Below are 57671 nucleotides of genomic sequence, written 5' to 3' on the forward strand. Positions count from 1 at the left end.
CTGCGCCGCCATGCCCGAAGGCCTGGCCGAAAGCGAACTGTTTGGCTATGCCGCCGGGGCCTTTACCAGTGCGCGGCGCGGCGGCAAGCCGGGGCTTCTGGAACTGGCCGATGGCGGCACATTGTTTCTGGATGAAATCGGCGAACTGACACCCTATTTACAGGCCAAGCTTCTGCGCGTGTTGCAGGATGGCCGGTTCCGGCGCGTCGGCGGCACGGATGAAATTGCGGTTGATGTCCGCGTCATCAGCGCGACCAACCGCGACCTTGACGCCATGTCCCATGACGGCACATTCCGCGAAGACCTTTATTTCCGCCTCAACGTCCTTGGCATCACCCTGCCGCCCTTGCGCGACCGGCGCGAAGACATTGCCGAACTGGCCCTTTATTTCGTCACCCGCACCGCCCAGCAAACCGAACGACCCACACCCCATATCGCAAGGGATGCCCTGTCCTGGCTTGCCAGCCACGATTGGCCGGGCAATGTGCGCGAACTGGAAAACACCCTTTTCCGGGCGGTCGCCCTGCTGGATGGCGACATCCTGACCGCACGCGACCTGACCACCACCGCAAGCAACCCGCCCGCCACGGCCACGGATGAAACCGCAACATCCCGCGATCTGGCAACCAATGCCCCCGCAACCGACCCGATCAATGCGGCCATCGCGCAAGGAAGCCTTGCCGATGGGATGGACATGCTCGAACGTGAAATGCTGATGCGCCTTTACCCGGATTATCCAAGCTCGCGGAAGCTTGCCGAACGGCTTGGAATCTCGCACACTGCGATTGCCCGCAAGCTTCGCAAATATGGCATTTCCGGTTGATCTTGCCTCCCATGTTGCATTGCGGCATGATCCACCTAACTTATGAGGAGGAACAACTCCTCACCCACAGGGAGAAACATCATGCTGACAGGCAAATGCGCACTTGTTACCGGATCCACCAGCGGCATCGGTCTTGCCATGGCCAAGGCCCTTGCAGGGGCCGGGGCGGATGTCATGCTGAACGGCTTTGGCGATAAGGACGAAATCGAGGCCACCCGCAAATCGCTTGAAACCGAGTTTGGCGTGACCGCGCATTACAACGGCGCGGACCTCTCCAAACCCGATCAGATCGAAGCGATGATGAAAGACGCCGCCGCAAAATTCGGCGGTGGGGCCGATATCCTGATCAACAATGCCGGCATTCAATACACCGCCCTGATCGAGGATTTCCCGCCGGAAAAATGGGACGCGATCATTGCGATCAACCTGACCTCGGCCTTTCACACGACGCGCTTTGCCTTGCCGAACATGAAAAAGAAAAACTGGGGCCGGATCATCAATACCGCATCTGCGCACGGTCTGGTCGCATCGGTCCAAAAGGCCGCTTATGTCGCGGCCAAGCACGGCATCATGGGCCTGACCAAGGTAACGGCCCTTGAAACCGCCGAAAGCGGCATCACCGCCAATTCAATCTGCCCGGGCTGGGTGCGCACCGAACTGGTCGAACGCCAGATCGAAGCCAAGGCCAAGGAAGGCGGCATTTCCGTCGAACAGGCCGCAACCAATCTGGTCTCGGACAAACACCCATCCAAACAGTTCGTCACCCCCGAACAGATCGGCCAGACCGCCCTGTTCCTGTGCTCGGACGCCGCATCACAGATGACAGGCACCCATATGTCGGTCGATGGTGGCTGGACGGCGCAGTAAAGTTTTCATGCGCTACTTTGATACCGTTTGGTGTCAAAGTAGCGCATTTTGCTTGAATGATACCGAATAGTTACATAACCTTGCCTCAGGCAAGAATGAAACTGTTCGGTGACATCATGATCATTCGAAACATTGACGATATTCGGGAGGCCGCGCGCAGCTTACGCAAGCAGCGCGGCCTTACCCAAAGCCAGACCGCAGCCCTTATCGGCTACAGCCGAAAATGGCTATCGTCATTCGAGCGGGGCAGCAGCACCCCACCAATTGACATGATCATTCGCCTGTTCGTTTTACTGGGCAGCCCTTTATCTCTGACCGATCTTCAGACCACCACAACACCAAACGATCTATCGGGCGTTATCGACATTGACGAGGGGCTTTAATGACACAGGAAGCCTCTGTTCGATTGCACGGCATCGAAATCGGTACACTTGGCACCGACGATAAGGGTGGCCTGCGCTTTCGCTATAGCCCCGATCACATCCAACGATCTGCCACCGCTCAGACCGTCAACCCCCAACTGTCCCTTCGCCTGCCGGTACCGACACAAGCGGGTGAAAATCGCTGGTTTGATGATGCTGAATGCGGGCCTTTCTTTGCCGGGCTGTTGCCGGACAACAAATTGACCCGTCGAAAACTCGCTCTTGTTCTAAGCAAAGATCACGACATCGCCGCAGATGACGAATTTGCAATGCTATTTGCCCTTGGCAAGGATTGTGCGGGGGCCGTATCCATCGCCCCGGTCGGTACTGTTGAAACCCCCGAAGATACAACCCACCCGGAATATCGCATTCTCGACGAAGCAGAACTTGCCGGGCACATCCGCGACTTGCCTGCGCGCCCCCTATTCGTTGATACGCAGGGCGAAGTCCGCATTTCGCTGGCAGGCGTGCATGACAAGGCCGTTGTTATTCGAACCGGCGAAAAAATTGCCCTGCCGCATGGCAACACACCAAGTTCCCACATCCTCAAGACCGATATTCAGGGCCTTCCGGAATCGATCCGCGTCGAACATTATTGCCTTGAAATCGCCCGTGAAATCGGGCTTCCCTGCCCCCGGTCACACATTTTGCAGGCAGAAGATCAGATTTTCATGCTTGTCGCACGATACGACCGGACATTGCGCGAAAGATCCGGCCAACGATATCTGACCCGCCTGCATCAGGAAGATTTCTGTCAGGCGCTCGGATATTTTCCGCATCAGAAATACGAGCGTGATGGCGGCCCAGACTGGAAAAAAATGTTTGCCGCGCTGGATTTCAGCCTCGATCCTGCCCGCGATAAACTGCTGCTGCTACGATATGCCATTTTCCAATATCTTGTCGGCAATCCTGATGCGCATGCCAAAAATTACAGCCTGATCTGGCAGTCTGGCGGCGTGCGCCTTGCACCGCTTTATGACCTCAATAACGCCGCAGCATTTCGTAATTTCTACAAAGAGCAACGCATTCTCCTTGCCATGTCCATCGGTGGCGAACGCAACCCGAAACTGCTTGGCCGTGAACATTGGGAATCTTTTGCATCCGATATCAATATCAGTCCGAAACTGGTGATCGACGAACTTGCAACACTCTCGAAGTTAACCGAAAAAGCAGCAACCAAACTGCGCCAAGCCACGCGTGGAACAATTGCGGACACAAGCCTGCTTGATCTCGCCCTGGAAGACATTAAATCGCGCTGCCAGAGCCACTAATTGTTACCGAACGGTATCATTTCCTCGATTTCAGGATAAATGATACTGTTCGGTAACAAAATCACCCCAAATACCGCCCCAAATGCTCCACCAGCATCCGGATTTTCGGACTAAGGTGCCGGTTGGTCGGGTAAAGCGCCCAGATACCTTCATCGGTCGGCTGGAATTTGGACAGGACCGGGATCAGATCACCGCTGGCGATCCACGGATCGACGTAATAATCCGGCAACTGGACAATGCCGATCCCCTTTAGGGCAGCATCCAGCAACGCCTGCCCGCTATTGGCATGGATCGAGCCATGAATGCGGATGGTACGTTCCCGGCCGTCTTCTTCAAACCGCCAGTAATCCAGCGTCCCGACAAGGCAGTTATGGCGCGCAAGCTCCGAAAGCGAATGCGGCTCCCCGCGTTTGGAAAGATAGGCTGGCGATGCGCAGACATGAAGGCGGCGGGTTGAAAGCTGCTGGCTCATCAGACTGCCGGTCGTGCCATCAAGCCGCCCAAGCCGGATCGCCATGTCATAACCTTCCAGCACCAGATCAAGTTTCTGGTTGGTAAAGCGACACTGGACTTCAAGCTCCGGATAGCGCGCCACGAAATCATTGACCAGCGGCGCAATCACGGTTTCGCCGTAGGTGGTCGGCGCGGTCAGTTTAAGCTTGCCGCGCGGCACCTGTGTCAGGGTACCGATTGCCCGTTCCGCATCCTGCAAGCCATCCAGCAATTGTCGGCAATGCTGATAGTAAACCAATCCGGCTTCGGTCGCGCTGACCTTGCGCGTGGTGCGGTAAAAAAGCTGCACGCCAAGTTTTTCTTCAAGGGCAGTGATCTGGCGGCTGACCTGGGCCACGGAAATGCCAAGCTGCTTGGCCGCCGCCGTAAAGCTTTTGCGTTCCGTCACGGCGACGAATTCGCTGATCCCGTCCCACGCATTCATTATTACACCACCGTAAAAGTCATTTACCGAAATACCGGATTATCAGATCAGGGGAAATAAATACACTGTTGGCAGTAAATCATTCAAGCCGGAGGAGCGACATGAGCGCCCAAATCATCACCTGCAAAGCCGCCATTGCCTGGGAAGCGGGCAAGCCGCTATCGATTGAAGACGTTCAGGTCGCCCCGCCCAAGGCTGGCGAAGTCCGTGTGCGCATCGTCGCCACCGGCGTTTGCCACACCGATGCCTTTACCCTGTCGGGCGACGACCCCGAAGGCATTTTCCCCGCCATCCTTGGCCATGAAGGTGGCGGGATTGTTGAATCAATCGGCGAAGGTGTGACCAGCGTTGCGGTCGGCGATCATGTGATCCCGCTTTACACCCCGGAATGCGGCGAATGCAAATTCTGCAAATCGGGCAAAACCAACCTGTGCCAGAAAATCCGCGCCACCCAGGGCAAGGGCCTTATGCCCGATGGCACCACACGTTTCTCGCAGAATGGCAAGCCGATTTACCATTATATGGGCTGCTCGACCTTCTCGGAATATACGGTTCTGCCGGAAATCTCGATTGCCAAGGTCAACAAAACCGCCCCGCTTGAAGAAGTCTGCCTGCTGGGTTGCGGTGTCACCACCGGCATGGGGGCCGCCACCAACGCCGCCAAGGTCAAACCGGGTGACAGCGTTGCGATTTTCGGTCTGGGCGGCATTGGTCTTTCGGCCATCATCGGCTGCAAAATGGCCGGTGCCAGCCGCATCATCGCCATTGATATCAACGAAAAGAAATTCGAACTCGCCAAACAGCTTGGCGCAACCGACACCATCAACCCGCAGAAATTCGACAAACCGATCCAGGAAGTCATCGTTGAGATGACCGATGGCGGCGTTGAATACAGCTTTGAATGTATCGGCAATGTCAATGTGATGCGTTCCGCCCTTGAATGCTGCCACAAGGGTTGGGGGGAGTCGGTGATTATCGGTGTTGCCGGTGCCGGTCAGGAAATCTCCACCCGTCCGTTCCAGCTTGTCACCGGTCGCGTCTGGCGCGGCACCGCCTTTGGCGGGGTCAAGGGCCGTTCGCAACTGCCCGATTATGTAGAACGCTACCTCAAGGGCGAATTCAAACTGTCCGATTTCATCACCCACACCATGAAGCTTGAAGACATCAACGAAGCTTTCGACCTGATGCATGAAGGCGAAAGCATCCGTTCGGTCATTCACTATTAAGACCATCTGGCTTCATACGAAAACCCCGCCCTGCCGGTGAAATTCCGGCAAGGTGGGCGAACGGGAGAATAAAATGGGCATTGAAAATTCGTCCAGCAACAAGGTATTCGGCGGCTGGCACAAACAATATACCCATCGGTCCGATGTGCTGGGTTGCGATATGCGGTTTGCCATCTTCCTGCCGCGTCAGGCGGGCAAGGGCAACCGTGTGCCGGTGATGTACTGGCTATCGGGACTGACCTGCACGGATGAAAACTTCATGCAGAAGGCCGGCGCGTTTCGCATCGCAAGCGAACTTGGCATTGCCATCGTCGCCCCCGACACCAGCCCGCGCGGCGACCATGTGCCCGATGACGAAGAAGAAGCCTATGACTTCGGCAAGGGGGCCGGTTTTTACGTCAACGCGACGCAGGAACCGTGGGCGCGCAATTACCGCATGTATGATTACGTGACGAAGGAACTTCCGGCCCTTGTCCGCGATCATTTCCCGATTTCCGATGATGCGGTGATTTCCGGCCATTCGATGGGCGGGCATGGTGCGCTGATGATCGCGCTTAAAAACCCGGGCATGTTCAAATCGGTCACGGCCTTTTCGCCGATTTCAAACCCGATCAATTGCCCATGGGGCCAAAAGGCGCTTGACAATTATCTCGGCGATGACAAATCCGTCTGGAAACAGTGGGACAGCTCGGAACTGATGAAGGCCGCAACCGCCAAGGATATGCAAACCCCCGCCCTTGTTGATCAGGGCGATGCCGATGGCTTCCTGACCGAGCAGCTTAAACCCGATACGCTTTTTGCCGCCGCAAGTCATGCCGGTTATCCGCTGAACCTGCGCATGCAGGAAGGCTACGACCATAGCTATTACTTCATCGCGAGCTTTATCGAAGACCATCTGCGTTTCCACGCATGGCATCTTGGTATCGCCTGAGATCAGGTAACCGCACAGAACCCGCACCCAAGCGGTTTTCACCCGGCACGCGCCTCGTCCCTGTAGGCGTGCCGGGTCTTTTTTTGAAGATTAATCCGGGTCAAAGCTGCGCGCATCAATGGCATCGGCCACGTCATCCGCCGTTTTAAGCGTGCGGATAATTAGCGGCACGACAAGTGCTAGCACCGATTTATCAAGCCCACGCGCGCGTTGCGCATCGCGGATTTCATGACCGATTTGCGCAATCACCGGGATAAAACGCAACACCATCGAAAAGGCCAGACTGACCTTTTCCGGATTAACGCCAAACCGCGCCAGCGGCGTCATTGCCCGTTCCAGCGCGGCCAGCATGTCGGATGTTTTGGTCGTCAGGGTGACAAGCCCGGCAAAACTGACAATCGCGGCGAGCCGGAAAACCACCACAAGCCCCGCCTGCCAGTCATTGAGCCAAAGCTGCACGGCAAAGAACAGAACCAGCAGCCACAATATCGGCCTGATCTGCGCCCAAAGGATGCGGGGGCCAAAACCCGAAACCGGATACAGGACAAAAACTGTCACCAGCACCACCGCCAGAACCGGCCAGTCGGGGATCAGAAAAACCCCGGTCCCCAGCAGCACAAGGGCAAGCACCTTTAACCCCGCCGCCGCCCGGTGCAGGGCGGAATTGCCATCGATGTAAAGTCCGGCAATCACGCCATCATCTCCCGATAGCGGGCAATGGCGATGGCCGGCACATCGTCACAGGCGATCCGGCCATTTTCAAACACCAGCACCCGGTCGTAACCGGCAATCAGATCAAGATCATGGGAAACCGTAATCACGGTCTGATCAAGCTCGGCAATCGCGCGTTCGACCCGGTTGCGATTGCGCAGGTCAAGCAAGGTGGTCGGTTCGTCAAAGATGATGTAACGCGGTGCCATCACCAGCACACCGGAAATCGCCAGAAGCTGCTTCTGGCCCCCGCTTAACAGATGACTGGAATGGGTTTTGAAATCCGACAGGTCATATCGCGCAAGGACTTCGTCGATACGACGGTCAATCTCGTCCTTGGGCAGTTTCAACGCCTTCAGGCCAAAGGCGATGTCTTCTTCGACCACCGGATAGACGATCTGATTATCCGGGTTCTGAAAAACAAAACCGACATGACGGCGCAGTTTGCGCCCGTCTTTGGCGGCATCGAAATCATCGACGCGCACAATCCCCGACGATGCCACCTGAAGCCCGTTCAGAAGCCGGACAAACGTGCTTTTGCCCGATCCATTGGCCCCGACAATCCCGATCCGCCTTTCGCAAAGTGACAGTGAAATATCGTCAAGCACGCGACGCTGATCGAATTCCACGGTGACATTTTCAAGCGTGATCATCGGCACCTGGCGCAAAATTTCAGACAGGGAATAACAGCAAAAGGCGCGATCTGATGACCGCGCCCCATCAAAACCTAGCGTGCCCTGGAAATCAAGGGATAGGCACGCCGGACCGCCATGCAGGCAGCCGTTGCAATCGCAACCTTGATCACATCACCAATCAGGAACGGCGCGGCACCAACGGTCGCCTGCCAGTAACTGATTTCAACAACGATGCTGACCCAAAGATTGCCAATCGCATACAGGACAACAATCCCCCCAATCGCAATCGACAATGCCGCGTTAACGACATTCAGCCTGTCCCAGAATTTTTCAATCAGCAGGCCGATCACAAAGGCCGAAATCACCCAGCCGACGATAAAGCCGCCCGTCGCCCCCAGAAGAACGCCAAAACCACCGCGCCCCCCCGACAAAAGCGGCAGGCCAAGCGCAACCAGCACAACAAACAGCAGGATCGAAAGCCCGCCACGACGCGCCCCCAAAATCGCCCCGGCCAGCATCGGCCCCAGCGATTGCGCGGTCACCGGCACCCCCGTAATCGGCAGGGTGATGGGTGGAAACAACCCAAGCACGGCAGTCACAGCCGCAAACAGCGCGATATAGACGATATCTTTGGTGTTCATGATTTCACGATCCTTCCTTCCCGTTCTCCCCGACGGTGATGGCACAAGCCCCGACACATCACCGTTCGTTTTCCGGTCCTCCCGACCGGTTCAACGGCCGAAGGGATAGCCGCAAAACCGCAGATCGCAAAGCAAAATGACGCATCATCTCCATTAGGGCGGGATCAGAATCGCCTAATAATATTTTGGTTTCAAAAGCTTGCCGCGGATCAAACAGCATCACGCCGGACCGGTGATGCCCTGAGCACGACGCCCTGACAACTGCCAGACAGCCAACAGCCGATGACGGATGCGACGGCAAAGCTACCCCACCCAAAACCGGGCTTCGCGCAATCAGGTAAGTCCGGACAAACCTTGGGCTTCGGCATCCTCGCCAACGGGGCGCAGACGGGCCGCAGACGGGCCGCCTTCTGACCAACAATCCGCTCCGGTCGCTTTCCGGCAATTCTGGCACCCCGCGCATCCCGGACGGACATCATGCCACCACCATCCTCGCCAAACAGACCACCTCGGGCTCACGGCCCGCTCCGGTCACTCCCGGCCATGGCGACATTTCCGACAACCGATGAAGCCCGGATACACTTCGGGCGTACAGCCCCCACTGGTCCACCATCGACGGGTCACAGATCACCGCTGCCCGCTGCTGCCATTACTGCCGCTCCCGGCAAATTCAGCGCTCCCTCTCCAACAAGACGCACCTCTCCCGTCATGACAAATGACCGGGTTAGCTCCCTTAGTCCTCGTGCAGAAGGCCGCCATAATGGCTCCGCCATCCGCCGGTCAATATCCTGCGAATCACCCCGTCGCTCTGTCGGTATCCCTGCCGCTGCATCCTGATCACCTCTTTGATCCGGCCCCAAACGCAAAAACCCGCGAGGCTCAAGGCCTCGCGGGTTTCGGTCCCGTTGACTTTTCTTTTATGCCATAATTAAAAGAACAAATCAAGAACTTTTTGAAAAAAGTTTTATATGCAGTCCGCCCGCAGGCGATCGCCCCTGCTCAACCTACCCTCCAAATGTTCAGGCCCGACCATTTTCAGGCCGGGCCTGTGTGCTCCCGTCATCCGGTATTATTGCGTCCTGATCCCCATCAGGACGCGGCGGATTGACGGAGCCCCCCTGTCTCGATGATGAAATTCTTGACGTCTTCAAGGCCATCCATCGCCTTGAGATTGGTAAACAGGAACGGACGGGTGCCGCGCATTTTTCTGGCATCCCGGTCCATCACTCCCAGATCGGCCCCGACAAGCGGTGCCAGATCGGTTTTGTTGATCACCAGCAGATCGGACCGCGTAATGCCTGGCCCCCCTTTACGCGGGATTTTGTCGCCCGCCGAAACGTCGATGACATAAATCGTGATATCGGCCAGTTCCGGCGAAAATGTCGCCGACAGGTTATCACCACCCGATTCAATAAAGATCGCCTCAAGCCCCGGATGTTTGGCGCTCATATCCTCGACCGCGGCAAGGTTGATCGATGCGTCTTCGCGAATGGCGGTATGCGGGCAGCCCCCCGTTTCAACACCGGCAATGCGGTCTGCTGCCAATGCCCCCGACCGGGTCATGAATTCGGCATCTTCGCGGGTGTAAATATCGTTGGTGATCGCGGCGATATTGAACTCGTCGCGCATGGCCTTGCACAGCCGTTCCAGAAGGGCGGTTTTGCCCGAACCAACCGGGCCACCGATACCAATGCGAAGGGGTGAGCTCATGATCTGAAAAGCCTCGTATATTGGGTTTCGTGTTTCATCGACGTCCAGTCAACCATCGGAGCAGCCGCCCCAAGATTGACCGGACCGGTATTCATCGCGGTTTCGGTCGCCATCGCCACCGCCTTATCAAGGGACGCCAGGGTCCGCACGCCATCGGTCTGCCCCAACGGCACCAGACGCACGGCACTTGACACCAGATTGGCCGCCATCGCGTGCAAAAACGCGCTCAGCGCATCACGCAACGGCACATCCGCCTCGGCCGCGGCAATACCCACCGCAACCGGATAGGATGGCAGACGATCATCATCGCGCATTCGCTTGGCCCAAAGGGTCAAAATGCCATCGCCCCAGACCTTCTGGGCGGTCGAGACAAAGGCACGCCCCTGCGCCGTTGCTTCCAGCGCCATTTCAGCCGTCCCGCGCCAGCAATCGGCATCAACCCCGATATCAAACAGCGCGTCCAGATCCCCCGCACGCGCCGCGCGCCATGCGGCACAGAACAGCACCGCATCAATCCGCCCGGCACCGAATTCCAGAACCCCTTCGATCCAGGTTGTCAGGCTCTCGGCACTGATGACCCGGCGATCCTCGACCGCGTATTCAACACCGTGCGAATAGGTATAGGCACCGACCGGGAATGACGGGCTAAGCCATGTCATCAACCGCATCAGGCCACCCGGCGTCAGGTTGGCGGGGGAACGGGGATCAAGATCAGTGGTCATGCGGCTCCCCGATGGCATGGGCGTGCGCATGAGAATGGGAATGCCCGTGAGAATGCGCATGGCTATGTTCATGACCGTGATCGTGATGATGGTCATGATCGTGATCGTCATGATCATGCGGTTCTTCGAAATGATCATTGCCGTGGCTGTGACCATGGCCGCCACCGCCCAGCCCGTGATAGGCCCCATTTAGCGGATCGAACGGGGCGACTTCGGCGAAAACAACACCGCCCAGCCCCTGCACCATATCGCGCATGACATGATCATCAATGATGCGAAGCCGCCCGTCTTTCAGGACCTGAAGCGGGGTATGACGGTTGCCGATATGCCAGGCCAGTTTGGCCGCCGCAATCGGGCCGGAACACGTGATGGTCAGAACGTCCTCGGCAGCCGCGCGCACCACAATCACCCCGCCATCAACCAGACGCAGCCGGTCACCGTTCCCCAACCGCACCGCATGGGGCAGATCAAGCAGGAACGCCTCCCCGGCATCATCCAGCAGCCGGATGCGCCGCCGGTGACGGTCGGCAAAGGCGAGTGTTACCGTACCGCGCACTTCGGCTGTGTCGGACTGGCTGACCGGGATATGTTCAATGGCGCGACGCATGATCCGGGCTCCTAGAACAGGAAGTAACGCTGTGCCATCGGCACGCGATCAACCGGCTGACAGGTCAGAAGTTCGCCATCGGCACGGACCTGATAGGTTTCCGGATCGACTTCCATTCTCGGCAGGGCATCGTTCAGTTTCATGTCCTTTTTGCCTATATTGCGCGTGTTCGAAACCGCCAGAAGCTGCTTTGCCAGACCAAACTCGGCGGCAATTCCGGCATCAATCCCCGCCTGGGATACGAACGAGAAGCTCGATTTTGCCAATGCCGAACCATAGGCGCCAAACATCGGACGATAATGAACCGGCTGCGGTGTGGGGATCGAGGCATTCGGATCCCCCATCGCCGCCCCGATAATCATGCCGGCCTTGATGATCATGTCGGGTTTGACGCCAAAGAACATCGGCTTCCAGACCACGATATCGGCAATCTTGCCGACCTCGATCGATCCGACATGGGATGCAATCCCCTGCGCAATTGCCGGGTTGATCGTGTATTTCGCGACATAACGCTTGGCACGGAAATTATCATTCCCCGGCCCGTCTTCCGACAGGCTGCCGCGCTGCTTTTTCATCTTGTCGGCTGTCTGCCAGGTGCGCGAAATGACCTCGCCCACGCGGCCCATGGCCTGACTGTCCGACGAAATGATCGAAAACGCGCCAAGGTCATGCAGGATATCCTCGGCCGCAATGGTTTCGCGGCGGATGCGGCTTTCGGCAAAGGCGACATCTTCGGGGATCTTCGGATCAAGGTGATGGCACACCATCAGCATGTCCAAATGCTCGTCGATGGTGTTCACCGTAAAGGGACGTGTGGGGTTGGTCGAACTTGGCAGAACGTTCGCTTCCCCACACAGCTTGATGATATCAGGCGCATGGCCACCACCGGCCCCTTCGGTGTGGAAGGTATGGATGGTGCGACCCTTGAACGATGCACGGGTATGTTCGACAAAGCCGCTTTCATTCAGCGTATCAGTATGGATCATCACCTGCACGTCAAGGTCATCAGCCACCGACAGGCAGGTATCAATCGACGCCGGGGTCGTGCCCCAGTCTTCATGCAGTTTAAGCCCGCAAACACCGGCTTTGACCTGCTCTATCAATGATCCCGGCAGGGTCGCGTTACCCTTGCCAAAGAAACCGATATTCATCGGTAATCCGTCGGCTGCCTGCAACATGCGGGCAATGTGCCACGGGCCGGGCGTACAGGTGGTGGCGTTAGTACCCGCTGCCGGGCCGGTCCCACCGCCCAGCATCGTGGTTACACCGGAATACAGCGCATCTTCGACCTGTTGCGGGCAAATCCAGTGAATATGGGCGTCAATCCCGCCTGCGGTAATGATGTTGCCTTCACCGGCAATCACCTCGGTCCCCGGACCGATGATGATGTCAACACCGGGCTGCACATCAGGGTTCCCGGCCTTGCCGATTCCGGCAATGCGGCCATCGCGAATGCCGATATCGGCCTTGATGATGCCGGTATAATCAAGGATCAGCGCATTGGTGATCACGGTATCGACCGATCCCTCGGCGCGCGATGCCTGCGACTGGCCCATGCCGTCGCGGATGACCTTGCCACCGCCGAATTTGACTTCTTCGCCAAGGATCGTGAAATCCTGTTCGACCTCGATCAGAAGCTCGGTATCGGCCAAACGGACCTTGTCACCCACGGTCGGGCCAAACATGGCGGCATAGGATGCGCGATCAATTTCATAAGCCATTTTTACGCTCCCAGCTTGCCGTTGATTTTGGCGTTAAAGCCATAGACCACACCCGACCCGGCATATTTCACCAGATTGACTTCGCGCGTCTGGCCCGGCTCGAACCGAACGGCGGTGCCCGCCGGGATATCAAGACGGAAACCGCGCGCCGCTTCGCGATCAAAATCAAGGCCCGGATTGGTTTCATAAAAATGATAGTGCGATCCGACCTGCACCGGGCGATCCCCGGTATTGGCGACGGTCAGTGTTTTGGTTTCGCGATCCTGATTAAGGATCAGGCTGCCTTCTTTGGTAATGATTTCACCTGGAATCATGGCCTGTTTCCTTTGCCTAGCGGATCGGTTCGTGAACGGTCACAAGCTTCGTCCCGTCGGGAAATGTCGCTTCGACCTGAATTTCATGGATCATTTCGGCGATGCCATCCATTACCTGATCACGCGTGATCACAGTCGCTCCGTCGCGCATCAGATCGGCAACCGATTTGCCGTCGCGCGCGCCTTCGACCACAAAATCCGTGATCAGGGCGATGGCTTCGGGATGGTTCAGTTTCACGCCGCGTTCAAGGCGGCGTCGCGCCACCATGGCGGCCATTGAAACCAGCAATTTGTCCTTTTCGCGTGGCGTCAGATTCATGCCGTTCTCCTAAATTTCCCAAAGACGCGGCAGGCGCGCCGGAAGTCCCCGTGTTTCATGGCGGAACTGTTTCCACCACGCGCCGTAAACCCGGCGCAATTTCATCGGATCGCGCGCCATGAAACGCGTGATCACAATCCCCTTCATCGCGGTTGCCGCGCAAAGCACATCCGTTTCCATCAAACCATCGGATGCGCGCGCCAGACAATCGCGTGCGATATCAAGTTTTTCTTCGGCACCCTGCCCGACCAGAATGGCGGTCGCCGCCGCCCGTGCACCATCAAACGATGCCGGATGATCCAGCATGCGCAAAACATCACCTTCCAGATGCAGCGCATCGCGCCAGACAGGCCGCCCGTCAATCGAGACATCCCATGCATCACGTGCCAGCCCGGTTGTGAAAACCTCGCCACGGGCAAGACGGCCAAACACCATGATTTCACCGGCCATCACCTGCCCGGAACCGGTAACGGAAACCTTCGTCTTGCGGCGCAGACGCGCCTGATCAAACAGGATGGTTTCATGCGGCAACCATTCCAGCCAGCCGTTATCTTCGGCCGCCAGATTAACCGACATCACGCAATCAGGCCCGGCGGAACGGTAAATCTTTTCGGCGGCCTGGGCGGTAAATAGCGCGGATGCCCCTGCCCTGACCCGGCCTTCAAATGCCAGATGATCGCCGCCAACCATGCCGCCCGATGTCGTCACCAGAACGGCAGTCACCAGATCCCCGGCCATCGGACGCGGGAACAGGATTTTCATCGGATCGCGGTAATAAAGGTGATCAAGGGCTGCAAAACCCGCACCCGGCTTGAACGCAACCTCGGCCCGGCCGTCGGTGACGATCGGGTTGGAAGCGTCTGACATTTGCGGTTCCGCCTTCAAATCGCTGCGGACCGGGTTTTCGAGTTTGCGAAGCTGCACAAAGCCACCTGAATATTTCAGTCGCACAACCGGTTAACCCGTGGTCAGACCGGCTGGCCCATCGGCAAACACAGCAAGATGCGGGCCAAACCGCACAGCCCGCAATCACGCCATTTACCGCACCGGCCCCAATTCATCCATGCGCAAAATTTTGGCAAATGCTGATCAAACAGTCAGATACGACCGCACTTTTTCGCGATCCAGCGCATCCTTGGACCCCGCCAGCACCACCTCGCCACGTTCGAGCACGACAATCTCGTCGGCCAGTTCATGGGCGAAATCAAAATACTGCTCGACCAGTAGGATCGCCATATCGCCCCGATCCGCGAGCTGTTTGATGACGCGCTGGATATCCTTGATGATCGATGGCTGAATACCCTCGGTCGGCTCATCAAGCACAAGAAGTCGCGGACGCGTCACCAGCGCCCGCCCGATGGCAAGCTGCTGCTGCTGCCCGCCCGACAGGTCCCCGCCACGACGGCCCAGCATGTCGCGCAGCACTGGAAACAGTTCAAAAATCTCGTCAGGGATATGACGAAGGGCGCGCGGAAGGGCAGCAAACCCGGTTTCAAGGTTTTCCTTCACGGTCAGAAGCGGGAAAATCTCGCGCCCCTGAGGCACAATCGCAATCCCCGATGCTGATCGTTTCCAGGCCGGATCACGCGATATGTTTTTGCCTTCCCAGGTGATGTTGCCATCGGCAATCGGATGCTGTCCGACAACCGCGCGCATCAGCGATGTTTTGCCAACACCGTTACGCCCCAGAACCGCCGTAACCTTGCCGGTTTCCGCACTGAGCGATACCTTGCGAAGCGCATGCGAAGCCCCATAAAACAGATCGATATTGGCTACATCCAGCATGATCAGCGCCCCAAATATACTTCGATGACCCGCGGGTCTTTCTGAACATGGTCAAGGCGACCTTCGGCAAGCACCGATCCTTCGTGCAGGACGGTCACCTTGCAATCAAGATCGCGGACAAATTCCATGTCATGTTCGACAACCACAACCGACCGGTCCGTTGCAATGGATCGCAGCAATTTCGCGGTCTGTTCGGTTTCGGAATCCGTCATGCCTGCAACCGGTTCATCCACCAGAAGCAATTCCGGCTCCTGCATTAGCAACATGCCAATCTCAAGCCACTGTTTCTGTCCATGCGACAGGTTGGCTGCCGTCTCGTCACGCTTGTCGGTCAGCATGATGGTTTCAAGCGTCTGTTCAATGCGAAGCTTCTCGGCGTTGCCCAAGCGATGGAAAAGCGCCTGAAACACACCGCGCCCGCCCGAACAGGCCAGCAGCAGATTGTCAAACACCGTATGGCTTTCAAACACGGTCGGCTTCTGGAACTTGCGCCCGATGCCAAGGTTCGCGATCTCTGCCTCATCAAGCTTGGTCAGGTCGACTTCGCTTCGGAACATCACATCACCCGTATCGGGCCGGGTTTTACCGGTGATGATGTCCATCATCGTCGTCTTGCCCGCCCCGTTCGGCCCGATAATCGCGCGAAGCTCGCCCGGCTCGACATAAAACGAAAGGCTGTTAAGTGCCCGGAACCCGTCAAAGGTGACGGAAACGCCATCGACATAAAGGATGGTGTTGGCTTTGGCGGCCTTGCGTTCGGCCTTTTCAATCTCGATTGCGGCTGCCTCGCTCATGCCTTACCTCCTTCGTTTGCACGCCCGTTCAGGAAACGCTTCCGCAGGGTGCTAAACGCCGATTGCCGGTCGGGTGATCCAAATGCCGGCACCGCCCCGATCACACCCTTTGGCAGGAACAGGGTCACGGCGATGAACAACCCGCCAAGGAAGAACAGCCAGAAATCAGGCATCACGCCGGTAAAGAAGGTTTTGGCATAGTTCACGATGAAAGCCCCCAGCACCGCACCATACAGCGTGCCACGCCCGCCAACCGCGACCCAGATGACGATTTCAATCGACAATGCCGGGGCAAATTCGCCCGGATTGATGATGCCGACCTGCGGCACATAAAGCGATCCGGCAATCCCGGCCATCACGGCCGACACGGTAAAGACGAACAGCTTGTAATATTCGACCCGGTAGCCGGTAAAACGCACGCGCGCCTCGGCATCGCGGATCGCAATCAGAACCTTGCCCAGACGGGAATTGGTAATACAGCGCGCCACGACATAACAGATGCCCAGCATCACACAGGATGCAATGAACAGGGCCGCCCGCGTTCCATCGGCCTGCAACGAGAAACCAAGCAGATCCTTGAAATCGGTCAGGCCGTTATTGCCGCCAAATCCCATATCGTTGCGGAAGAATGCCAGTAACAGCGCATAGGTCATTGCCTGCGTGATGATCGAAAGATACACACCGGTCACACGCGACCGGAAGGCAAGGAAACCAAACACAAAGGCCAGAAGCCCCGGCACGAACATCGCCATTACGACGGCAAACCAGAACATGTCAAAGCCGTACCAGTACCACGGCAATTCGGTCCAGTTCAGGAACACCATGAAGTCCGGTAGTTCCGGGTTGCCATAAACCCCGCGATCCCCGATCTGGCGCATCAGATACATGCCCATGGCATAACCGCCAAGCGCAAAGAACGCCCCGTGACCAAGGCTTAGAATCCCGCAGAACCCCCAGATCAGATCAACCGAAAGCGCCAGCAACGCATAGCAAAGGTACTTGCCAAGCAGGCTCATCATCCAAGTCGGAACATGAAGGGCAGATCCTTCGGGCACGATCAGATTACCGACCGGGATCAGGATGGACGCCACAATCAGGATCCCAAGCAGGATCATCCCCCCACGATCCCGCAACAGCCACCCGATCACCGGCGTCATTTGGTATTTCTGGCGATAGTCGGTCATGTATCAGGCCTCCACCGCGCGACCCTTAAGGGCAAACAGCCCCTTTGGTCGTTTCTGGATGAACAGGATCAGCGCAATCAGAACAAAGATTTTCGCCAGCACCGCACCGGCCACCGGTTCAAGGAACTTGTTCACAATGCCAAGACTGAATGCGCCAAGGACCGTGCCCCAAAGGTTGCCAACCCCGCCAAACACCACGACCATGAAACTGTCGATGATGTAGGTCTGACCAAGGTTCGGACTGACATTTGAAATCTGGCTAAGCGCGACACCGGCAATTCCGGCAATGCCGGAACCAAGCCCGAATGTCAGGGCATCGACATAGCCGGTGCGGATGCCAACCGATCCCGCCATGCGGCGGTTCTGGGTGACAGCACGCATTTGCAGACCAAAGGCGGTATAGCGCAGCACAATCGCGATCCCGCCGACCACAATCAGGCTGAACAGGATGATCCAAAGACGGTTGTAGGTCAGGACCAGACCGTTTGACAGCTCAAGCGCGCCGCTCATGAAATCGGGTGCGGTAACCTGCTGGTTGGTGGCGCCAAAGATGGTTCTGATCGCCTGCTGCAAGACAAGGCTGACACCCCATGTCGCCAGAAGCGTTTCAAGCGGACGACCATACAGGAACCGGATCACGCAGCGTTCGATCACGATGCCGACCAGACCGGCAACAACGAATGCCGCAGGCACCGCAATCACCAACGACCACGGCGAACCCGACGGAATGACAGATGAAAAAATCTGCTGCACGACAAAGGTGGTATAGGCACCGATCATGATCATTTCGCCGTGCGCCATATTGATCACGCCCATCACGCCAAAGGTGATGGCAAGGCCAACCGCGGCAAGCAACAGCACGGATCCAAGACTGATGCCGCGATAGACATCCCCCAGCGTCTGCCACATCGAAAGCCGCCCCTCGACATCGGCAAGCGCATCTTTGGCCGCGGCGACGACTTCGGGCTGGTAACCTTCGGCTTCGGCACTGGCAACGAATTGCGACAATACCGCACGGATTTGCGGTGTGGTTTCGCTGGCCAGCACTTCGATGGCGGTCAGACGTTCTTCGGTGGTTTCACCGGCCGCCAGCGCCATGGTCGCCCGTGCAAGTTCCATCCGCGCCAGAAGCGTCGCATCTTCCTCACGCTCGATCGCGCGGATCAGCAATGGCAACATCGACGGATCGCGGGCGTCCATGACCTGCTCGACGGCGGCAGTACGGATTCCGATATCCTGACTAAACAGGTTAAGGGCGGCCAACGCATCGCGCAGCGCGCCACGCAGACGGTTGTTGATCTTGATCTTGTCGAGTTCCTTGGAACCGCTTTCACCCACAACCTCGCCGCTGACGACGTCGATATGGTTCCAGACCTTGCCCTTTTTCTCGCCAATCACGACGTGTTCGTCGCTGGCGCGGACAAACAGGTTGCCTTCAAGCATCGCGTTCAGGATCGGCGCGACGCGGGGGTCGCCATCGGCAGCCATGGCTTCAATTGCTTCAACCTTTTTGGTCGAACTTTTGTGGTTCAGCTGTTCCGTCACATTGCGCAGTTCTTCGTCGCTAAATGCGTATGCTGGCCGAGGTGATGCCAGCACCAAAATCGCAAAAATTGCGGCAACGGCAAACAGGACAGGCAGGGAATTGTTCGCGCGGACACGGAAACGGCACAGGACAGCGGTCATGACAGTACGCATGGTCACCAAGCCTTTGAAAATCGGATGTCAGAAAATCGCAAAAAGAATGGTTGCCCGATACTCAGGGCAATGAAAAACAGGCTGGCTGCATCAACAGCCAGCCTGTCCAATCCCGATCAGTACATCGGTTTTTCACAGTTGCCGCAGACCCACGGATAGGTCCAGTCGGCGGTCAGCTTTGCGCTTTCGGGCAGGAAGTCCGACCATGCATCGCCAACGACGGTGCCTTCGGTTTCCCAAACGATGTCAAACTGGCCATCGTCCTGCACTTCGCCGATCAGAACCGGCTTGGACAGGTGATGGTTGGTGTTCATGACAGCGGTACCGCCGGTCAGGTTTGCAACTTCCTGGCCATACATGGCCTGACGAACCGCATCAACATCGGTGGTGCCAGCCTGCTCAACAGCCTGTTTCCACATGTTAAAGCCGATATAGGTTGCTTCCATCGGATCGTTGGTTACGCGTTTTTCATCACCGATAAAGGCATGCCATTTTTCGATGAAGGCCGAGTTCGCATCGGACTCAACCGACTGGAAGTAGTTCCAGGCAGCCAGATGACCAACCAGCGGAGCGGTATCAATACCAGCCAGTTCTTCCTCACCGACCGAGAAGGCAACAACCGGAATGTCTTCGGCTTTGATGCCCTGGTTGGCGAGTTCCTTGTAGAACGGCACGTTGGCATCACCGTTAATGGTCGAAACCACTGCGGTTTTCTTGCCGGTGGATGCGAATGCCTTCACATCGGCAACAATCGACTGCCAATCGGAATGACCGAACGGGGTGTAGTTCTCCATGATGTCTTCATCGGAGATACCCTTGCCATTCAGGTAGGAACGCAGGATTTTGTTGGTCGTGCGCGGATAGACATAATCCGTCCCCAAAAGAACGATACGCTCGGCACCGCCGCCATCTTCGCTCATCAGGTAATCAACAGCCGGGATTGCCTGCTGGTTCGGCGCGGCACCGGTATAAAACACGTTACGCGAGCTTTCCTCGCCCTCATACTGAACCGGATAGAACAGCATGCTGTTCAGTTCTTCGAAGACCGGCAGTACCGACTTGCGCGAGACCGAGGTCCAGCAGCCGAACACGACATCGACCTTGTCTTTTTCAATCAGTTCACGTGCTTTTTCGGCAAAAAGCGGCCAATCCGAAGCCGGATCGACAACAACTGCCTCAACCTGTTTCCCCAACAGGCCGCCATTTTTATTCAGATCGTCCACCAGCATCAGGACCGTATCCTTCAGCGTGGTTTCCGAAATAGCCATCGTCCCAGAGAGAGAGTGCAGAACGCCGACTTTAATCGTATCAGCGGCCTGGGCATTTGACATGGTCATTGCCGACCAAGCCAAGGCCCCAGCGCCCATAAGCGCCTGAAGCTTCTTATTCATTCTATTGCCTCCACTGCGAGTTTATTGCACCGCAGTGGTGCTTGCTAAAATCGTGCCAGATTCCGAATAATATGCTGCAGCGCCAGAAATCGCGGCGACTCAACGCAATATCCAACTATTTAACAGGCAAAAAACGGAAAATATTTGCGCCGGACGCGATTTCAATGATCACTTTTCGATCATTAATTAAAATTTGATTATTTTTTAATCACGTTGACCTGCGGCCACTCAGCCCTTATCTGAGGGGCGGAAGTTTCGCCTTTCTGCGGTTATTGCACCACAATGCCCATAGGCCGAAGCATCCCGCCCCGCCGGTTCGCTTATATGCAGTAATGCGGGTCAATCATTGTGCCGCAATGGCAGGCAGATCCGTTGAAATGTCGCCGATCACTGATCTGATCCGATTACGCAACCAGACCAGCCCGACATCCTTATCCGCCCAGATCGGCCAGTTCATGGTCACCGGCGGAAAGTTCAGCGGAATAGGCATTTCACAGAACACCAGCCCAAATAACGGCGCATATTGTACCGCAATCCTGCGCGGCACAGTCGCGACAATCGGAGCGTTCCGGGCAGCGGCAAGCAACGGCATGAAATCCGGCGCGGCCAGAACGACATCAAGATCAATGCCAATTGCGCGCAAGGCATCACCAACGCAGCCTTCGACATTTCCCGTCTGGGACAGGACCGCGTGGCGTGCGCCAAGGTATGTTTCGCGAGATAGCGGCAGTGTCAGCTTGCACATATCGGGGTTAAAGCAACAGGCCACACTGGATTCAAACAGCACTTCGCCAATCTGGCGGGATTCCTTGCATCCGATTGCCAGATCGATTTCCCCGGCATTTAGCATCAGATCGACCGTCTCGACAGTGATCGAACGACTCACCAGACGCACACCGGGTGCGGTTGATTGCAAATGGTGCACCAATGCCGGCAACAGAACCATTTCCATTTCGCCGGTGATACCGATCCGGAAAATGCGATCTGCCGTGTCCGGATCGAAACTGTCGGTCGACTGCAGCGCACTTTGTGCCTGTGTCAATGCGGCCCGAACCGGTCCGGCCAATGCGCGCGCTTTTGCGGTTGGCTGCATTTTCTGTCCGACACGGACAAAAAGATCATCCTGCAACAGCATCCGGAGCGTTGATAAATTGTGGCTCATGGCGGACTGCCCAATCCGCAACTTTTCCGCAGATTTTGTGACACTTAGCTCTTGCATCATTGCGTCAAACGCAATCATGAGATTGAGGTCAAATGACCTTAAATTGAAATGATCAATAGCATCCATGATCCGCATCGATTTGATTACTGACTGATTGGAATATAGCCTTTCTCTATCGCGTTACAAGCTGCCGGTTAAATCCCGGCATTTGATTGAGGGAGAATATTCTGATGCTGTCACGCAGAGACATGCTTAAAGGTTCGCTTGCTGCCGCTGCCATCGGGGCGACGGCCAGCACCGTTTTTATTCCATTGCGCGCCGCGGCCAAGGCCCCAGTGGTGGGCACACAGGCCCCCGGATACTACCGGCTGATGGTGGGCGACGTCGAAGTTACCGCACTTTCGGATGGGACCGGGCAGTTCCCGCTTGCCGATCTGTATCTGAATACCAGCCCCGAACATGCGCGCACGGCCCTTGCCAATGCATTTCAGGGAACCCCAACATCAACGTCCGTGAATGCCTATCTTCTGAATTTCGGCGACCGTCTTGTTTTGCTTGATGCCGGTACCAGCGACCTGTTGGGACCGGAACTTGGTAAATTGCCGGCCAATATCATCGCGTCGGGCTATCACCCGGATCAGATCGATGATGTGGTGATTACCCACATTCACACCGATCATAGCGGTGGATTGATCATGAACGGCAAGAAAGTCTTCCCGAACGCCACAGCGCATGTACCGAAACTTGATGCCGAATACTGGCTGAGCACTGAAAACCGTGACAAGGCGCCGGAAAGTGCCAAGCAGTATTTTGATCAGGCTGTCCTATCGACAAAGCTTTATAGCGAAAGCGGTACACTTTCGACTTACGAGGCCAATGCATCACCCGTTCCAGGTCTGATCAATTCAACGCATCGTCCGGGTCATACACCGGGCCACAGTGCACTTTGGTTTGAAAGCAAAGGCGAAAAGTTCGTTTATTGGGGCGACATCACCCATGGCGATGTCATCCAGTTTGACGAACCGGGTGTCTCGATTGCGTTTGATGTCGATCCAGATCAGGCCATAACCACCCGCGAGGCTGCCTTTGCCGAAGCCGTATCAGAAAAATATCTGGTTGCCGGGTGCCATATCGCCTTCCCGGGTATTGGGCATGTCATCGAAGACAGCACGATGTTTGACTGGGTGCCGATGAACTATCGCGCCGACGTCTGATCCGACTTCCCCGACCCGCGCTTAAGACGCCAGACGAAAAAAGGGCGACCTGCATCACGCAGGCCGCCCTTTGATTTCCTTTTTCGACAAAACCGGCTATTCCGGCATCCCGGCACGGATCCACTGCCCCAGTTGTACCCGTTCTTCGTCCGTCATTTCGGTCATGTTGCCAAGCGGCATGGCACGCCCGATAACGGACTGGGCCAGAACACGCTGCGCATTGGCTTTGACTTGCGCGATGTCATCAAACATTACGCCCATCGGCGCCTCGTCAAAGCCTTCATCGGTCGGGTTGGCAGAATGACAGGCCGTGCAGCGGGTCTGAACAATCGCCAGCGCATGATCGCCGGTGATGATTTCCTGATCGGCCAGCTTGGCGGCATCGGGATCATAGGATGCAAACATCGCCAAGATCGCCATGCCCACCGCAGCCGATGGCAGTTGCCATGCAATCGCCTTGCCGCTGCCCCCGGCATTACGCGTGTTGAAGAAATGGCGCACCAACCCACCAATGATCAGGATCAGGCCGACAATCAGCCACGACTGATCATGGGAAAACAGCATCGAATAATGGTTGCTGATCATCATCAGCAAAACCGGCAACGTCAGATAGTTGTTATGCGTGGATCGCTGCTTGGCCTGCAATCCCAATGCCGGATCGGGTTTTTCGCCCGCCATGAGGCTGGCGACGACCTTTTTCTGGTTGGGAATGATGATGCGAAACACGTTGGCGGCCATGATCGTGCCAATCATCGCACCGACATGAATAAACGCCCCGCGACCGCTGAAGACATGGGTAAACAGATAACTCGCTGCCATGATCAGGATGAATAATGCAACCGCAAGCTTGCCGGTACTTTTACCAATCACACTTTTGCAGATGATGTCATAGATCACCCAACCGGCAAACAGGCTGGCAAGCCCGATCAGGATCGCATCCCATTTGCCAAGCGGCATGACATTCGGATTGATCAGATAGCTTTCGGCACTCCAGTAATACATCGTCACCAGAAGCGCAAAACCGGTCAGCCAGGTAAAATAGGCTTCATATTTGAACCAGTGCAGTTCGGGCGGCATGGATTTCGGCGCGACCATCCATTTATTGACATGGTAAAACCCGCCGCCATGGACCATCCATGCCTCGCCATAAACGCCCTCGTCCATGCCTGAACGCTTGCGCAGGCTCAGATCAAGCCAGACGAAGTAAAAGGATGAACCGATCCACGCGATACCGGTGATCAAATGCGCCCAGCGCAGGATCAGATTGATCCAGTCCTGAAACAGAATATCCACCCGTTGAAACCTCCGTCTTGCAGGGCATATCTCATACTGCCCTGCTGTCCCCTTGCCGGTTATGCGACACATCTGACCACATTGATCCGGAATTATTCCAATCAGAGTCCTAACATAGCGTATCCGGGCGCTCTATTATTAAGGGCAGATGCATAATCGAAATGACTTTCAAGTTATTTTTTAAAATGGCACAGTGACCGTCAGGATTTGGAAGAATACAAATTCAGAAAATAAAAAAAGCTGTATCAGGAGCCCGCAACCCATGTCCGACTTTGAGGACATTCAGATTTTTGTCCGCGTAGCCGAGCTTGGAAACCTGTCTGCTGCCGGGCGCGAGCTGCGCCATTCGGCGGCGGTTGTTTCAAACCGGATTGCACGCCTTGAAGAACGGCTGGGTGTCAGGCTTTTGAACCGCACCACACGCCGGGTGAACCTTACCACCGAAGGCGATGTTTATTACCGGCACTGCCTGCGCATTCTGGCCGAAATGCAGGAAGCCGAAAACGCCATCGCCAACCAGAAAAACACCACGCGCGGCCCGGTAACGCTGACCTGCCCTGTTGCGTTTGGCAATAAATATGTCGCACCGATCATCCCGAAATTTGTTGAGAAGAACCCCGATGTGCAGGTCAGACTGCACCTTTCCGACCGGTTGCTTGACCTGCTTCAGGACAAGGTCGACCTTGCCATACGCATTGCCGAGTTAAAGGAAAGCTCGCTGATCGTGCGCAAGCTTGCGGCCAACAAACGCATGCTGGTCGCAAGCCCCGCCTATCTGAAAAGGCATGGTGCCCCCAGCGCACCCGGTGATTTACTGCACCATAACTGCCTGTTGCTGCGATTTCCGGGATCACGTCAATATCAATGGACCCTGCTCGGCTCTCAGGAAGAAGGCCCGGTGACCCTGTCGGTTTCAGGATCCATGGATTCAGACAATGGTGAAGTGCTGACCCGCTGGTGCCTTGACGGGCATGGCATCGCCCTTAAATCCTACTGGGAAGTCGGCGAATATATCCGCAACGGCCAGCTTCAGGTGGTTCTGCCCGATTACACGCCCCCAGCCCATGCGGTTTACGCGCTTTATCCCGAAAACCGTTACCTGCCAACACGTGTGCGGGCCTTTGTCGATTTTCTGGTAGGCGAGTTTGGCGGGACACCGCCATGGGATAAGAGCTGATAAAAATCCGTATATCCACAAAAACGCTCCGATAGATGCAAGGCGTTTTGAGGCTTTCGTTTGTATTACTTTTTGATTTCGGACAGATACCCACCCAGAACCGCCGCGACATTGAACCCGATGACGTCATGGGCATAACCACCTTCCATGACAAAGACGGTTTTCAATCCCAATCGCCCGATCATTTGTCCGATCCGTTTGAAATCATCGGTTTGCAGTCTGAAATCGCACAGCGTTTCCGCTTCGTGAGCGTCAACGCCAAGGGCGATCACCAGGGCTTCGGGCTGCCATGTGATGATTTTCTGAATGGCCTTTGAAAAACCTTGTGACCACGGCCCAAAATCCGATCCGCCGGGAAGCACGATATTCAGGTTCGCCCCCTGCCCGTCCAGACGACCGGTTTCGTTTTCATAGCCCATGAAGAACGGAAACTGGTGTTTCGGGTCGGCATGGATCGAGACGGTCAGAACATCACCACGGTCATAGAAAATATCCTGCGTTCCGTTGCCATGATGGTAATCGATATCAAGTATCGCAACCTTTCTAGCACCCTTGGCAATCATCTGCTGGGCAGCAATGGCCGAGTTATTGAGGAAGCAATATCCGCCATAACGATTGGCATGCGCATGATGCCCCGGCGGGCGGGTCAGGGCAAAGGATGCCTCACCATCGTTCCAGACAGCATCGGCCGCCGACGCCACGGTTTGTGCCCCCCAATAGGCCGCCTTCCACGTTCCCTTGGTAATCGGGGTATCGGATGAAATGGCATATTGCCCAAGACGCGCGCTGATATGGGCGGGTTTGCCGCCTGAAAATCCGGCTGTTGGCCAGACATAGGGAAAAGCGTCGTGGTCGTTGCCCGCCGCATTCCAGTCCGCCCATGCGTTTTCAAGAAAGGCCAGATAATCCGCATCATGAATTGAGGCAATCGGTGCCATGCCGTGATCGGCCGGATCAACAAGTTGCGCCTGCACCGAGTGGGCCACCGCATCACGGATAATTGCCATACGGCGGGAATTTTCAAAGCATGGAATCAAACGCCCATGGTGCATTTCACCATTCCCGTCATGGGCATCGTGGCGGGAATTAAAAAACACACGCATGACTGACTTCCTTTCCGGCAAAGGCGATAAGGGGCATCTATCCCCTTATCGTAGCAGAAAGTTCTTAACAGGTAGCTATTTGCGCGCGGTGCTATATAGCAGTTCGGCGATGGTTTCAAGGAACCCGCCAAGCTGTTTGCGCAGATTTTCAGCTTCCCGCGCCAGTTTGCCCGCCATATCACGCGTGGTATCGGCAGCCTCGCCCGTCTGACCGGCCATTTCAGAAACCACCGTGATATTGTCAGTCACTTCCTGTGCGCCGCTGGATGCCTGTTCGACATTGCGTGTGATGTTCGATGACAGTGCCGTCTGGGTTTCGACATTGTTCGAAATCAGGTCCGAACGTGCAGCCAGATCATCAATGACAGATGCAATTTCGCGGATCGAATTGACCGATGCTTCGATCGCATTCTGGATATCCTGAACTTTTTCCTCAATCGATTCAGTGGCCTTGCTGGTCTGGTTGGCAAGTCCCTTGACCTCGTTGGCGACAACAGCAAAGCCCTTGCCCGCTTCGCCCGCACGGGCAGCTTCGATAGTGGCATTCAATGCCAACAGGTTGGTTTGTGCCGCAATATCGCGGATGAAGCTGACGACTTCGACAATTTCGCCTGCTGCGGCTTCGAGCTGACCAATCCGGCCATCGGTTTCCTGCGCCAGACCATTGGCGCGATGAGCGATTTCAACCGACTCACGAGCCTGATCGGCAACGGTGCGGATGGACTGGTTCAGTTCTTCGGATGCCTCGGAGACCCCCGAAACATTGGCTGCCGTTTGGCGGGCCGCGGCGGCAACGTTAGTTGAACGTGAACTGGTTTCGTGCGCAATGCGGTTGGCATCACCCGATGCGTTTGAAAGTGCACCTGCGGCTTCGGCAATCTGATCGACGGCCTCGAATGATCCGCTTTTGAATTCTTCGATGATGGTGTTAAAGCCGGTAAGCTTCTTTTCAATCGACGAAGTTGCAGCATTGATTTTCTGCGCTGACGTCAGATAGGCACCGACCAATCCGGTTTCGACAATCCGTCGATAATAACGGTTTTCAGAAACGGCGCCCATGGATGCCGCACTTTCACGCAGGAAGGCGTCATTGCGGTCGATCAGTCTGTTGATCGCGATGAAAAGTTCGCGCATATCGGGATGACTGTCGACATTGGTAATGCGTGCTTCGTAATCACCCTCAGCCGCGGCAAGAACAACGTCCAGTGCCTTTTTGATCCCCGATTTGCTGGAACCACCAAATAGCGACATTTTGAAACCTCGAATTAGCAATCAGCCTAAAGGCTTTGAATGAATTTGTCGTATGCCAGACCGGCATCTGAAAGCTTTTGCGCCAGTGCCTTACCCGCCGCAATCATGCCGTCCTTGCGGTTGGCTGTGCTTTCTTCGATCTGGCGGAGTTCCGCGTAAAGCGGGATAATCTTATCCTTGAGAACTTTCGGATCAGCCACCCGACGGTTCGAATGGTAGCCAATGATTTTGCCATTTGCGTCAAGACTGGGCGTGATGTGCGCGTATACCCAGTAATGGTCGCCGTTCTTTGACATGTTCACGACATAGGCGAAAATCTCGTGACCGGCGGCGATTTCATCCCACAGCAGTTTGAAAACGCAGCGCGGCATATCGGGATGACGAATGATCGAATGGGGCTGACCCAGAACTTCCTTTTCACGGTAGTCGGAAAGACGCAGAAAAACCTCGTTGGCATAGGTAATCCGGCCCTTAAGGTCCGTTTTACTGACGATCAGTTCTTCTGGCTTGAAATGGCGTTCCTTGCCGGTTGGCTTGGACCTGACTAGCGTTTCGCTCACGTTTCTGTCCCCGATTTTCTGTCCGATAACCTGCCATTGTAGATCACAGCAGTTTTGCATGTCCGGATATCATGTAACGATATATCCGCGAATGATAAATGTAAAATATCCATGTGATACATAGACTAAGCGCAACGATAAAAATTAGATAAATATAACTAGATACCATGATCGCGACATACAATAGCGGGACCGGTCAATGATCATGCCTTGTCAGATGTGCATGCTTTTGATTTTCTGATTATGGTAACGTTTGCGGGGAAGCAGCATGGCACAAGATCTTCGGGACTTTCCATTTCGCGTGGTAATCCATGAAAAGCACTCTGCCCAAGGGGTGCTTGACTGGCTGGACAAGAATATACGCAGCGACAGATGGACCATGGGCATTCGCAATATCGAACTGCCGCGCGCGACCCAATCCGCCCCCATCGTCGATATGGTGATCTATTTTGCCCGTCGGGAGGATATGGAGCTTTTCCGTGAACGCTGGGCTGGCAAGACGCGCGAGCACAAGATCAAACTGAAATTCTGGCGCGCCGCAGTTTATGCTTTGTTACACCCGAAGATGGAAATGATCGCATACGAAAAAGTCGACGACAGTCTGAAACGCATCCGTCCCGGTGATCCGGAAACAAGCATCAAGAAGCCCTGAAACGAAACAACCCCGCATACCAGATGCGGGGTTGTTCGTTGCGCTGCCCTCAAGAGGCTTGCAGATCGTGATTATTTCGGCAGTTCGGCATCGATGCCTTTGATGTACCAGTCCATGCCCAGAAGCATTTCGTCGGTTGCATCTTCGCCTTCCTTGATGCGCAGTTCGCCAGCCTGATCATAGATCGGGCCTGCGAACGGGTGGATTTCACCCGATGCGATCTTGGCTTCGGTTTCTTCGGCCAGTGCTTTTACGTCATCAGGCATATTGGTGTAGGGTGCCATGTCGACCATACCGGAATCAATGCCCCCCCAAGTGTCGGTCGATTCCCAGGTACCATCCATGACAGCCTTGGCACGCGCGACATAATATTCGTCCCAATGGTCAACAATGGCGGTCAACTGTGCTTTCGGCGCGAACTTGATCATGTCAGATGCCTGACCAAAACCGACAATACCGCGGTTCTCGGCAACCTGAAGCGGCGCCGGGCTGTCGGTGTGCTGAACCATGATGTCAGCACCCTGATCGATCAGAGCCTTGGCAGCGTCGCCTTCTTTGCCCGGATCATACCAGGTGTTGGCCCAGACGATTTTGACTTTGACGTCCGGGTTAACCGACCATGCACCCAGCATGAACGAGTTGATGCCACGAACCACTTCCGGGATCGGGAACGAACCGACATAGCCGACAATGTTCGACTTGGTCATTTTACCGGCGATTACGCCTGCAACATAACGACCTTCATAGAAACGCGCGGCATAGGTCGAAACGTTTGCATCACGTTTGTAACCGGTTGCATGTTCGAATTTCACGTTCGGGAACTGCTTGGCAACCTTGACGGTCGGGTTCATGAAACCGAACGAAGTGGTGAAGATCAGGTTATGACCGGTCTGGGCCAACTGACGGATCACACGTTCAGCATCGGCACCTTCCGGAACGCTTTCGACGTAGCTGGTGGTGGCATTGTCACCAAGAGCCGCCTCGATCGCCTGACGACCGATATCGTGACGATAGGACCAGCCATGGTCACCGATCGGGCCGACATAGACAAAGCCGGCTTTGACTTCTTCGGCCTGGGCAGCACCCATGCCGAGTGCAAGTGCACCGGTTGCCACAACGGCGGCAAGCGTGCGCTTCACGAGGTTTACATTCATTATTTGGTCTCCCTGTTAATCAGCTAATCAGGATTTAAACCCAATTGTTTACGCAATCAATGACGTGTTCTTGTCCAGACCAAAACTCAGCCAAACCGGCCAAATAACACAAGACCGGTTTGATTGAGTGTTGGTCCGATACGCACTTCCTCCCCCCGGGTCGGGGCACCCTTTGACGCGCCCCGATCCCGTTTAACCAGCCCTATTGTGCGGGCCGGAACGCCTGCCCGATACAGGCAGGTGCATTCAGTCTGATCTTTGCGCGATCACTGGAAATGATCACCAGCACAATCACGGTCGCAAGGTACGGCAGCATCGACATGAATTGCGACGGCACATGTACGCCTGCACTTTGCGCATGAAGCTGCAATACCGAAATAAGCCCGAACATATAGGCCCCCGCCAACAGACGGCCCGGACGCCATGTTGCAAACACGACAAGTGCCAACGCGATCCAGCCGCGCCCGGCTGTCATGTTTTCGGCCCACATCGGCGTATAGGACAGCGAAAGATACGCGCCCGCAAGGCCTGCCATCGCACCGCCAAACATGGTGGCCATATAGCGGATTTTGATCACCGAATAGCCGATGGCATGCGCGGAATGATGGGAATCACCAACCGCCTTGAGGATCAGCCCCCCACGGGTACGCGACAGGAAGAACCCGACCGCAATCACCATCACAATCGAAAGATAAACCAGAAAATCCTGACCAAACAGAATTTCACCAACCAGCGGAATATCGGTCAGAAGCGGAATATGCAGCCCCGGAAGCGGCTCGATCGCAAAACCGACAAAGCCGGAACCAACAAGAGCCGAAAAGCCCACCCCGAAAATGGTCAGTGCCAGCCCCGTTGCCACCTGGTTGGCCATCAGGGTCAGGGTCAGAAAGGCAAAGATCAGCGACATCAGCATTCCGGCAATGATCGCGGCCAGAATGCCCAGAATGGCCGAGCCGCTTGTTGCGGTGACCGCAAATCCCGAAATCGCGCCGACCAGCATCATGCCTTCGACACCAAGGTTCAACACCCCGGATTTTTCAGTAATCAGTTCGCCGGTCGATGCCAGCAAAAGCGGGGTCGATGCCGTAATCACGGTCAGGATCAGTGGAATAAGCCAATCCATTATGCGGCCTCCCCTTTGGCTGCCGGGGTTCCGAAACGAACCCGGTACTTGGTCAAAACATCACAGGCCAGCAGGAAGAACAGCAAAATCCCCTGAAACAGGCCGGTCACCGCATTTGGCAGCCCCAACGTAATCTGGGCCAATTCCCCACCTAGATAGGTCAGCGCCATGATCAGCCCGCCAAACAGGATACCCAGCGGATGCAACCGCCCAAGGAAGGCAACGATAATTGCCGTAAAGCCGTAACCGGGCGATATGGCAGGCTGCAACTGGCCAATCGGCCCGGCAACCTCGAACAAACCGGCAAGACCGGAAAGTGCGCCGCCCAGCAACAGGGTAAACCAGACCATGCGTTTCTGACGGAACCCGACATGGCGGGCGGCCTGTGGGGCCTTGCCCACCACGCGCAGCTGGAACCCGATCACCGATTTCGACAGCAAAATCCAACCAGCAATCACCACCAGTACAGCGAAGGCGGTTCCAAGATGAACGCGCGTGCCGTCATAAATCACCGGCAACAGGCCCGCATCCGGGAACGGTCGGGATTCAGGGAAGTTGAAACCTTCGGGGTTGCGCCACGGACCATGCACAAGGAAGCTTAGAAACAGCGTCGCGACATAGGTCAGCATCAGGCTGGTCAGAATTTCGTTGGCATTAAATCGGGTGCGCAGAAGCGCTGGTATGCCGCCCCAGAACGCCCCGCCAATTGCCCCAAGCACAAACATCGCGGGCAACAGGAACATGCTTTCACTGTCATAAAAATAAAGCGCAAGACCACCGCCGAATATGGCGCCCATGGTCAATTGCCCCTCGGCACCGATGTTCCAGACATTGGCGCGGAACCCCATCGACAGCCCGATGGCGATGATCACAAGCGGGGTTGCCTTCACAAACAGTTCGGAAATGCCGTAGCTGTTGTTGATCGGCAGGATGAAGAAAGTATAGAGCGCATCAAACGGGTTCTTGCCCATAAAGGAAAAGATGATCCCGCCGACAAACAGCGTCATGAGAATTGCCAGAACCGGCGACAGATAGACCATCGCCTGACTATGCTGGCGACGGGGTTCAAGCCTGACCAACGCGATCTCCTTCGATAAGCTCTTTCGTCTTCAGGGTTACGTCGCCGTCCAGATCGTGAAGTCCCCCCATCAACAAACCGATTTCCTCGACACTGACATCGGCCATTGGCCGCGGGGCGGACATCTTACCTTCGGACATCACCACCACCTGATCACAGATGGCGAAAATTTCGTCCAGATCCTGCGAAATCACCAGAACCGCCGTGCCCTTTGCCGCCAGATCAAGCAATGCCTGATGGATGGCACTTGCCGCACCGGCATCGACACCCCAGGTCGGTTGTGAAATCACCAGAACGCCCGGATCCTGAAGGATTTCACGCCCGACGATAAACTTCTGAAGGTTCCCGCCCGAGAGGCTTCCTGCCTCGGCCGAGGCACCGGTGGTCCGCACATCGAATGTCTTGATGATCTTGTCGGCAAAGCTACGGGTCGGCACTTCGCGGATCAGACCACGTGCGGACAATGCCATACGACGAAACGCCGTTAAAAACCCGTTTTCCGAAAGGCTCATATCGGGAACGGCACCATGTCCGTTGCGTTCCTCGGGCACAAAGGCCGCGCCAAGCCGGCGACGGCGGCGCGGACCAAAATGTGCAACCGGATCGCCATCGATCTTGATGCAGTCCGGCGTGCCGATGATTTCGGTTTCACCGGCCAGTGCCTGAAACAGCTCGTTCTGACCATTCCCGGCCACACCGGCAACGCCCATGATTTCCCCCCCCCGCACCTTAAGACCAATCCCCTTAAGGTCCGTGCCAAACTGTTCGTCACTGATCAGTGACAGATCGGAGATATCAAGACGCACATCACCGAATTTGCGCGTACCGCTGCGATCGGGTGCTGTCAATTTCTGGCCGATCATCATTTCGGCCATGGATTTCGCCGTTTCCTCGCGCGGGTCACACCCGCCGACGACCTTGCCTCCGCGCAATACGGTTGCCTTCTGACACAGTGCTTTGACCTCGTGCAGTTTATGGCTGATATAAAGGATTGCGCAACCTTCATCGGCAAGACGGCGCAATGTTTCAAACAGCTTTTCGACTTCCTGAGGGGTTAAAACCGATGTCGGCTCGTCCAGAATAAGCAGTTTGGGATTTTGCAGAAGGCAGCGGACGATTTCGATCCGCTGACGTTCACCAACCGAGAGCGTGTAAACATGACGATCCGGATCAAGCGGCAGACCATAGGTCTTTTCGACCTCGATCACCTGCTGACGCAGGGCGGCCATATCGCGCACATCGTTCATCGCCAGCGCAATGTTTTCCAGCACCGTCATGGTCTCAAACAGCGAGAAATGCTGGAACACCAGACCAACGCCCATTTCGCGCGCGTCATGCGGACTATGGATCGTGACCGGCTTCCCTTCCCACAGCAAATCGCCCTGATCGGCCTGCAGCACGCCATAGATGATTTTCACAAGCGTACTTTTACCCGCACCATTTTCCCCCAGAAGGGCATGGATTTCGCCAGGTTCGATACGGAAACTGATATCGTCATTTGCCAGACAGCCCGGAAAGGCCTTGGTCACACCACGCACCTCAAGCTGTGCCGGTTTTGATCCGCCTGTCATAGCCAAGCCTGTATCTGATCCGGTATTCCCGGTCGTGGACGTCACTGCTGCCACCCCTAAATTGCGATCCGATCACGCGCACCGAAGGTATTACCCGTTCACGGTTTGCTAATCAAACGGTCTCAATACGCGATTTTGTCTTCTTTGGCATCCCAAGCCGCAAAGACATCACGCGCCTCCCCTAAATCCAGATGTTCGCACGGCAGGCTCCGATCCGGGATCGGTTTTGCCACTTCATCATACAGGAATTGATCGTCAAAGCCGATTGCCGCGGCATCATCGCGGGAATTGGCATAATAGATCCGGTCAAGACGTGCCCAATAGATCGCCGAAAGGCACATCGGGCATGGCTCGCAACTGGTGTAAATCTCGCATCCGGCAAGATTGAAGGTACCAAGCTTTTCACAGGCCGCACGGATGGCGCTGACCTCGGCATGGGCGGTCGGGTCGTTGCTGGATGTTACCTTGTTCCAGCCTTCGGATACGACTTCGCCGTCCTTGACAATGATTGCCCCGAACGGGCCGCCACAGCCTTCTTCCATTTTCGTCCGCGACAAATTCACGGCATGGAGCATGTGTTTATGCTTGGCATCACACACAGCCAAATCTCCCTATATGAACTCCTGATCCGGTAAACGGATCCTCCTGATCAGGCCGCTATTGGCGCGGCCCTTTATCATTTATATGCCTTGCAATGAAGGCCTTATCATCCGGCAAGGCCGTCTTGTGCGACCCTGTTCACCGGATGTTGCGCCATTCGCCCTTCACGCACGGACAGCAATTGCACCGCGACCGATGCCGCAATGATTGCCGGCTGTTTGCCGGTAATGCCTTGAATTCCAATCGGGCATGTCAAACGACCGATTTCCACGTCACCCAACCCTCGATCTTTTAATCGCCGGACAAAGCGGGCGCGTTTGGTCTGGCTTCCGATCATGCCAACAAAACCAAGATCATCCCGCATCAAGGCCGCCCGACAGATATCAAAATCCTGCGCGTGGCTGTGCGTCAGGATGAGTGCAAAGGCACCGGGCGGCATGTCGCCCACCTCGTCTTGTGGCCTATCGCTTTGATACAGATGAAGTTTCGGTGTTTCCGGCAGGGTCAGGTATTCATCACGCGAATCGATCAGGTGAAGATCAAATGGCAATGGTGCCAGTGCCCGAACAATCGCCTGCCCGACATGCCCGGCCCCAAACAGCCAAAGGGGCGTTGCTCCGTCATCAAGGCGCAGGCACAGCTTCTGCTGCCCGGCCAGATCACACAACCCGCCACGGCCCCCGGCAAACAAACGATCCAATGCGTCGGCATCCTGAGTGCTGGCCGTTTCAATATTCCGACTTCCGCCCATCGGCAACATTATCCAGTCACCATGACCAGCACCTGCAGGACTCTGCGTATTTAGGATCGCTGTTGCCAGCTGATGCTTTTGCATCGGGTCCAGCAGATGAAACGCGATTTCGACGGAACCACCGCAACATTGACCAAGCCCCGGCCCCAACGGAAAGGGAACCAGTTCCGCGCCAAAATCCCGATCCAAGGTCAGGATTTCACGCGCCCGTACCGTCACCTGATGTTCCAGATTGCCGCCACCAACCGTCCCGGCAATGTCGGCTTCACTGATCAGCATAAATGCCCCTGCCTCGCGCGGGGTGGACCCGCGAATGGCCGCCACACTGACCAGCATCACCGGATCGGATGATTGCAGCAAAGCGATATGGGCGTCGGGTGAGAGGCGCATGATGTCTATTCCCCCGCCGCCGGAACCGCATCATGACTTTGGGCAATCATACCCTTGGCCACATTGGCGACCGCATTCAGGACGGCCTCGGGCGTTGCCGGGGCATTCAGCATCGGGATCACCTTGTAATCCCCGACCGATGCGATCGCATCAGCAATGGCACGATGCACTGAAATCGCCAGCATCAGCGGCGGCTCACCAACCGCTTTGGATCGATGAATGGTTTTTTCAACGTTTCTTCCGGAAGACCATAATTCAAGACGGAAATCTTCCGGCCGGTCCGAACATGCGGGAATTTTATAGGTGGACGGTGCATGTGTTCGTAAACGACCTGCATCATCCCACCATAATTCCTCGGATGTCAGCCATCCCATGCCTTGAATAAAACCGCCTTCGATCTGACCGCGGTCAATCGCCGGGTTCAGTGATCGGCCGACATCGTGGCTGATATCAACGCGTGTGGCCTTGTATTCGCCGGTCAGGGTATCGATCATTACCTCGGAGCAGGCCATGCCATAGGCGAAGTAATAGAACGGCCGGCCCGATGCGGTTTCACGGTCATAATGGATTTTCGGTGTCGCGTAATAGCCCGTCGCCGAAAGCGAAACGCGCGCCAGATAAGCCTGTTTGACCAGATCGGCAAATTCCAGTTCGGTCACATCGCCAACAATCACCCGGCCCGGAGCAAACCGGACAGCGGCCTCAACCACACCGTATTTTTCAGCCGCAAATGCAATCAGGCGGGATTTGATCGTCATTGCAGCATCGCGCGCGGCCATGCCGTTCATATCCGCCCCGCTTGATGCCGCGGTTGCCGATGTGTTGGGAACCTTACCGGTATTGGTTGCCGTGATCTTGATCCGGTCGAGATCAATCTGGAATTCCTCGGCCACGACCTGAGCAACCTTGATAAACAGGCCCTGCCCCATTTCCGTCCCGCCATGGTTCAGATGCACCGATCCGTCCTGATAAATATGGATCAATGCGCCCGCCTGATTCAGGAAGGTGGTGGTAAAGGAAATGCCGAACTTGACCGGCGTGATTGAAAGGCCGCGCTTGATCACCGGGCTTTCGGCGTTAAACGCATCTATTTCTTTGCGGCGCTTGCGATAATCGCAAGATGCCAGAATGTCGTCCGTCAGTTCCGGAAGGACGTTATCCTCGACCGTCATGTGATAGGGCGTCGTGTTGCGGTCGGTTGTCCCGTAATAGTTGGCGATCCGCACATCAAGCGGATCGCGGCCAATCGTCATAGCGATTTCATCGATGATCCGTTCAATTGCCACCATGCCCTGCGGCCCGCCAAATCCGCGAAAGGCGGTATTGGACACCAGATTGGTTTTGCAGCGATAGGACCGGATTTCGACATCGCCAAGGAAATAGGCATTGTCGGTATGGAACATCGCACGATCACAGATCGCGGCCGACAGATCAGCCGAGAAACCGCAATTGGCCGCATACTGAATATCCAGCCCGCAAATCCGGCCGTCATCATCAAAGCCGACATCATATTCGACGATAAAGTCATGGCGCTTGCCGGTCATGACCATGTCATCATCGCGGTCCAGGCGCATTTTTGCCGGACGCCCTGTTTTAACCGCAACAATCGCCGCCAGTGCCGCCCATTGCGATGCCTGCGTTTCCTTGCCACCAAAACCGCCGCCCATACGGCGCACTTCGACCGTTACCGCATTGGCCGGACGGCCAAGGACATTAGCGATGTTGTGCTGGACCTCCGACGGATGCTGGGTCGAACAATGCAAAAGCACATCGCCATCTTCCTGCGGGATGGCAAAGGTGATCTGGCCTTCAAGATAGAAATGGTCCTGCCCGCCGATTTCCATCACCCCGGACCGGCGATGTTTGGCACGCGCCAGTGCCGATTTGGCATCGCCCTGCGCCATGACATGGGGTGGTGCAACGAATTGCTGTTTTTCCAGTGCCTCCTTGACGCTCAGGATCGCGGGCAGTTCTTCATATTCGATCTCGGCCAGCTTGACGGCATTGCGTGCCTGTTCGCGGGTTTCGGCGGCGACACAGAAAACCGGCTGCCCGTAAAACTGAACAATCCCATCGGGCAAAACAGGATCATCATGGGTATGCGCGGGTGACACGTCATTGACACCCGGCACATCATCAGCCGTCAGGACACACACCACACCGGGTGCGGATCGCACCTTTGACAGATCCATCTTCGTGATCCTGCCATGTGCGATGTTTGCCGCACCGGGGGCCAGATGAAGGGTACCGAACGGTTCAAGAATGTCATCAACATAAACCGCTTCGCCCGCGACATGCTTCGGACCGCTGTCATGCTTGCTGGCGGAGCGAACCCCACCCGAAAGTCCCGGTGTCGGAGCCAGAAGTTCATCCGGGTCTTTAGTATCGATGGTTTTGGATGCGTTGTCAGACATGGGCAGCCTCCCTGCCAACCAGACGGGTGGCAATTTCGGGGGCGGTTGTTTCGATAAACAGTTTGGTCAAAAGGTTTTGCGCGACCAGCATCCGATATTCTTTTGACGCCCGCATATCCGACATCGGAGCAAAATCCCTGGTCAAAGCCAGTTGCGCCGCGTTCAGGCTGGCCTCGTTCCAATCCATGCCAATCAGGACAGTCTCGCATTTTTTGGCCCGCATCGGTGTTCCGGCCATGCCACCAAATGCCGCACGGAATTCGATCACCTTGCCGCCATCAACCCGAATGGCAAAGGCCGCAAGAACCGCCGTAATATCCTGATCAAACCGTTTGGAAATCTTGTAGGCCTTGAACTGCACCCCGGCGTCCGGTTTCGGAACAATGATGCTTTCAACGAACTCGCCCTTGGCCCGATCCTGCTTGCCATAGGTGATAAAGAAATCTTCAAGGGCAACTTCGCGACGGATATCGCCCATGCGCAAAACAATCCGCGCGCCCAGCGCAATCAGGGCAGGCGGAGTATCGCCAATCGGCGATCCGTTGGCGATATTGCCGCCAACCGTCCCCGCATTACGGATTTGCCGTGACCCGATTCGGCGGACCAGTTCCCCGACATCACGGGCAATCATGCCAAGTGCGTTATGGGCATCGCTATAAGTTACACCGGCACCGATGGTCAGAGCACCGTCCTTTTCCCGGACCGATTTAAGATCGGCGACATCCCCGATATAAATGATCGGATCAAGCCGTTTGAGCATCTTGGTCACCCAAAGCCCGACATCCGTTCCGCCCGCCAGCACCGTCGCATCGGGATGGGCCACCAAAAGTGCGGCCAGTTCATCGCTGCTTCGCGGGGCGAAATAACGGCCAACCGGCATTTCAAGTGCCAGCATGCCTGCACCTTCGATCATCGCGGTCAATCGGGTCGCGATATCGGAACGGCGTTTTTGTTCGACCGGATCGGTTGCGCTTATGCCACCGGCCTTGCGGGCGGCTTCGATGATCGGCCCGTAGCCGGTGCAACGGCACAGGTTCCCGGCAAGGGCATCATTGATGGCACCCCGGTCATCCTCGCCCCCATCCAGCCAAAGCTGATACAGGCTCATGATAAAACCAGGCGTACAGAAACCGCATTGCGACCCATGGGTTTCTACCATGGCCTGCTGCACCGGATGAAGGCTGCCGTCATCGGATTTAAGATGTTCTACAGTCAGAAGCTGCTTGCCATCAAGGGTCGGCATAAACTGGATACAGGCATTGACCGTCCGGTAACGCATGCTGCCCATTCCATCCGGTTCGCCCAGAATAACCGTGCAGGCACCGCAATCGCCTTCCGCACAACCTTCTTTTGTCCCGGTCTTGCGCTCGTTTAAGCGCAGCCAGTTCAAAACCGTCATTTGCGGATCGATATCGCGCAGGCGACGTTCCTCGTTCCCGAACAGGAACCGGATATCATCGCGCGTATTAAGGGCCGGTTTGGTCATGATGGCCTCAGCTGCCGCGATAGGTAGAATAGCCAAACGGCGAAAGCAGCAGCGGCACATGATAATGCGCGTGAGCATCTGAAATACCGAACCGGATTACAACCTGATCAAGGAATTTCGGTTCCGACAGATCAAGACCGATGGCATCGAAATACGCTCCAGCATGAAAGACAAGCTGATACTCGCCCGGTTTGAACGAGGCACCGTCAAGCATTGGCGCATCGGTTCGCCCGTCGGCATTGGTTACGGCTTCGGCGACCAGATCATCATGGCCGTCACCAAAACGGTGCAGCTTGATCCGGATGCCGCCCGCCGGGCAACCTTTTGCCGTATCTAGAACATGGGTAGTCAGTCGTCCCATGCCGGGCCTCCTCTTTTCTCTCTCATGCGGTGGTCGGTCGCTTCTTCCCTGGTCGGCTTTTCTGATTATCGTTTTATGCCGAACGAATTTATAGCGTTTCAAAAAGGTCGCATTAGGACACGGATCGTGGAAAGAGGTGATAAAGTGAAACTATATCAATAATTCTTTGAAAAACGATTGCCACAGCTTCGTGCAGAATACTATCAAAGCCGGATAAAAAGCTTTTAAAAGCCAATAAAAAACCGGCCAAAGCGTTTTCCCGTCCAGGAACATTATCAAAGTCACATTGATAGTGCGGCATGATCATCCATCAATCAGCGCGCAGGAGTTCTTCCTTGCTGCGCTGCGACCTATGGTTAATGCTACACCAAACAGCCCGCATGACAAAGCCGGGCGTTGCGATATCAGGAGAGGCCGAAGATGACCGAACAAAATTATGCACGCGACCTGATTGGCTATGGCCCCAATCCGCCAAAGGCCAACTGGCCGGGCAAGGCCCGTGTTGCGGTCCAATTCGTGCTGAATTACGAGGAAGGCGGTGAAAACTGCGTTCTGCACGGAGATCGTGCGTCCGAGGCATTCCTGTCGGAAATCATCGGTGCCGACATGCGCGAAGGTGTTCGTCATATGAGCATGGAGTCGATTTACGAATATGGTTCGCGCGTTGGTGTATGGCGCATCCTGAACCTGTTCCGCGAACGGCAAATTCCGATTACAATCTTTGCCGTTGCCATGGCGCTGGCCCGTCACCCGAAGGTTGGCGAAGTCGCGATGCAGGATGGCCATGAAATCTGTTCGCACGGCTATCGCTGGATCGATTATCAGTACTTCCCCGAAGAACTCGAACGCGAACATCTTCACAAAGCGATCGACATCATCAGGAATGTGACCGGAGAGCGCCCGCTTGGCTGGTATACCGGGCGTACAAGCCCGAACACCCGGCGGCTTGTCGCCGAAGAAGGCGGCTTCCTGTATGACGCCGATGATTACAGCGACGAACTGCCTTTCTGGTCAACTCAGACAGACACACCGCATCTGATCGTTCCCTATACGCTTGACGTCAACGACATGCGCTTTGCCGCCATGCAGGGCTTCAATTCCGGCGAACAGTATTTCCAGTATCTGAAAGACAGCTTCGACACGCTTTACGAAGAAGGTGCCGAAACGCCGCGGATGCTATCGGTTGGTTTACATTGCCGTCTTGTCGGCCGGCCGGGGCGGTTTGCAGCCCTGAAACGCTTTGTCGATTATGTGCGCGGTCATGATGATGTCTGGTTTGCACGTCGCGTCGATATTGCGCGTCACTGGCGTGAACATCATCCGTTCACCGAAAACAAATAAGCATCAAGAAAAACAAGCACTGAAATGGCCGTTATGACCAAACCTGAAAAATCATTGTTCGAAACCCGACCGCCCAGCACCTTGGCGCAAAGCGCCTTTGTCTCGCTGTATGGCGGGGTTTACGAACATTCCCCCTGGATCGCAAAGCAGCTTTATGATCGCGGCATCACGTCTGCCCTTGATACCCCCGATGCACTCGCCGATGCCATGGCAGCCGTGGTAAATGGCGCGGTTGATGATGACAAACTGACATTGCTTCGCGCCCACCCTGATCTTGCAGGCAAGCTTGCCTTGGCGGAACTGACGCATTCCTCGCAAAATGAACAAACCGGTGCCGGACTTGATCAATGCACGCCAGACGAACTTGCCCGTTTTACGCAATTGAATGACGACTATAAGAAGAAGTTCGGTTTCCCGTTCATTTTTGCCGTCAAAGGGTTCCATCGGACCGACATCCTGAACGCATTCGAACGCCGCGTTAAAAACGATGTTGAAACCGAATTTAACGAGGCCATCAATCAGGTACATCGTATCGCCAAGCTGCGCCTCGAAGCCCTTTGATCGCCAATGACCGGCCAGAACAAAATAACCAATAATCAGGATTTAAAAGCCATGAGCCACCACACAAACCATGATGCCCCGGAATTTACCCGGCGTTTTGTCAATCTGGCAGATGAACGTCTGGGCGCAGAGGCAATCTTTGCGACCGATGATTTCTTTGCCGACAAGCAACGCATGCTGCAAACCGCCGATGCCATTTTCTATCCGGACAAATATGATGACAATGGCAAGTGGATGGATGGCTGGGAAAGCCGCCGGAAACGTGTGGAAGGTCATGACTACTGTGTGGTGCGGCTGGCGACATCGGGCCGGATTTATGGTGTCGATATCGATACCAGCCACTTCACCGGCAACTTCCCGCCCGCCGCATCGCTTGAGGCATGCTATTGCCCGGATGGCGATCCCGCAGATGATGCGACCTGGACCGAAATCGTCGCCCCGATCGGGTTACGTGCCGGTGTCGGCGCGGAAGCCCACCATTATGCTGCTGTCACGGCAGAGGGCGTTTTCACCCATGTGCGCCTGCATATCTATCCCGATGGCGGTATTGCCCGCCTGCGCGTTTATGGACGCCCGGATCGCGACTGGTCAAAAATGGCAAGCAGTGCCGATCAGGTTGATCTGGCAGCCATGATCAATGGCGGCGTGGTCCTGACATGGTCGGATGCCCATTATGGTAACCCGAATGCCATTCTCGCGCCGGGCCGGGGCATTAATATGGGTGATGGCTGGGAAACCCGGCGCCGTCGCGAACCCGGTAACGAGTGGCTGGTTGTTGAACTCGGCCATCCCGGCGAGATTGAAAAAATCATCGTCGATACCTGCCATTTCAAGGGTAACTATCCCGACCGGGTTTCCATTCAGGCCGCTTATGTCGATGGTGAAAAAGACAAGTCGCTGCGTGCACGATCCATGTTCTGGCAAACCATTCTGCCTGAACAGAAAATGCAGGCCGACCATATCCACGAATTTGATGCTTCGGTCATCGCAAAGCTCGGCCCGGTATCGCATTTGCGCGTCAATTCCATTCCAGATGGCGGGATCAGCCGTCTGCGCATTCTTGGTAAACCGGCAAAGCGATAAGAACGATGAAACTGAAAGTCGAACCGCTGACACCGGCATCTTTTGCCCCGTTTGGCGAGGTGATATCCACCGCCACCGCGCGGGATGAATATAAAATCAATCTGGGCACAACAACGCGGTTTCACGACATATCGCGCGTTGATGTCGGAGACGAAGGTGGCACACCAATCATCAGCATTTTTCGCGGCACACCGCGTCCGATGCCAATTGAAATCAAAATGATGGAACGCCATCCGCTCGGCTCGCAGGCCTTTATGCCATTAAGCGGTCAGAAGTTCCTGATCGTTGTGGCCGAGGGCACGGAAGCCCCTGCCGCCGAAAATCTGCGCGCCTTTATCTCGGACGGGACACAAGGTGTGACCTATGCCAAAAATGTCTGGCACCATCCGCTGCTGGTCCTTGAACCAGAAAGCGACTTCCTGATCGTGGATCGCAGCGGGCCGGGCAAAAACCTGAACGAGGTTGATCTGCCGATGGTCAATGGCACGACCATCACACTTGATTGGCCCCGGACCTGATAGCGACCCGAAAAGACCGCGACCCTGATCGAAATCGATCAGGGTCGGTTTGCCAGTCTCAGATTTGCAAGATACCGATGCAGTTCGCTGGCATCGCCGACGACATCCTCGGCACCGGCCTGCATCAACATTTCGGCATCTTCCGGATTGCGATGGCCACCACCAAGAAAGCCGACGGCCCGCATCCCGGCTGCCCCGGCGGCAATAATTCCGGCTGGACTGTCTTCGATCACAAGGCAGTTTTCCGGCTTGACACTGCATTCGCGCGCCGCATGCAGGAAGATATCCGGGGCTGGTTTGCCATTTGCCACTTCCTCGACCGAGAAAATCCGCGCCCCAAAGAAATCAAGCAGTCCCGGAATCCCAAGACACATATCAAGCCGCGCCAAATCGCTGCCTGATGCGACACAAACCGGTACGCTCAACGATTTCAACAAGGTGTCGATACCGCTGATTGCCCGAAGATCGGTTTCAAAAAGATGTGCTAGCAAATCTTCACATTCTTTCTGATAATGCGCCGCTTCGATTGCAGTCGCGTGTTCATCATTCAGACTCTCGATCATCCCGGCATAGGACACACCGCCAAACCGGAGCGCCAGATCATCCGATGAGACTTCAATGCCATAGCCTGCAAGTATCTGAACATCGACGGCAAAAGACAGCACTTCACTATCTATCAGCACACCGTCACAATCAAAGATGACCAGACTGATCATTGCGTTGCCGAGCCGCCACCCAGATCAAGGGCGAGCAATCGTTTCTGAATTTCCTGTGACAGCACCGCACTTGGCTGCGCCCCAAGGGCGCGCTGATAAGCCGCACGTGCCATTTCGGTCTTGCCCATCGCAAGGGCATTGTCGGCAAAATGCGCAAGATGTTCCGCCGTCGGCATTGCCTTGTTAACAGCAATGAATATCTCTTCGGCTTCCTGATATTTGCCCTGCTTGTAAAGCACCAGCCCATAGGTATCGAGTGCACCGGGATCATCGGGTGCAACCTGCAAGGCACGCTTGATCAGGCGTTCTGCTTCACCCAGATTTTCTCCACGAACCGCATAGTGGAACGCCAGCCAGTTTGCAGCACCGGCATTCCCCGCATTCGATGCCTGCGTTGCTTCTGCCAGCATGGTGTTGCGATAGGTTTCCATCACCGCCTTGATGCCATCGCTATCAAGACCATCAACCCATGTCAGACCGACACGAACCGCCTTGCATCCCTTGCCACCTTTTTCCTGACAAAGGGCAACGGCTTCTTCTACCGCGCCCAGCACAGTCGCACTCGGCCCGGCGGCATATTCAACCCCGGCCTCGTCACGCGACAATGCCTTGAAATCAATCATCGCACGATAACGCTCATCAACCGGCTTTTCCGCCGGGCTGCCAAACATGTCCTGAGGCTCCCATTTCGGGGAGGTATCGCCACAGGCCGCCAAAGTCAGAAGTGCGAAACCCGCAATGAGATGATGTGTCCGGATCAACAAAGCAGTCATTCCCTAATGCTGTTTCATATGATGACAAAGCATAACCCGCCCCGATTAGGCAGGCGTTAACGATATTGCCCCCAACGTGCCCCACCAATTAGAAGGTCGGAGTAACGCGGCGAAACGATTTCGAAATTTCCGTTGGCAAGATCACGCAACATCGCCTCGTGATCGATTTCATTCTGGTCATGGAAGAAACTGGTCACAACCTGCCAACTATTATCCTCGGTCCCATAACGATAGATATCAACATAGTCGCGCGTCGTGAAAAAGGCCGCCTCTTCCATTCCGTTACCATCAAGGTCAATCATCAATAATGCACACTGGTTTGGGGCCCCTGTACCTGAACCTGCCGTGCGACAGAAACGGCGATCATATTCAAGCGGGCCTTCCAGCAAGGTCTTAACGGCTTCCTGAGGTATCTGATATTGCGATGGATAGATCGGAATATTGTCAATGCGAGCCGTCATCCGATCACCATCAGGGTCGAAATAGCTGCGCAATTCGGCAAGTGGTAGCACCATGTCGGGCTTTGCTGCCCCAAGTTCGGCAAGAGCTTCTTCGCCCGGCATTCCAAGATTTCGAGCAATGAAAGCAAGATCAGCCGTGTCCCAGTCTGTCAGAGACGAGAGGCGGCTTTGCTGATTGCGTGCCGAAATGCTGACCGGATCAAGGAATGGCAGATGCATGATAAAGGCAGTCAGAGCTCCGCAAATAGCGATATGACCAAACGCCCTTCGCAACGACACCGGGGTTGACTGACGACGGCCAAACGCCGCTACCGAAAGCCAGATCGTCGCCATCAAGACAAATACCGCCGCCCAGATCGCATAAATCCGTGACGGGGTCAGGCCATATTCACGCACTCGGATATAAATCGTCGCCATCGCAATCAGGGCGAATATCGGCGCCATCCATAATGTAAAGCGAAAGACGCGATCAGCAATCCGGCCAAACAGAGTTGTGCCTTCGCCTGCCTGAACCGCACCAAAAAGCAAATAGCTAAGCCCTGCTGCAGCGGCCATCACGGTCCACCAGACACCAAAATCCTGATCGAGCAGAACTTCCCAGCCACCAAGTGCGGCAGCAACCAGAAACAGGAAAAGTCCGGACGCCTGAATCGGATATAGAATGCGGAACATGCCGCCAATCACCTGGCGGACCGGGATGAGAAGCCCCGATTTCTCCCGGGCAATCAGAATACCGGTGGCAAAGGCCGCCCCCGAAAGCGGCAAGGCAACATATGCCTCGCTGATCAATTCCCAGATCTGGTCGATGCCGACCAGCATCAGCAGCGAACATAGCGCATAGAAAACCGGCCAGAAAACACCAACCCCGACCAAACCGAAAGCCAATGCCAGCTTGATCGACCAGATTTCCGGCACAAGTGCCGCCCTATCCGGATAGTTTGGCAAAACGGTCGTTTGCAAAGGCCCCCAAATGCGCCAGATGCCAACAGCAACCCCGACCCAAAGCGCCTGACAGGCCAGCAGGCCGAAAATAGCGGCTTCGTCTGTATGCTCGAACCCGACCAGATGCTGAAACGCCAGCACTTGCAGGGCTGCAAGCAATGGCAGCACAAGCGTCACGGCAAGATCATCGCGCAGGCGCCTCACCCCGATGGCAAACCAGCTGCAATAAGCCAGTCCGGCGATAAACGTCATCAGGCTCGCCAGAAGGTAATCGTCCTCCCAGCGATAATCGATCAGATACCAGAATGCGAAGCCATATGCCGCGCCGCTCAGGGGGAACAGCCAATGCGCCTTTTTCATGGGTTTGCCTTTGCTCGCGCCCGATTGTTCGGGTCAGGTTGTCTTTATAAACAGTATTAAAACAGAAAAAGCCGCCGGGATCATCTGATCTCCGACGGCTTTAACTTTTTGTCTTAAAAAGACTTTTTTATGGTGCGAACCGATCAGGCACGGCGTTCTGCGATCATCTTTTTGATTTCCGTGATCGCCAATGCTGGGTTCAGACCTTTCGGGCAGGTATTGGTGCAGTTCATGATCGTGTGGCAACGATACAGGCGGAACGGATCTTCGAGCGCGTCGAGACGTTCACCGGTATATTCATCACGCGAGTCTGCAAGCCAGCGATAAGCCTGCAGCAGAACAGCGGGGCCGAGATAACGGTCGGAGTTCCACCAATAGGACGGGCACGCAGTCGAGCAGGAGAAGCACAGGATGCATTCCCACAAACCGTCAAGCTTCGCGCGTTCTTCACGCGACTGCAGACGTTCACCATCCGGCGGTGTCGGGCTGTCAGCCTTGAGCCACGGCTCGATCGAGGCGAGCTGAGCATAAGGCTGGGAAAGGTCCGGCACCAGATCCTTGACCACCGGCATATGCGGCAGCGGATAGATTTTGACTTCGCCCTTGATATCCTCGATCGGTTTCAGACACGCAAGCGTGTTGCGACCATCGATATTCATCGCGCACGAACCGCAAATGCCTTCACGGCAGGAACGGCGGAATGTCAGGGTCGCGTCGATCTCGTTCTTGATCTTGATCAGCGCGTCAAGAACCATCGGACCGCACTTGTCGAGGTCAATATCGTAAGTGTCGGTACGCGGGTTATCTCCGCTGTCAGGATCGTAACGATAGATCTTGAAGCTACGGGTGTTTTTCGCGTCAGCCGGTGCAGAGAACGACTTGCCCTCTTTGACGACCGAATTGGCGGGAAGATTGAATTCTACCATCTCTCAAATCCTCTCTTGCCGCGCCTTAATAGACGCGCTCTTTCGGCTCGATATACGACACTTCATCGGTAAGGGTGAAGGTATTGACCGGACGATAGGTCAGATCAACGCCATACCCTTTGTCCCAACCGACGGTGGCGATCGTGTGCTTCATCCAGACTTCGTCATCACGCTTCGGATAATCCTCGTGGGCATGTGCCCCGCGTGATTCGTGACGGGCCTCGGCGGAATTCATGGTTGCTGCGGCGCAAACCATAAGGTTTTCGAGTTCCATCGTTTCGACGAGATCGGAGTTCCAGATCAGCGAACGGTCCGACACGGCAACATCAGGAAGCGTTGCTGCGGTCGCGGAAAGCTTTTCGACACCTTCCTTGAGAATTTCGGACGTACGGAACACACCACAGTTGCCCTGCATGACGCGCTGCATTTCCAGACGAATCTCGGCAGTCGGGCGGGAACCCTTTGCCCAACGCAGACGGTCGAAACGAGCAATCGCCTCGTCGCCATCGCTGGTTTTGAGTTCCTTGTAGGATGCCTTGGCATCGACGACTTCGGCTGCATGCAGACCGCAGGCACGACCAAACACAACAAGGTCAAGCAGCGAGTTAGTACCCAGACGGTTCGCACCGTGGACAGACACGCAGGCTGCTTCGCCAGCCGCCATCAGGCCCGGAACGATTGCGTTCGGGTTATCCGCAGTCGGACGCAGGACCTCGCCCTTATAGTTGGTCGGAATGCCGCCCATGTTGTAATGGACCGTCGGCAGGACCGGAATCGGTTCTTTGGTCGCATCAACACCGGCAAAGATTTTTGCGGTTTCGGTGATACCCGGCAGGCGTTCCCACAGCACTTCCGAACCAAGATGTTCAAGGTGCAGATGGATGTATTCGCCGTGTTCGCCAACACCGCGACCATCACGGATTTCCTGTGCCATACCGCGCGAAACGACGTCACGCGATGCAAGGTCCTTAACGGTCGGTGCGTAACGTTCCATGAAACGTTCGCCTTCGGAGTTGGTCAGGTAACCACCTTCGCCACGTGCGCCTTCGGTGATCAGGCAGCCCGAACCGTAAATGCCGGTCGGGTGGAACTGAACGAATTCCATGTCCTGAAGACCAAGGCCCGCACGTGCAACCATACCATGACCGTCCCCAGTGCAGGTATGCGCCGAGGTGCAACTGAAGAACGCACGTCCGTAACCACCAGACGCCAGAATCACCATCTTGGCGTTAAAGCGATGCAGTTCGCCGGTATCAAGGTCCCAGGCAACCAGACCTTTGCACGAACCGTCTTCACCCATGATCAAATCGAGGGCGATATATTCGACAAAGAATTCGGCTTTGTGCTTCAAGCACTGCTGATACAGGGTGTGCAGCATGGCGTGACCGGTACGGTCAGCCGCAGCACAGGCACGTTCAACCGGAGCTTTGCCGTGATCACGGGTGTGGCCGCCGAACGGGCGCTGATAGATTTTGCCATCTTCGGTACGCGAGAACGGCATGCCGTAATGTTCAAGTTCATGAACCGCCGGAACGGCGTTACGGCACATATATTCGATCGCATCCTGGTCACCAAGCCAGTCGGACCCCTTGACGGTGTCATACATATGCCACTGCCAGTGATCCTCGGACATGTTGCCAAGCGACGCACCAATGCCGCCCTGCGCCGCAACGGTATGCGAACGGGTCGGGAAGACCTTGGTGATACAAGCGGTTTTCAGCCCGGCTTCGACCGTACCAAGCGTCGCACGAAGACCGGCGCCGCCTGCGCCCATAACAACGACGTCGTAGTTATGGTCGATGATTTTATATGATTCGCTCATTGGTTCAGGCTCCGGCAAAAACGATACGCAAGACCGACACGATGGCAGCAACCGACAGGAAGGCGGCCACAGCCTTGATCAGGAACAGCGATACGATTTCCGCTTTACGGTTGTGCACATAATCCTCGATCACGACCTGCAGGCCATGCGTGAAGTGCACCGAAACACTGATGATCATCAGGATCATCATGGTCGAATGGAAATAGGAGCTCAGCCATTCACGGACTGCATCATAGTCGGCCGTATGGCCAGACAGGATCGATATGATGAACCAGATGCCGAGCGGAAGGTTTGCGACAGCGGTAACGCGCTGGGTCCACCAGTGCGACGAGCCACTTTTAGCAGAACCGAGGCCGCGTACACGACCCAGATCGGATTGCATTTTCATGACAGGTTTGTCCCCTCTTGCCCGGCCTTAGGCCAGACCGATAATCCAGGTAAGAATGGTCAGCACGACTGCCGCGCCAAGGACGATCGGGTTGCCTTTTGCGGCCCCCTCATTCGTCAGGCCGCGACCGGTATCCCAGACAAGGTGCCGGAAACCGTTGCAAGCGTGGTAATAAAAAGCCGCCGTCCAACCGAACAGCAGCAGCAGACCAAACCACGAGGTGAAAAATGCGTGATAGCCGTTAAAGGCGTCACGACCAGCGCCGGCACCAATCAGCCAGGACGCCAGAAATACGAAACCAATGGCAAGACCGACACCCATCGCACGGAACGAAATGGACATCTTTGCTGCCATCGGAAGCCGGTACACCTGCAAGTGCGGAGACAGCGGCCGATTGGCTTTGCTCATAGCGGATTTGCCTCTTCTCAAAGTAGCTGGCGGGAAAGCAGGGTTTATTTACCCATGCAACGGGATTGAGTCAATCTAGACACCTTTGAAATCCAAAGAAATCCGCGATCAAATTCCGTTTTCGCCTCGGTTAAACTACGTAGGTTGACCTCTCATATGCCGTTTGCGACCCGCGGGAAGGGCCAAGGGTTTCCCCTAAACGCAGAAAACGGCGTAACGTGCTTTTAGCAATCGCACAATTAGACCTTATTACGCAAGACTGCAGCTGCCAGATTATCTGGGAATTAAAACCGTATAATCAAAGTCCAGAAGAACGCCGGAGTCATATTTTCCTTCCGCGTCACGTAACGGGAAGTCAGTTGCCTGACAATCCCGCACCGCAACAAGACGCAAACGAAGCGCACCGATGTCACGTCGCCCCGGAATTTCAAACTTGTCGAGCACCTCGGACCAGGCAAACACCGTATCACCGGCAAAAGCCGGGTTTGCATGCGCACCCGCGTTAATCGCGGCAATACGGAAACCGTTGCCAAGGCCGTTAAAGGACAATGCCCGTGCCAGCGAAATGATGTGCCCACCATAAATCAGCCGCTTGCCAAACCGCCCGGCACCTGCCGCGACCTGATCAAAGTGAACCTTGGCCGTGTTTTGGTAAAGCCGGGTTGCGATCTGGTGCTCGGCTTCCTCGATGGTCATGCCATCAATGTGGTCGATTTTCTCGCCAATCGCATAGTCATCCCAGCGATGGGGCGATCCGGCCAGCTCAAAATCATAGGCCGACAGATCAAGGCTTTTGGGGATTTGCAACGCCTCGGGCGCAACGACACCCGGCAACTCAGGAAGGACTGTTTCAGGTGTCGATGCACTTTCATCGCGTTTGCGCACCATGACCCAGCGATTGTAATCCAGCACCATCTCGCCGCGTTGATTGCGACCGACAGAATTGACGTAAACCACACCGGTTTTGCCGTTCGAATTTTCCTTGAGCCCGATCACGGTCGATACCGTGCTTACCGTATCCCCCGAATAGACCGGCGTACCAAACACGCCGCCCGCATAACCAAGATTGGCAACCGCATTTAAAGACACATCCGGCACGGTTTTGCCAAAGACCATGTGAAACGCCAGAAGATCATCCACCGGCGCGCCATCGAACCCGATCCGGCGGGCAAATTCATCAGATGACTGCACCGCAAAGCGAGAACCATAAAGGCCGGTATAAAGCGCAACGTCACCGGTTGTAATCGTTCGCGGTGTTGCGTGGCGGATTTCCTGACCAATACGGAAATCTTCAAAGTAGTTTCTGGGATTTGTTTTCGATGCCATGGTACCTCCCTGCATGTATGGCGCTTGGACTGACGGGCTGGAGCCGGTGCTTTTCGCTTTTTTATCCGGCTATGTGACCGGGCTTAAACCGCATCCATTTCCGCAATCTGATCGGCCATCGCGACCAGACGTTTGGCCGAAACCACATGCAAGTTCTCGATCAGCTTGCCATCGACCACGACAACGCCTTTGCCTTCTTGTGCCGCTTCCTGATGGGCAGCAATGATTTTACGCGCCCAGGAAATCTCGCTTTCGGCGGGGGCAAATGCGGTATTGGCCGCAGCAATGGTTTTGGGATGGATCAGCGTTTTGCCATCAAATCCCATTTCGCGCCCCTGTTTGCACGACGCAACGAAGCCGTCATCGTCGGAAAGATCAAGATGAACGCCATCAAGAATAGCAAGATCAAAGGCACGTGCCGCCAGCAGACAAAGCCCAAGACTTGTGATCATCGGCAACCGATCAGGCGTATGGGCACAATTCAGATCCTTTGCCAGATCGGATGTCCCCATCACAAAACCGCCAAGGCGCGAGTGAGCGCCTGCGATGTCCCTGGCATCAAGCATCGCAAGCGGCGTTTCCATCATGCACCAGATACGCATATCTGCGTGCGCGCCTTCGGCCTCCATGATGGTCGCGACCTGCCGGACAGTATCGGCACTTTCGACCTTGGGCAGCAGAATGGCATCAGCCGATGTTTTGGCCGCAGCCACGATATCGGCATATCCCCACGGGGTGTTTAATCCGTTGGTCCTGATCTGGATTTCACGTTTGCCATAGCCGCCTTCTGCAAGCGCGGCAACGATCTGATCGCGGGCAACATCCTTTGCGTCGGGTGCCACGGCGTCCTCAAGATCAAGGATCAGGCCATCAGCAGGCAGACTGCGCCCCTTTTCAAGTGCCCGAGCGTTTGAACCCGGCATATAAAGAACACTGCGGCGTGGACGTGCGATTGCGGCCATCTGGCGTCTCCCGTTTGATAATTTTTGTTCAATAATTATCGATATTGTTTCCGAAAATTACCGAAACTTGTTTTGCACTGCAAGCCATCTTTTGCGCTGCGGCATAATATTACCGATCAGAAAATGGGCGAACAATCTCGTGCATCAAAGGTTCGGGAAAGTGGCACCACGTGCCTCCATCACCGTCACCGTCGCACTGCGCCCGGCAACCAGCCGGACATTTTCAGGGACGTTATCAAGCGATACGCGCACGGGTACACGTTGCGCCAGACGGACCCAGCTAAAGGTCGGCTTGACATTTGCAAGGTTTCCACCTGCGCCTGACCGTTCACTATCCTGAATGCCACCGGCGATGCTGACGACATGACCGTAAATAGCTTCATCTTCACCCATCAAACGAACTTCGACCTGATCGCCGATTGCGATACGCGGAAGCTTGGTTTCCTCGAAGTATCCGGCCACATAAAATGACTGGCTATCAACAAGCGCAGCAATTGCCTGCCCGGCTGCAACATAGTTGCCTCGACGCAGGGAAAAGTTGGTCAGTGTGCCATCAACCGGCGCAACAACCTTGGTACGCGTCAGGTTCAGAACAGCAAGGTCGAGATCGGCCTTTGCCAGATCCATATCCGCCTGAGCAGTCGCAAGATCGGTTGCAACCTGTTCTTTTTTCTGGCGCGAAACAACATCACTATCAAGCCCCTGGTAACGCTTCACTTCGCGCTTGGCCTGATCACGTGCGGCAATCGCACTTTCAAGTTTTGCCTGTGCCTGATCGACGGCCACCTGATATCGGGCGGGATCAATGGAAAACAACAGATCACCGGCACGAACAATCTGGTTGTCGGTTACGTTTACCTCGCTGACCAGCCCTGCGATGTCAGGCGCAATCGCAACAACGTCGGCACTGACCCGCCCATCCCGGGTCCATGGGGAATTCATGTAGTAATCATAAAGCTGATAACCACCGGCGGATGCCCCCAGAACAAGAACAAGTGTTACCAGAACGCGAAGCAAATTGGCAAAAGTCGGTTTCATATCGTCACCTATTGAACAAACAGAGCCGAAAGCGCGGTCAGGATCAGCACGAACAGGGCCAAATCCGTTAAAGCGGGATGCGCGGTTATCTTGTAAAAACCGATCCGCGCAAGGCCGACATGCAGCACTTTCAGGCAAAACCAGGCGCAAAGCGCCATCATCAGAAAGGCGGGTACAAACACGCCATAAATATCGATCATCGGATTGATCATGCGGTTTCTCCCATCAGGGGTGGCAGGTCGGGCACGAATGCCTTATCTGCCCGGCGATCCAGCACCGGTGCGCCCGTGCGGCATAAGGCACGACGCAGCGCAATCAGAGGGATCAGCAATTTATCGCGAAGTGGTGTCGGCGAAATTGCCACGACTTCGCGCAGGATATTGTCAATTTCATCGAGGATCACAGGATCAGGCAGGGCGGAGAAGTCATGACGACGATTGTCGAAATGGCGGGCCATGTTTCGCAAAACGACGTCAAGCTTTGTTGCAATGCGTTGATCCGCCAGCGCCCTGAAACGACGTAAATCATAGATGCTAGCCGCGATTGAAACTTCGGGCATTGCTCGGATCAGGGTGTCACGATGGTCCGGTGCAAGTGCCAACCGCGGCAAAATCAACCCCTGCCGATCCAGTAACCGGCGGATCATGACCATCCGCGGTAAACGGAGTGTCCCGCGCGCAATTGCACTGATATCGCGCCAGTTCGATATCACCAGCCGCCGAATACTGGCATCAACTGTCACGCTGCGCACGAAGGCTGTAACAATTGCCGCCACAGCAAAACCGGCAAGAGACGCAATTCCGCTATCAAGCAGGGCGGCAAAATTGCTGCTGTAACTGGTATCGACGTTTAGAATCATCACGACATTAACCAGCATCGCCAGACCAAACCCGTAGGTCTGCGGGGAGGTCATCAACACACCCAGCAAAAGAAAATATGGTGCAAACGCCATCACAAGAAGCGGGAAACCATCAATGCCGGGCAGAATCGCAAGGCTATAGACAATCACGACAACGATTGCCATCGCGGTATAACGAATAAAACCCTTTAATGCCGGAACCGGATTATCAAGAAACGACATGATACTTGCACCGACGGCCGCCATCATCGCGGCTGTACTGCCCGCAGGCCATGCTGTCACGATCCAGAAACCACACACCAGCAGCGTTGCTATCACCGCCGTCAGGCCAGACCGGAATGCAACGCCATAATCCCGATGCAACGCCTTGTCCTGCGCGCTGTCGCGCCAGCGATCCACGACGTCGGCTGGAACATTGTCTTTACGCAAGCCGTCCCACAACCGGCAGCAATCGGAATGAAAATTCAAAAGCCGATGCAGACGATTGCAAAGATTCAGCTGCAACAGGCCATCCCACTCCGCCGCATTCGCAAACTCGGCACCATATGCGGCAATTCGCGCATGCAGCGCCTGCGTTGACGAACCATCATAGTGGCCGGTTGCGATATGGATCGCAATATCGTCCAGAATAGCCTGCAAATCTTTGGGTATTGACCCACTGTGACCAACAAGAGCAGCTATTCTGTCATGAACGGCGTAAAGCACAGGCAAAAGAGCCGCAATCGCACTTTGCAAGGCCTGCAACTGGCGGGTTCGACCGGCAAACCGGGACCGTTCATATCCCAAATGAACGGCAAGCCCGTGCAATTCGCCAATATCCGCCGCGATGCGTGTGCGGTCCTGATGCAATTTTTCGGTGTCAGAACCGGCATCAAAACTTAGCTTTGCCAGTTCGGCAATATCGCCCATCCAGCCATCGATCCGTGCCGCAATGACCGGCCCGACATGACGGGGGAAAACAATATGGCTCACCAGCGTGGCGCAGACAATGCCAAGGGAAATTTCCTGGACGCGCGCAACGGCCGTATCAAAGATAAACCCGGGATCAGTGACACAGGGAAAACCGACAATCGCCGCGGTATAGCCCGCCAACATGAAAAGGTAGCTTTTGGGCGTACGGTCCAACCGTGACAGATAAAGACAACCACCAACCCAAAGAGCGAGCGCAAGCGAGAGCAGAACAGGCGCATTCACAAGGGTCGGCACCATCACAATGGCTGCAACCGCCCCAATGATCGTTCCGATCACACGATAAAGTGCCTTGGACGCCAGAACACCGGACAAAGGATGGGCAACGATATAGACCGTGGCCATCGCCCAGACAGGCCGATCAAGATCAAAGGCCAGGGCAATAAACAGCGCGAGAACCGACGCCACGAATGTCTTTGCCGAAAACAGCCAGTCGGCACCTTTGGGACGCAGGGCAAGGATATTTGCAAACATTTTATCCTTCCCCCTTACTGGACGTTACCGTCGCGTTCCGCCAGCTTGCCAAGCAATTGCTGCATGACATCAAGTGTGGTCGCGAGGTTTTCGGGATCGATATCCGCCGTCAATTCGTTGCGGATATCGGCAAGGATGATCTCGATCTCAGCGGCCTTGTCTTGACCTGGCGCCGTTAGCGCAACCATTTTGGCGCGCCGGTCACTCAGGTCGCACACCCGCGAAATAAGCCCGTCGCGTTCCAGCGCATCGATAACCCGCACAAGCGATGGGCCTTCAACACCAATCTCATCTGCGATCAAGCCTTGCCGCACCGAACCGCCAGCCCGATTAAGAACAATCAGGGGCATGACCATGGTCTGAGACAGGCCATGCGATTGCAATGTACGGTCAATCTCGCGCCGCCAACAGCGTGCGACATGCATCAACGTGCTTCCAAGGCTCAGATAAGGGGTATCGGGATCATTGTTTTCCATGCGCAAAACATAACAGAAAAATTAGATAGGATTCTAACTATTATAATCCTATCTGTTATGCGTCACGGGCATAAATCCACCCCTGCACATGGCAGAATGAAAATTATCAATCTATATTCAATGAGTTAAACAATGGCCGCGCTATTGAGCCTTACCAAACAGGCCCGACAACAGCAGACCCGTCACAGGTGGCACCTCGTTTAACGCCCGCCCATTGGACAGGAAAACAATCGCGACACCCTGTTTTGGAAACCATGAAAATTCTGCGGAATACCCGAAATAAATTCCGTCATGCCCCCAAACCGGCCCCCAGTTGGTATTGCCGATCATCATGCCATAACCATAGGAACCTTCCCCGGCAAACAGCGTATCGGTCGTCGCGCGTTCCAGCGCGTTCGAACCAAGTAGAATGCTATCAGCAAAAAGAGCCCGCCCGAATTTCAAAAGGTCTTCTGCAGTTGAAATCACCCCGCCATCGGCCAACTGATCACCAACATCAAAATCGGTAACGTCTTCAAGCTTGCCATCCCCGTCGGCATCATCGAAACCACGCGCCAGATCATCCGGTCGCGGATAGCGGCCAAAGGACGTATTGCGCATGTCTGCCGGTTCGAAAATCCGCCGATTGAACACTGCTTCAATATGATCGCCTTCGACCTGCTCGATCAGAATGCCCAGCAGGATGTAGTTGCTGTTGGACGGATTATATTGCGTTCCGGGTTTGAAATGCGCCTCGCGTCCCGCAATCAGTGGCAGCAATTCACGATTGCGCCATCCGTGCTGAGGATCGCGACCTACCAGCTCAAAGAAAAACTCCCCATCCAGATAATCGGGAATACCCGAACTGTTGCGCAAAAGATCGCGAATGGTGGCAATTCTGGCGTTGGCAATCTTATCGCGGAACTCTTCGGGAAGCCATTTGGCAATCGGATCGGCAAGATCGATCCGCTTTTCGGATGCCAGCTGCAACACAACAACCGCCGTCATCATCTTGGTCAGCGATCCGATATAGAATTGCCTGTCCCGGGTCATGCCCTTGTCGGGATTTACTGCAGCATAGCCAGTCGCGGCAAAGCGCATCTTACCATCACTGTAACCGATACCGATCACACCGCCCGGCAACCCGGCCTGCTCGACATATTGCCGCAGAAATTTGACAAGAGGATCGCCCGGTTCTGTTTTTTCCTCGGCATAGGCCAATTGCGATGCTGATATCACG

General features: G+C 55.5%; 57 protein-coding genes (1 of these 57 running past the window's edge). 13 read left to right on the forward strand and 44 right to left on the reverse strand.

Features of this window, described 5'->3' with window-relative positions; genetic code table 11:
* The 4 genes from TH5_RS17775 to TH5_RS17790 all read left to right on the forward strand — a co-directional run.
* The coding region (locus tag TH5_RS17775) for a sigma 54-interacting transcriptional regulator (protein ID WP_167443588.1) at positions 1-823 on the forward strand (823 nt) is incomplete at its 5' end.
* An 81-nt stretch (positions 824-904) separates the two neighbouring features.
* Complete coding sequence (locus TH5_RS17780; protein WP_085645578.1) at positions 905-1690, forward strand: 3-hydroxybutyrate dehydrogenase; 786 nt, start codon at positions 905-907, stop codon at positions 1688-1690.
* 116 nt (positions 1691-1806) lie between these two features.
* Positions 1807-2073: a helix-turn-helix domain-containing protein gene (locus TH5_RS17785; protein ID WP_167443589.1), complete on the forward strand. Its 267-nt coding sequence runs from the start codon at positions 1807-1809 to the stop codon at positions 2071-2073.
* Positions 2073-3383: a type II toxin-antitoxin system HipA family toxin gene (locus tag TH5_RS17790; protein ID WP_114122980.1), complete on the forward strand. Its 1311-nt coding sequence runs from the start codon at positions 2073-2075 to the stop codon at positions 3381-3383. Before TH5_RS17785 ends, TH5_RS17790 begins: the two co-directional genes overlap by 1 nt.
* A 61-nt stretch (positions 3384-3444) precedes the next feature.
* Here TH5_RS17790 and TH5_RS17795 read toward each other — a convergent pair whose 3' ends face one another.
* Positions 3445-4320, reverse strand: coding sequence for a LysR substrate-binding domain-containing protein (locus TH5_RS17795; RefSeq protein WP_114122981.1), 876 nt, complete (start codon positions 4318-4320; stop codon positions 3445-3447).
* Between the two features lie 116 nt (positions 4321-4436).
* Here TH5_RS17795 and TH5_RS17800 point away from each other — a divergent pair, with 116 nt between their 5' ends.
* Together TH5_RS17800 and fghA are read left to right on the forward strand one after the other, a co-directional pair.
* Complete coding sequence (locus TH5_RS17800; protein WP_244204969.1) at positions 4437-5546, forward strand: S-(hydroxymethyl)glutathione dehydrogenase/class III alcohol dehydrogenase; 1110 nt, start codon at positions 4437-4439, stop codon at positions 5544-5546.
* A gap of 73 nt (positions 5547-5619) precedes the next feature.
* A complete protein-coding gene (gene fghA, locus TH5_RS17805; RefSeq protein WP_114122983.1) occupies positions 5620-6477 on the forward strand; it encodes an S-formylglutathione hydrolase in 858 nt (285 codons plus the stop codon).
* A gap of 90 nt (positions 6478-6567) precedes the next feature.
* Here the strand turns inward: fghA and TH5_RS17810 are convergent, their stop codons facing one another.
* From TH5_RS17810 to TH5_RS17885, 16 genes are all read right to left on the reverse strand, one after another.
* Complete coding sequence (locus tag TH5_RS17810; RefSeq protein ID WP_114122984.1) at positions 6568-7170, reverse strand: energy-coupling factor transporter transmembrane component T family protein; 603 nt, start codon at positions 7168-7170, stop codon at positions 6568-6570.
* Positions 7167-7841 carry an energy-coupling factor ABC transporter ATP-binding protein gene (locus tag TH5_RS17815; RefSeq protein WP_114122985.1) on the reverse strand — a complete coding sequence of 225 codons (675 nt, stop codon included), beginning with the start codon at positions 7839-7841 and terminating at the stop codon, positions 7167-7169. The genes TH5_RS17810 and TH5_RS17815 overlap by 4 nt, the downstream gene beginning before the upstream one ends.
* A gap of 74 nt (positions 7842-7915) precedes the next feature.
* Entirely contained in the window at positions 7916-8464 is a 549-nt protein-coding gene (locus tag TH5_RS17820; protein WP_062951180.1) for a biotin transporter BioY, read from the reverse strand.
* A gap of 1089 nt (positions 8465-9553) precedes the next feature.
* The gene (gene ureG / locus TH5_RS17825; RefSeq protein ID WP_007088868.1) at positions 9554-10174 is read right to left on the reverse strand and encodes an urease accessory protein UreG; all 621 of its coding nucleotides are present in this window, start codon (positions 10172-10174) and stop codon (positions 9554-9556) included.
* Complete coding sequence (locus TH5_RS17830) at positions 10171-10896, reverse strand: urease accessory protein UreF (protein WP_114122986.1); 726 nt, start codon at positions 10894-10896, stop codon at positions 10171-10173. Before TH5_RS17830 ends, ureG begins: the two co-directional genes overlap by 4 nt.
* Entirely contained in the window at positions 10886-11503 is a 618-nt protein-coding gene (locus TH5_RS17835) for an urease accessory protein UreE (protein ID WP_114122987.1), read from the reverse strand. Before TH5_RS17835 ends, TH5_RS17830 begins: the two co-directional genes overlap by 11 nt.
* 11 nt (positions 11504-11514) lie before the next feature.
* Positions 11515-13224: an urease subunit alpha gene (ureC, locus tag TH5_RS17840; protein WP_114122988.1), complete on the reverse strand. Its 1710-nt coding sequence runs from the start codon at positions 13222-13224 to the stop codon at positions 11515-11517.
* A 2-nt stretch (positions 13225-13226) separates the two neighbouring features.
* Complete coding sequence (locus TH5_RS17845; RefSeq protein ID WP_007088864.1) at positions 13227-13538, reverse strand: urease subunit beta; 312 nt, start codon at positions 13536-13538, stop codon at positions 13227-13229.
* A 16-nt stretch (positions 13539-13554) separates the two neighbouring features.
* Positions 13555-13857 (reverse strand): urease subunit gamma, encoded by a 303-nt coding sequence (locus TH5_RS17850; RefSeq protein WP_007088863.1) that lies wholly within the window; start codon positions 13855-13857, stop codon positions 13555-13557.
* Positions 13858-13866: 9 nt separating this feature from the next.
* Positions 13867-14724: an urease accessory protein UreD gene (locus TH5_RS17855; protein WP_244204965.1), complete on the reverse strand. Its 858-nt coding sequence runs from the start codon at positions 14722-14724 to the stop codon at positions 13867-13869.
* 222 nt (positions 14725-14946) lie between these two features.
* Entirely contained in the window at positions 14947-15642 is a 696-nt protein-coding gene (gene urtE / locus TH5_RS17860) for an urea ABC transporter ATP-binding subunit UrtE (protein ID WP_062960640.1), read from the reverse strand.
* Positions 15643-15644: 2 nt separating this feature from the next.
* A complete protein-coding gene (urtD, locus tag TH5_RS17865) occupies positions 15645-16436 on the reverse strand; it encodes an urea ABC transporter ATP-binding protein UrtD (protein WP_114122990.1) in 792 nt (263 codons plus the stop codon).
* Entirely contained in the window at positions 16433-17620 is a 1188-nt protein-coding gene (urtC, locus tag TH5_RS17870; protein ID WP_114122991.1) for an urea ABC transporter permease subunit UrtC, read from the reverse strand. The genes urtD and urtC overlap by 4 nt, the downstream gene beginning before the upstream one ends.
* A gap of 3 nt (positions 17621-17623) precedes the next feature.
* Positions 17624-19318, reverse strand: a complete 1695-nt coding sequence (gene urtB / locus TH5_RS17875) for an urea ABC transporter permease subunit UrtB (RefSeq protein ID WP_208638481.1) — start codon at positions 19316-19318, stop codon at positions 17624-17626.
* A 116-nt stretch (positions 19319-19434) separates the two neighbouring features.
* A complete protein-coding gene (gene urtA / locus TH5_RS17880) occupies positions 19435-20709 on the reverse strand; it encodes an urea ABC transporter substrate-binding protein (protein WP_062951166.1) in 1275 nt (424 codons plus the stop codon).
* Between the two features lie 343 nt (positions 20710-21052).
* On the reverse strand, positions 21053-22006 hold the full coding sequence (locus TH5_RS17885; protein WP_114122992.1) for a LysR family transcriptional regulator: 954 nt from the start codon (positions 22004-22006) through the stop codon (positions 21053-21055).
* 95 nt (positions 22007-22101) lie between these two features.
* On the opposite strand from TH5_RS17885, the gene TH5_RS17890 reads away from it, so the two are divergent.
* Positions 22102-23085 carry an MBL fold metallo-hydrolase gene (locus TH5_RS17890; protein WP_114122993.1) on the forward strand — a complete coding sequence of 328 codons (984 nt, stop codon included), beginning with the start codon at positions 22102-22104 and terminating at the stop codon, positions 23083-23085.
* A gap of 96 nt (positions 23086-23181) precedes the next feature.
* Here the strand turns inward: TH5_RS17890 and TH5_RS17895 are convergent, their stop codons facing one another.
* Positions 23182-24378, reverse strand: a complete 1197-nt coding sequence (locus TH5_RS17895) for a urate hydroxylase PuuD (protein WP_114122994.1) — start codon at positions 24376-24378, stop codon at positions 23182-23184.
* Between the two features lie 262 nt (positions 24379-24640).
* Between TH5_RS17895 and TH5_RS17900 the strand changes: the two genes are divergently transcribed.
* Positions 24641-25555 (forward strand): LysR family transcriptional regulator, encoded by a 915-nt coding sequence (locus tag TH5_RS17900; protein WP_114109458.1) that lies wholly within the window; start codon positions 24641-24643, stop codon positions 25553-25555.
* 65 nt (positions 25556-25620) lie between these two features.
* Here the strand turns inward: TH5_RS17900 and TH5_RS17905 are convergent, their stop codons facing one another.
* The 3 genes from TH5_RS17905 to TH5_RS17915 form a co-directional block, all read right to left on the reverse strand.
* Positions 25621-26658 carry a histone deacetylase family protein gene (locus tag TH5_RS17905; protein ID WP_114109457.1) on the reverse strand — a complete coding sequence of 346 codons (1038 nt, stop codon included), beginning with the start codon at positions 26656-26658 and terminating at the stop codon, positions 25621-25623.
* Positions 26659-26733: 75 nt separating this feature from the next.
* Positions 26734-27909, reverse strand: coding sequence for a methyl-accepting chemotaxis protein (locus TH5_RS17910; RefSeq protein ID WP_062960633.1), 1176 nt, complete (start codon positions 27907-27909; stop codon positions 26734-26736).
* A 26-nt stretch (positions 27910-27935) separates the two neighbouring features.
* Positions 27936-28469, reverse strand: a complete 534-nt coding sequence (locus tag TH5_RS17915; RefSeq protein WP_062960632.1) for a PAS domain-containing protein — start codon at positions 28467-28469, stop codon at positions 27936-27938.
* Positions 28470-28737: 268 nt separating this feature from the next.
* Between TH5_RS17915 and TH5_RS17920 the strand changes: the two genes are divergently transcribed.
* Positions 28738-29121: a hypothetical protein gene (locus tag TH5_RS17920; RefSeq protein WP_114122995.1), complete on the forward strand. Its 384-nt coding sequence runs from the start codon at positions 28738-28740 to the stop codon at positions 29119-29121.
* A gap of 71 nt (positions 29122-29192) precedes the next feature.
* Here the strand turns inward: TH5_RS17920 and TH5_RS17925 are convergent, their stop codons facing one another.
* The 9 genes from TH5_RS17925 to uraH form a co-directional block, all read right to left on the reverse strand.
* Positions 29193-30275, reverse strand: coding sequence for a BMP family ABC transporter substrate-binding protein (locus TH5_RS17925; RefSeq protein ID WP_279627766.1), 1083 nt, complete (start codon positions 30273-30275; stop codon positions 29193-29195).
* A 202-nt stretch (positions 30276-30477) separates the two neighbouring features.
* Positions 30478-31398: an ABC transporter permease gene (locus tag TH5_RS17930; protein WP_114122996.1), complete on the reverse strand. Its 921-nt coding sequence runs from the start codon at positions 31396-31398 to the stop codon at positions 30478-30480.
* A complete protein-coding gene (locus tag TH5_RS17935; protein ID WP_114122997.1) occupies positions 31398-32477 on the reverse strand; it encodes an ABC transporter permease in 1080 nt (359 codons plus the stop codon). The genes TH5_RS17930 and TH5_RS17935 overlap by 1 nt, the downstream gene beginning before the upstream one ends.
* A complete protein-coding gene (locus TH5_RS17940; RefSeq protein ID WP_167443592.1) occupies positions 32464-34047 on the reverse strand; it encodes an ABC transporter ATP-binding protein in 1584 nt (527 codons plus the stop codon). The genes TH5_RS17935 and TH5_RS17940 overlap by 14 nt, the downstream gene beginning before the upstream one ends.
* A 122-nt stretch (positions 34048-34169) precedes the next feature.
* Positions 34170-34622: a nucleoside deaminase gene (locus TH5_RS17945; protein WP_114122998.1), complete on the reverse strand. Its 453-nt coding sequence runs from the start codon at positions 34620-34622 to the stop codon at positions 34170-34172.
* A 131-nt stretch (positions 34623-34753) separates the two neighbouring features.
* The gene (gene xdhC, locus TH5_RS17950) at positions 34754-35788 is read right to left on the reverse strand and encodes a xanthine dehydrogenase accessory protein XdhC (protein WP_114122999.1); all 1035 of its coding nucleotides are present in this window, start codon (positions 35786-35788) and stop codon (positions 34754-34756) included.
* Positions 35789-35793: 5 nt separating this feature from the next.
* Entirely contained in the window at positions 35794-38202 is a 2409-nt protein-coding gene (gene xdhB, locus TH5_RS17955) for a xanthine dehydrogenase molybdopterin binding subunit (protein WP_114123000.1), read from the reverse strand.
* Entirely contained in the window at positions 38195-39688 is a 1494-nt protein-coding gene (gene xdhA / locus TH5_RS17960) for a xanthine dehydrogenase small subunit (RefSeq protein WP_114123001.1), read from the reverse strand. The genes xdhB and xdhA overlap by 8 nt, the downstream gene beginning before the upstream one ends.
* Before the next feature lie 7 nt (positions 39689-39695).
* The gene (gene uraH / locus TH5_RS17965) at positions 39696-40049 is read right to left on the reverse strand and encodes a hydroxyisourate hydrolase (protein ID WP_114123002.1); all 354 of its coding nucleotides are present in this window, start codon (positions 40047-40049) and stop codon (positions 39696-39698) included.
* Between the two features lie 420 nt (positions 40050-40469).
* Here uraH and puuE point away from each other — a divergent pair, with 420 nt between their 5' ends.
* From puuE to TH5_RS17985, 4 genes are read left to right on the forward strand one after another with little or no spacing between them, the layout of a single operon-like run.
* Positions 40470-41390, forward strand: coding sequence for an allantoinase PuuE (puuE, locus tag TH5_RS17970; protein WP_114123003.1), 921 nt, complete (start codon positions 40470-40472; stop codon positions 41388-41390).
* Between the two features lie 33 nt (positions 41391-41423).
* On the forward strand, positions 41424-41951 hold the full coding sequence (gene uraD, locus TH5_RS17975; RefSeq protein ID WP_244204966.1) for a 2-oxo-4-hydroxy-4-carboxy-5-ureidoimidazoline decarboxylase: 528 nt from the start codon (positions 41424-41426) through the stop codon (positions 41949-41951).
* Between the two features lie 51 nt (positions 41952-42002).
* Entirely contained in the window at positions 42003-43034 is a 1032-nt protein-coding gene (gene alc / locus TH5_RS17980; protein WP_114123029.1) for an allantoicase, read from the forward strand.
* A gap of 5 nt (positions 43035-43039) precedes the next feature.
* Entirely contained in the window at positions 43040-43552 is a 513-nt protein-coding gene (locus tag TH5_RS17985) for an ureidoglycolate lyase (RefSeq protein WP_114123005.1), read from the forward strand.
* Positions 43553-43590: 38 nt separating this feature from the next.
* Here the strand turns inward: TH5_RS17985 and TH5_RS17990 are convergent, their stop codons facing one another.
* The 14 genes from TH5_RS17990 to TH5_RS18055 all read right to left on the reverse strand — a co-directional run.
* The gene (locus TH5_RS17990) at positions 43591-44268 is read right to left on the reverse strand and encodes an HAD family hydrolase (protein WP_114123006.1); all 678 of its coding nucleotides are present in this window, start codon (positions 44266-44268) and stop codon (positions 43591-43593) included.
* A complete protein-coding gene (locus TH5_RS17995) occupies positions 44265-45041 on the reverse strand; it encodes a tetratricopeptide repeat protein (protein WP_114123007.1) in 777 nt (258 codons plus the stop codon). The genes TH5_RS17990 and TH5_RS17995 overlap by 4 nt, the downstream gene beginning before the upstream one ends.
* Positions 45042-45097: 56 nt before the next feature.
* Positions 45098-46804 (reverse strand): DUF4153 domain-containing protein, encoded by a 1707-nt coding sequence (locus TH5_RS18000; protein ID WP_114123008.1) that lies wholly within the window; start codon positions 46802-46804, stop codon positions 45098-45100.
* A gap of 143 nt (positions 46805-46947) precedes the next feature.
* A complete protein-coding gene (locus TH5_RS18005; protein WP_007088832.1) occupies positions 46948-47730 on the reverse strand; it encodes a succinate dehydrogenase iron-sulfur subunit in 783 nt (260 codons plus the stop codon).
* Positions 47731-47755: 25 nt separating this feature from the next.
* Positions 47756-49552 (reverse strand): succinate dehydrogenase flavoprotein subunit, encoded by a 1797-nt coding sequence (gene sdhA / locus TH5_RS18010; protein WP_114109442.1) that lies wholly within the window; start codon positions 49550-49552, stop codon positions 47756-47758.
* Between the two features lie 4 nt (positions 49553-49556).
* Positions 49557-49940: a succinate dehydrogenase, hydrophobic membrane anchor protein gene (gene sdhD, locus TH5_RS18015; RefSeq protein ID WP_062960618.1), complete on the reverse strand. Its 384-nt coding sequence runs from the start codon at positions 49938-49940 to the stop codon at positions 49557-49559.
* A gap of 27 nt (positions 49941-49967) precedes the next feature.
* Positions 49968-50348 (reverse strand): succinate dehydrogenase, cytochrome b556 subunit, encoded by a 381-nt coding sequence (gene sdhC / locus TH5_RS18020; RefSeq protein WP_114123009.1) that lies wholly within the window; start codon positions 50346-50348, stop codon positions 49968-49970.
* A 273-nt stretch (positions 50349-50621) separates the two neighbouring features.
* On the reverse strand, positions 50622-51674 hold the full coding sequence (locus TH5_RS18025; protein ID WP_114123010.1) for a MaoC family dehydratase: 1053 nt from the start codon (positions 51672-51674) through the stop codon (positions 50622-50624).
* Between the two features lie 83 nt (positions 51675-51757).
* Positions 51758-52636 carry an HpcH/HpaI aldolase/citrate lyase family protein gene (locus TH5_RS18030; protein WP_114123011.1) on the reverse strand — a complete coding sequence of 293 codons (879 nt, stop codon included), beginning with the start codon at positions 52634-52636 and terminating at the stop codon, positions 51758-51760.
* A gap of 144 nt (positions 52637-52780) precedes the next feature.
* Positions 52781-53674 carry an efflux RND transporter periplasmic adaptor subunit gene (locus tag TH5_RS18035; protein ID WP_114123012.1) on the reverse strand — a complete coding sequence of 298 codons (894 nt, stop codon included), beginning with the start codon at positions 53672-53674 and terminating at the stop codon, positions 52781-52783.
* Between the two features lie 8 nt (positions 53675-53682).
* A complete protein-coding gene (locus tag TH5_RS18040; protein WP_114123013.1) occupies positions 53683-53886 on the reverse strand; it encodes a DUF1656 domain-containing protein in 204 nt (67 codons plus the stop codon).
* A complete protein-coding gene (locus TH5_RS18045) occupies positions 53883-55976 on the reverse strand; it encodes an FUSC family protein (RefSeq protein WP_114123014.1) in 2094 nt (697 codons plus the stop codon). The genes TH5_RS18040 and TH5_RS18045 overlap by 4 nt, the downstream gene beginning before the upstream one ends.
* Before the next feature lie 14 nt (positions 55977-55990).
* Entirely contained in the window at positions 55991-56452 is a 462-nt protein-coding gene (locus TH5_RS18050; protein WP_114123015.1) for a MarR family winged helix-turn-helix transcriptional regulator, read from the reverse strand.
* 141 nt (positions 56453-56593) lie between these two features.
* Positions 56594-57671, reverse strand: partial view of a serine hydrolase domain-containing protein gene (locus tag TH5_RS18055; protein WP_244204967.1) — the 3' portion only. 53 nt of this gene lie beyond the right edge of the window; only the last 1078 of its 1131 coding nucleotides appear in the window; its start codon lies off the right edge, out of view — the gene reads right to left on this strand; its stop codon occupies positions 56594-56596.

The organism is Thalassospira xianhensis MCCC 1A02616, from assembly GCF_003326475.1.
In the GTDB taxonomy this organism is placed as follows: Bacteria; Pseudomonadota; Alphaproteobacteria; order Rhodospirillales; family Thalassospiraceae; genus Thalassospira; species Thalassospira xianhensis.

Coding starts and splice junctions, on each gene's coding strand:
- TH5_RS17780 (WP_085645578.1), top strand. CDS start 905: ATGCTGACAGGCAAATGCGCACTTGTTACCGGATCCACCAGCGGCATC.
- TH5_RS17785 (WP_167443589.1), top strand. CDS start 1,807: ATGATCATTCGAAACATTGACGATATTCGGGAGGCCGCGCGCAGCTTA.
- TH5_RS17790 (WP_114122980.1), top strand. CDS start 2,073: ATGACACAGGAAGCCTCTGTTCGATTGCACGGCATCGAAATCGGTACA.
- TH5_RS17795 (WP_114122981.1), bottom strand. CDS start 4,320: ATGAATGCGTGGGACGGGATCAGCGAATTCGTCGCCGTGACGGAACGC.
- fghA (WP_114122983.1), top strand. CDS start 5,620: ATGGGCATTGAAAATTCGTCCAGCAACAAGGTATTCGGCGGCTGGCAC.
- TH5_RS17815 (WP_114122985.1), bottom strand. CDS start 7,841: ATGATCACGCTTGAAAATGTCACCGTGGAATTCGATCAGCGTCGCGTG.
- TH5_RS17820 (WP_062951180.1), bottom strand. CDS start 8,464: ATGAACACCAAAGATATCGTCTATATCGCGCTGTTTGCGGCTGTGACT.
- ureG (WP_007088868.1), bottom strand. CDS start 10,174: ATGAGCTCACCCCTTCGCATTGGTATCGGTGGCCCGGTTGGTTCGGGC.
- TH5_RS17830 (WP_114122986.1), bottom strand. CDS start 10,896: ATGACCACTGATCTTGATCCCCGTTCCCCCGCCAACCTGACGCCGGGT.
- TH5_RS17835 (WP_114122987.1), bottom strand. CDS start 11,503: ATGCGTCGCGCCATTGAACATATCCCGGTCAGCCAGTCCGACACAGCC.
- ureC (WP_114122988.1), bottom strand. CDS start 13,224: ATGGCTTATGAAATTGATCGCGCATCCTATGCCGCCATGTTTGGCCCG.
- TH5_RS17845 (WP_007088864.1), bottom strand. CDS start 13,538: ATGATTCCAGGTGAAATCATTACCAAAGAAGGCAGCCTGATCCTTAAT.
- TH5_RS17850 (WP_007088863.1), bottom strand. CDS start 13,857: ATGAATCTGACGCCACGCGAAAAGGACAAATTGCTGGTTTCAATGGCC.
- TH5_RS17855 (WP_244204965.1), bottom strand. CDS start 14,724: ATGTCAGACGCTTCCAACCCGATCGTCACCGACGGCCGGGCCGAGGTT.
- urtE (WP_062960640.1), bottom strand. CDS start 15,642: ATGCTGGATGTAGCCAATATCGATCTGTTTTATGGGGCTTCGCATGCG.
- urtD (WP_114122990.1), bottom strand. CDS start 16,436: ATGAGCGAGGCAGCCGCAATCGAGATTGAAAAGGCCGAACGCAAGGCC.
- urtC (WP_114122991.1), bottom strand. CDS start 17,620: ATGACCGACTATCGCCAGAAATACCAAATGACGCCGGTGATCGGGTGG.
- urtB (WP_208638481.1), bottom strand. CDS start 19,318: ATGCGTACTGTCATGACCGCTGTCCTGTGCCGTTTCCGTGTCCGCGCG.
- urtA (WP_062951166.1), bottom strand. CDS start 20,709: ATGAATAAGAAGCTTCAGGCGCTTATGGGCGCTGGGGCCTTGGCTTGG.
- TH5_RS17885 (WP_114122992.1), bottom strand. CDS start 22,006: ATGCGGATCATGGATGCTATTGATCATTTCAATTTAAGGTCATTTGAC.
- TH5_RS17890 (WP_114122993.1), top strand. CDS start 22,102: ATGCTGTCACGCAGAGACATGCTTAAAGGTTCGCTTGCTGCCGCTGCC.
- TH5_RS17900 (WP_114109458.1), top strand. CDS start 24,641: ATGTCCGACTTTGAGGACATTCAGATTTTTGTCCGCGTAGCCGAGCTT.
- TH5_RS17905 (WP_114109457.1), bottom strand. CDS start 26,658: ATGCGTGTGTTTTTTAATTCCCGCCACGATGCCCATGACGGGAATGGT.
- TH5_RS17910 (WP_062960633.1), bottom strand. CDS start 27,909: ATGTCGCTATTTGGTGGTTCCAGCAAATCGGGGATCAAAAAGGCACTG.
- TH5_RS17920 (WP_114122995.1), top strand. CDS start 28,738: ATGGCACAAGATCTTCGGGACTTTCCATTTCGCGTGGTAATCCATGAA.
- TH5_RS17925 (WP_279627766.1), bottom strand. CDS start 30,275: ATGAATGTAAACCTCGTGAAGCGCACGCTTGCCGCCGTTGTGGCAACC.
- TH5_RS17930 (WP_114122996.1), bottom strand. CDS start 31,398: ATGGATTGGCTTATTCCACTGATCCTGACCGTGATTACGGCATCGACC.
- TH5_RS17940 (WP_167443592.1), bottom strand. CDS start 34,047: ATGACAGGCGGATCAAAACCGGCACAGCTTGAGGTGCGTGGTGTGACC.
- TH5_RS17945 (WP_114122998.1), bottom strand. CDS start 34,622: ATGCTCCATGCCGTGAATTTGTCGCGGACGAAAATGGAAGAAGGCTGT.
- xdhC (WP_114122999.1), bottom strand. CDS start 35,788: ATGCGCCTCTCACCCGACGCCCATATCGCTTTGCTGCAATCATCCGAT.
- xdhB (WP_114123000.1), bottom strand. CDS start 38,202: ATGTCTGACAACGCATCCAAAACCATCGATACTAAAGACCCGGATGAA.
- xdhA (WP_114123001.1), bottom strand. CDS start 39,688: ATGACCAAACCGGCCCTTAATACGCGCGATGATATCCGGTTCCTGTTC.
- uraH (WP_114123002.1), bottom strand. CDS start 40,049: ATGGGACGACTGACTACCCATGTTCTAGATACGGCAAAAGGTTGCCCG.
- puuE (WP_114123003.1), top strand. CDS start 40,470: ATGACCGAACAAAATTATGCACGCGACCTGATTGGCTATGGCCCCAAT.
- uraD (WP_244204966.1), top strand. CDS start 41,424: ATGACCAAACCTGAAAAATCATTGTTCGAAACCCGACCGCCCAGCACC.
- alc (WP_114123029.1), top strand. CDS start 42,003: ATGAGCCACCACACAAACCATGATGCCCCGGAATTTACCCGGCGTTTT.
- TH5_RS17985 (WP_114123005.1), top strand. CDS start 43,040: ATGAAACTGAAAGTCGAACCGCTGACACCGGCATCTTTTGCCCCGTTT.
- TH5_RS17990 (WP_114123006.1), bottom strand. CDS start 44,268: ATGATCAGTCTGGTCATCTTTGATTGTGACGGTGTGCTGATAGATAGT.
- TH5_RS17995 (WP_114123007.1), bottom strand. CDS start 45,041: ATGACTGCTTTGTTGATCCGGACACATCATCTCATTGCGGGTTTCGCA.
- TH5_RS18000 (WP_114123008.1), bottom strand. CDS start 46,804: ATGAAAAAGGCGCATTGGCTGTTCCCCCTGAGCGGCGCGGCATATGGC.
- TH5_RS18005 (WP_007088832.1), bottom strand. CDS start 47,730: ATGGTAGAATTCAATCTTCCCGCCAATTCGGTCGTCAAAGAGGGCAAG.
- sdhA (WP_114109442.1), bottom strand. CDS start 49,552: ATGAGCGAATCATATAAAATCATCGACCATAACTACGACGTCGTTGTT.
- sdhD (WP_062960618.1), bottom strand. CDS start 49,940: ATGAAAATGCAATCCGATCTGGGTCGTGTACGCGGCCTCGGTTCTGCT.
- sdhC (WP_114123009.1), bottom strand. CDS start 50,348: ATGAGCAAAGCCAATCGGCCGCTGTCTCCGCACTTGCAGGTGTACCGG.
- TH5_RS18025 (WP_114123010.1), bottom strand. CDS start 51,674: ATGGCATCGAAAACAAATCCCAGAAACTACTTTGAAGATTTCCGTATT.
- TH5_RS18030 (WP_114123011.1), bottom strand. CDS start 52,636: ATGGCCGCAATCGCACGTCCACGCCGCAGTGTTCTTTATATGCCGGGT.
- TH5_RS18035 (WP_114123012.1), bottom strand. CDS start 53,674: ATGAAACCGACTTTTGCCAATTTGCTTCGCGTTCTGGTAACACTTGTT.
- TH5_RS18040 (WP_114123013.1), bottom strand. CDS start 53,886: ATGATCAATCCGATGATCGATATTTATGGCGTGTTTGTACCCGCCTTT.
- TH5_RS18045 (WP_114123014.1), bottom strand. CDS start 55,976: ATGTTTGCAAATATCCTTGCCCTGCGTCCCAAAGGTGCCGACTGGCTG.
- TH5_RS18050 (WP_114123015.1), bottom strand. CDS start 56,452: ATGGAAAACAATGATCCCGATACCCCTTATCTGAGCCTTGGAAGCACG.